Annotated in this window: 49 protein-coding genes (2 of these 49 only partly in view); 29 read left to right on the forward strand and 20 right to left on the reverse strand. The window is 61.8% G+C overall.

Going from position 1 to position 57,528, the window contains the following annotated elements:
- The 3 genes from repC to repA all read right to left on the reverse strand — a co-directional run.
- Positions 1-785 carry the 5' portion of a plasmid replication protein RepC gene (repC, locus tag IE166_RS18765; protein WP_189506989.1) on the reverse strand. The gene continues 571 nt to the left of window position 1, outside the view, so only the first 785 of its 1,356 coding nucleotides appear in the window; the start codon lies at positions 783-785; the stop codon falls past the left edge of the window.
- 237 nt (positions 786-1,022) lie between these two features.
- Complete coding sequence (repB, locus tag IE166_RS18770; protein ID WP_189506991.1) at positions 1,023-2,030, reverse strand: plasmid partitioning protein RepB; 1,008 nt, start codon at positions 2,028-2,030, stop codon at positions 1,023-1,025.
- Positions 2,027-3,238 carry a plasmid partitioning protein RepA gene (gene repA, locus IE166_RS18775; RefSeq protein ID WP_189506993.1) on the reverse strand — a complete coding sequence of 404 codons (1,212 nt, stop codon included), beginning with the start codon at positions 3,236-3,238 and terminating at the stop codon, positions 2,027-2,029. Before repA ends, repB begins: the two co-directional genes overlap by 4 nt.
- Positions 3,239-3,733: 495 nt before the next feature.
- Here repA and hlyD point away from each other — a divergent pair, with 495 nt between their 5' ends.
- Genes hlyD through IE166_RS18795 form a run of 4 tightly spaced genes read left to right on the forward strand, consistent with a single transcriptional unit; the run spans position 3,734 to position 8,755 of the window.
- Entirely contained in the window at positions 3,734-4,723 is a 990-nt protein-coding gene (gene hlyD, locus IE166_RS18780; protein ID WP_189506995.1) for a secretion protein HlyD, read from the forward strand.
- Positions 4,724-4,729: 6 nt separating this feature from the next.
- Positions 4,730-6,502, forward strand: a complete 1,773-nt coding sequence (locus tag IE166_RS18785; RefSeq protein WP_189506997.1) for an ATP-binding cassette domain-containing protein — start codon at positions 4,730-4,732, stop codon at positions 6,500-6,502.
- The gene (locus IE166_RS18790; RefSeq protein WP_189506999.1) at positions 6,499-7,650 is read left to right on the forward strand and encodes an ABC transporter permease; all 1,152 of its coding nucleotides are present in this window, start codon (positions 6,499-6,501) and stop codon (positions 7,648-7,650) included. The genes IE166_RS18785 and IE166_RS18790 overlap by 4 nt, the downstream gene beginning before the upstream one ends.
- 4 nt (positions 7,651-7,654) lie before the next feature.
- Positions 7,655-8,755 (forward strand): ABC transporter permease, encoded by a 1,101-nt coding sequence (locus IE166_RS18795; protein ID WP_189507001.1) that lies wholly within the window; start codon positions 7,655-7,657, stop codon positions 8,753-8,755.
- A gap of 12 nt (positions 8,756-8,767) precedes the next feature.
- Here IE166_RS18795 and IE166_RS18800 read toward each other — a convergent pair whose 3' ends face one another.
- Together IE166_RS18800 and IE166_RS18805 are read right to left on the reverse strand one after the other, a co-directional pair.
- Positions 8,768-9,826 (reverse strand): DUF1176 domain-containing protein, encoded by a 1,059-nt coding sequence (locus tag IE166_RS18800; RefSeq protein ID WP_189507003.1) that lies wholly within the window; start codon positions 9,824-9,826, stop codon positions 8,768-8,770.
- A 114-nt stretch (positions 9,827-9,940) separates the two neighbouring features.
- On the reverse strand, positions 9,941-13,570 hold the full coding sequence (locus IE166_RS18805; RefSeq protein WP_189507006.1) for a hydantoinase B/oxoprolinase family protein: 3,630 nt from the start codon (positions 13,568-13,570) through the stop codon (positions 9,941-9,943).
- Between the two features lie 165 nt (positions 13,571-13,735).
- Here IE166_RS18805 and IE166_RS18810 point away from each other — a divergent pair, with 165 nt between their 5' ends.
- From IE166_RS18810 to IE166_RS18835, 6 genes are read left to right on the forward strand one after another with little or no spacing between them, the layout of a single operon-like run.
- Positions 13,736-14,284, forward strand: coding sequence for a winged helix DNA-binding protein (locus IE166_RS18810; protein ID WP_244641598.1), 549 nt, complete (start codon positions 13,736-13,738; stop codon positions 14,282-14,284).
- A 3-nt stretch (positions 14,285-14,287) separates the two neighbouring features.
- Positions 14,288-16,132, forward strand: a complete 1,845-nt coding sequence (locus tag IE166_RS18815; protein ID WP_210312994.1) for an ABC transporter ATP-binding protein — start codon at positions 14,288-14,290, stop codon at positions 16,130-16,132.
- A 27-nt stretch (positions 16,133-16,159) separates the two neighbouring features.
- Positions 16,160-17,689, forward strand: coding sequence for an ABC transporter substrate-binding protein (locus IE166_RS18820; RefSeq protein ID WP_189507010.1), 1,530 nt, complete (start codon positions 16,160-16,162; stop codon positions 17,687-17,689).
- Positions 17,690-17,746: 57 nt separating this feature from the next.
- On the forward strand, positions 17,747-18,670 hold the full coding sequence (locus IE166_RS18825) for an ABC transporter permease (protein WP_189507012.1): 924 nt from the start codon (positions 17,747-17,749) through the stop codon (positions 18,668-18,670).
- 4 nt (positions 18,671-18,674) lie between these two features.
- Entirely contained in the window at positions 18,675-19,535 is an 861-nt protein-coding gene (locus tag IE166_RS18830; protein WP_189507014.1) for an ABC transporter permease, read from the forward strand.
- Positions 19,532-21,265, forward strand: a complete 1,734-nt coding sequence (locus IE166_RS18835) for a M14 family metallopeptidase (RefSeq protein ID WP_189507016.1) — start codon at positions 19,532-19,534, stop codon at positions 21,263-21,265. Before IE166_RS18830 ends, IE166_RS18835 begins: the two co-directional genes overlap by 4 nt.
- Positions 21,266-21,293: 28 nt before the next feature.
- Here the strand turns inward: IE166_RS18835 and IE166_RS18840 are convergent, their stop codons facing one another.
- From IE166_RS18840 to IE166_RS18865, 6 genes are all read right to left on the reverse strand, one after another.
- Positions 21,294-21,596 (reverse strand): BrnA antitoxin family protein, encoded by a 303-nt coding sequence (locus tag IE166_RS18840; RefSeq protein WP_189507018.1) that lies wholly within the window; start codon positions 21,594-21,596, stop codon positions 21,294-21,296.
- Positions 21,580-21,882, reverse strand: a complete 303-nt coding sequence (locus tag IE166_RS18845) for a BrnT family toxin (protein WP_189507020.1) — start codon at positions 21,880-21,882, stop codon at positions 21,580-21,582. The genes IE166_RS18840 and IE166_RS18845 overlap by 17 nt, the downstream gene beginning before the upstream one ends.
- Before the next feature lie 53 nt (positions 21,883-21,935).
- Entirely contained in the window at positions 21,936-25,415 is a 3,480-nt protein-coding gene (locus tag IE166_RS18850) for an AAA family ATPase (protein WP_189507022.1), read from the reverse strand.
- The gene (locus tag IE166_RS18855; RefSeq protein ID WP_189507023.1) at positions 25,415-26,686 is read right to left on the reverse strand and encodes a metallophosphoesterase family protein; all 1,272 of its coding nucleotides are present in this window, start codon (positions 26,684-26,686) and stop codon (positions 25,415-25,417) included. Before IE166_RS18855 ends, IE166_RS18850 begins: the two co-directional genes overlap by 1 nt.
- Before the next feature lie 60 nt (positions 26,687-26,746).
- On the reverse strand, positions 26,747-27,769 hold the full coding sequence (locus IE166_RS18860) for an LLM class flavin-dependent oxidoreductase (RefSeq protein WP_189507025.1): 1,023 nt from the start codon (positions 27,767-27,769) through the stop codon (positions 26,747-26,749).
- 84 nt (positions 27,770-27,853) lie between these two features.
- Positions 27,854-28,096, reverse strand: coding sequence for a WGR domain-containing protein (locus tag IE166_RS18865; protein WP_189507027.1), 243 nt, complete (start codon positions 28,094-28,096; stop codon positions 27,854-27,856).
- A gap of 240 nt (positions 28,097-28,336) precedes the next feature.
- Here IE166_RS18865 and IE166_RS18870 point away from each other — a divergent pair, with 240 nt between their 5' ends.
- A complete protein-coding gene (locus tag IE166_RS18870; protein ID WP_189507029.1) occupies positions 28,337-30,496 on the forward strand; it encodes a TonB-dependent siderophore receptor in 2,160 nt (719 codons plus the stop codon).
- Between the two features lie 80 nt (positions 30,497-30,576).
- Here the strand turns inward: IE166_RS18870 and IE166_RS18875 are convergent, their stop codons facing one another.
- Positions 30,577-30,942, reverse strand: a complete 366-nt coding sequence (locus IE166_RS18875; protein WP_189507240.1) for an ArsR/SmtB family transcription factor — start codon at positions 30,940-30,942, stop codon at positions 30,577-30,579.
- 110 nt (positions 30,943-31,052) lie between these two features.
- On the opposite strand from IE166_RS18875, the gene IE166_RS18880 reads away from it, so the two are divergent.
- Complete coding sequence (locus IE166_RS18880; protein WP_189507031.1) at positions 31,053-32,243, forward strand: MFS transporter; 1,191 nt, start codon at positions 31,053-31,055, stop codon at positions 32,241-32,243.
- 12 nt (positions 32,244-32,255) lie between these two features.
- On the opposite strand, the gene IE166_RS18885 is transcribed toward IE166_RS18880, so the two are convergent.
- On the reverse strand, positions 32,256-32,693 hold the full coding sequence (locus IE166_RS18885; protein WP_189507033.1) for an Lrp/AsnC family transcriptional regulator: 438 nt from the start codon (positions 32,691-32,693) through the stop codon (positions 32,256-32,258).
- Positions 32,694-32,808: 115 nt separating this feature from the next.
- Here IE166_RS18885 and rocF point away from each other — a divergent pair, with 115 nt between their 5' ends.
- Positions 32,809-33,729, forward strand: a complete 921-nt coding sequence (gene rocF, locus IE166_RS18890; RefSeq protein ID WP_189507035.1) for an arginase — start codon at positions 32,809-32,811, stop codon at positions 33,727-33,729.
- On the forward strand, positions 33,729-34,784 hold the full coding sequence (locus tag IE166_RS18895) for an ornithine cyclodeaminase (RefSeq protein WP_189507037.1): 1,056 nt from the start codon (positions 33,729-33,731) through the stop codon (positions 34,782-34,784). Before rocF ends, IE166_RS18895 begins: the two co-directional genes overlap by 1 nt.
- A gap of 115 nt (positions 34,785-34,899) precedes the next feature.
- Here the strand turns inward: IE166_RS18895 and IE166_RS18900 are convergent, their stop codons facing one another.
- From IE166_RS18900 to IE166_RS18915, 4 genes are read right to left on the reverse strand one after another with little or no spacing between them, the layout of a single operon-like run.
- Positions 34,900-35,682 (reverse strand): ABC transporter ATP-binding protein, encoded by a 783-nt coding sequence (locus tag IE166_RS18900; protein WP_189507039.1) that lies wholly within the window; start codon positions 35,680-35,682, stop codon positions 34,900-34,902.
- The gene (locus tag IE166_RS18905) at positions 35,675-36,400 is read right to left on the reverse strand and encodes an ABC transporter permease (RefSeq protein WP_189507041.1); all 726 of its coding nucleotides are present in this window, start codon (positions 36,398-36,400) and stop codon (positions 35,675-35,677) included. The genes IE166_RS18900 and IE166_RS18905 overlap by 8 nt, the downstream gene beginning before the upstream one ends.
- The gene (locus tag IE166_RS18910) at positions 36,400-37,122 is read right to left on the reverse strand and encodes an ABC transporter permease (protein ID WP_189507043.1); all 723 of its coding nucleotides are present in this window, start codon (positions 37,120-37,122) and stop codon (positions 36,400-36,402) included. The genes IE166_RS18905 and IE166_RS18910 overlap by 1 nt, the downstream gene beginning before the upstream one ends.
- Positions 37,123-37,155: 33 nt before the next feature.
- Positions 37,156-37,905, reverse strand: a complete 750-nt coding sequence (locus tag IE166_RS18915; RefSeq protein ID WP_189507045.1) for an SDR family NAD(P)-dependent oxidoreductase — start codon at positions 37,903-37,905, stop codon at positions 37,156-37,158.
- A gap of 97 nt (positions 37,906-38,002) precedes the next feature.
- On the opposite strand from IE166_RS18915, the gene IE166_RS18920 reads away from it, so the two are divergent.
- From IE166_RS18920 to IE166_RS18935, 4 genes are all read left to right on the forward strand, one after another.
- Positions 38,003-38,782, forward strand: coding sequence for an IclR family transcriptional regulator (locus IE166_RS18920; protein WP_244641591.1), 780 nt, complete (start codon positions 38,003-38,005; stop codon positions 38,780-38,782).
- Positions 38,766-39,536 (forward strand): SDR family NAD(P)-dependent oxidoreductase, encoded by a 771-nt coding sequence (locus IE166_RS18925; RefSeq protein ID WP_189507049.1) that lies wholly within the window; start codon positions 38,766-38,768, stop codon positions 39,534-39,536. Before IE166_RS18920 ends, IE166_RS18925 begins: the two co-directional genes overlap by 17 nt.
- A complete protein-coding gene (locus IE166_RS18930; protein ID WP_189507051.1) occupies positions 39,533-40,435 on the forward strand; it encodes a polysaccharide deacetylase family protein in 903 nt (300 codons plus the stop codon). Before IE166_RS18925 ends, IE166_RS18930 begins: the two co-directional genes overlap by 4 nt.
- Positions 40,436-40,602: 167 nt before the next feature.
- Positions 40,603-41,442 (forward strand): transporter substrate-binding domain-containing protein, encoded by an 840-nt coding sequence (locus IE166_RS18935; RefSeq protein ID WP_189507053.1) that lies wholly within the window; start codon positions 40,603-40,605, stop codon positions 41,440-41,442.
- A 63-nt stretch (positions 41,443-41,505) separates the two neighbouring features.
- Here the strand turns inward: IE166_RS18935 and IE166_RS18940 are convergent, their stop codons facing one another.
- On the reverse strand, positions 41,506-42,423 hold the full coding sequence (locus IE166_RS18940) for a LysR substrate-binding domain-containing protein (protein ID WP_189507055.1): 918 nt from the start codon (positions 42,421-42,423) through the stop codon (positions 41,506-41,508).
- A 107-nt stretch (positions 42,424-42,530) separates the two neighbouring features.
- On the opposite strand from IE166_RS18940, the gene hglS reads away from it, so the two are divergent.
- From hglS to IE166_RS18960, 4 genes are read left to right on the forward strand one after another with little or no spacing between them, the layout of a single operon-like run.
- Entirely contained in the window at positions 42,531-43,925 is a 1,395-nt protein-coding gene (gene hglS, locus IE166_RS18945) for a 2-oxoadipate dioxygenase/decarboxylase HglS (RefSeq protein ID WP_189507057.1), read from the forward strand.
- Positions 43,926-43,934: 9 nt separating this feature from the next.
- Entirely contained in the window at positions 43,935-45,356 is a 1,422-nt protein-coding gene (locus IE166_RS18950; protein ID WP_189507059.1) for an FAD-binding oxidoreductase, read from the forward strand.
- Between the two features lie 29 nt (positions 45,357-45,385).
- On the forward strand, positions 45,386-46,918 hold the full coding sequence (amaB, locus tag IE166_RS18955) for an L-piperidine-6-carboxylate dehydrogenase (RefSeq protein ID WP_189507061.1): 1,533 nt from the start codon (positions 45,386-45,388) through the stop codon (positions 46,916-46,918).
- A 12-nt stretch (positions 46,919-46,930) separates the two neighbouring features.
- Complete coding sequence (locus IE166_RS18960) at positions 46,931-48,163, forward strand: pyridoxal phosphate-dependent aminotransferase (RefSeq protein WP_189507064.1); 1,233 nt, start codon at positions 46,931-46,933, stop codon at positions 48,161-48,163.
- Between the two features lie 80 nt (positions 48,164-48,243).
- On the opposite strand, the gene IE166_RS18965 is transcribed toward IE166_RS18960, so the two are convergent.
- Positions 48,244-50,628 (reverse strand): putative bifunctional diguanylate cyclase/phosphodiesterase, encoded by a 2,385-nt coding sequence (locus IE166_RS18965; RefSeq protein WP_189507066.1) that lies wholly within the window; start codon positions 50,626-50,628, stop codon positions 48,244-48,246.
- A gap of 229 nt (positions 50,629-50,857) precedes the next feature.
- Here IE166_RS18965 and IE166_RS18970 point away from each other — a divergent pair, with 229 nt between their 5' ends.
- The 7 genes from IE166_RS18970 to IE166_RS19000 all read left to right on the forward strand — a co-directional run bounded on the left by IE166_RS18970 (position 50,858) and on the right by IE166_RS19000 (position 57,058).
- Entirely contained in the window at positions 50,858-51,382 is a 525-nt protein-coding gene (locus tag IE166_RS18970; RefSeq protein WP_189507068.1) for an Lrp/AsnC family transcriptional regulator, read from the forward strand.
- 59 nt (positions 51,383-51,441) lie between these two features.
- Complete coding sequence (locus tag IE166_RS18975; protein WP_189507070.1) at positions 51,442-52,251, forward strand: ABC transporter substrate-binding protein; 810 nt, start codon at positions 51,442-51,444, stop codon at positions 52,249-52,251.
- Positions 52,252-52,315: 64 nt separating this feature from the next.
- Positions 52,316-52,984, forward strand: coding sequence for an amino acid ABC transporter permease (locus IE166_RS18980; RefSeq protein ID WP_189507072.1), 669 nt, complete (start codon positions 52,316-52,318; stop codon positions 52,982-52,984).
- Positions 52,985-52,993: 9 nt separating this feature from the next.
- A complete protein-coding gene (locus IE166_RS18985) occupies positions 52,994-53,656 on the forward strand; it encodes an amino acid ABC transporter permease (protein WP_189507074.1) in 663 nt (220 codons plus the stop codon).
- Between the two features lie 49 nt (positions 53,657-53,705).
- Positions 53,706-54,437, forward strand: coding sequence for an amino acid ABC transporter ATP-binding protein (locus IE166_RS18990; protein ID WP_189507076.1), 732 nt, complete (start codon positions 53,706-53,708; stop codon positions 54,435-54,437).
- Positions 54,438-54,466: 29 nt separating this feature from the next.
- Positions 54,467-55,744, forward strand: coding sequence for an NAD(P)/FAD-dependent oxidoreductase (locus tag IE166_RS18995; protein WP_189507078.1), 1,278 nt, complete (start codon positions 54,467-54,469; stop codon positions 55,742-55,744).
- 6 nt (positions 55,745-55,750) lie between these two features.
- Entirely contained in the window at positions 55,751-57,058 is a 1,308-nt protein-coding gene (locus IE166_RS19000) for an NAD(P)/FAD-dependent oxidoreductase (protein ID WP_189507080.1), read from the forward strand.
- 3 nt (positions 57,059-57,061) lie between these two features.
- Here IE166_RS19000 and IE166_RS19005 read toward each other — a convergent pair whose 3' ends face one another.
- Positions 57,062-57,528: the 3' portion of an ABC transporter permease gene (locus tag IE166_RS19005; RefSeq protein ID WP_210312995.1), read on the reverse strand. The gene runs 376 nt beyond the window's last position; the window shows 467 of its 843 coding nt (coding positions 377-843); its start codon lies off the right edge, out of view; the stop codon is at positions 57,062-57,064.

Genomic DNA, 57,528 nt, shown 5'->3' on the forward strand with positions numbered 1-57,528 from the left:
GAGTCTGGGTTTGACTCTTGTTTGTGAGTCTCAGATCGCGACTCATTGCGGCTCAAGTCAGCGGCATTGATGAAGGAATTCAGCGCATTAGTGATTTCGAGGCGCAATGCATCAAGATCTGCGTTGATCGTCTTGAGGACTGGCTTAGTTGTTTTACGGGGTAGGCGGGCAATGATCTCGCGGTACCGCTCTTCCATGTCATCCCAATCATGCGGAATGTTGGCATCGCGGCCGCTCTCAAGGAGCTTGACGATGTCGCGCCGGCAGATCGTCAGTCGTTCACGGAGGACTTTCAGTACCTGACGTTCGGCGACAATCGCTTCTGCCATGCGGCGGAACTCTTCAGCGCGGGTGAGCAGAGGGGCAAGGTCGAAGCCATAGGCCTGCACAACAGAGCCACCCTCGCCTTTGCGGGCGAAGCGTTTGCCGTTGGGGCTGTCGCGGCGAAGGATCAAGCCGCAGTCGAGCAGGATGGCGATGTGGCGGCGCAGCGTTGCAAGTGACATTCCGTTGGCCCGCCCACAAAGCTGCTCGTTGGAAGGCCAGACGATTGTGCCGGTTTTCGCGCTTAGCGTTGCTTCTGGATAGAACGACAACAGCGCGTTCAGGATGGCGAGGGCGCGATCGGTCGCGCCGAGACGCTCACGCGCTTCGCGCACGTGCTGGAATACCTGCCACTTGGATATGTCTTTCGACGGGATGTCTTTGCTTGCGACCTGTCTCGCCAACAAGGCAAGCGTCATTGGCCGCCGCCCAAAGGGCGTCGATACAATAGTCTCTCGCATGTCATCGCCACAAAGCTTTGGGCAAAGCGAAATATGCCGCCAAGTGCGGGTTTCGGATTTGACAGCCGAATCGGAGAGGGCTATTGTTTCTTTGCTACAAGAGAACAAGGCTCTCAGGTTGGTTCGCCGCTTGGGGGCCTTTTCTTTTTGCCGGGCCTCGTTCTCCTTTCTCTCTGCTCAAGCCGATCATGCGGACCGGCGACGCCTAAGAACCTTGGCAGCTGCCAAGGTATTCGATCACGCTTCTTTCTCTGCGTAGTAGCGCTCCACCAAGCTCGGAAGCTCGGACTGTAGGAAATCTGAGAAGGCCACAGCTTCTTTCGCGTCGATCGTCAGCTTGATCTCGCGTCGGGCAAACTGTGCTCGGCCAAGGGTCTTGCCTGTGCTGTTCCTTAAAGCGACGTCATGCGGCTCTGCCTTCGGCTTGTCGGTCGCAGCAGCCAGAGCGAGGACGAACCGACGATCGGAATCATGAACCTTGGCAGCTGCCAAGGTTTCGCGCACCCGATCAAGCGCGGTCTCGCCGGCAAAAGCTTTAGCGAAGGAAGCCCAGCGGGTCCGTCCCGCCTTCGGCGCTCGGCCAATGCTCTGAATGATGTCTTCGGGCACGGCGCGGCACACTGCGCGGTAACGCGCAAGCTCCGGATCGTCGATCGAAAGGGCGGAACGGATGTCCCTCGCCTTGACCCCGGCCGCATCCATGCGCGCGGCAAACAGTGCCTTTTCGATCCAGCTCAGATCCTGCCGAGCTGCATTCTCGATACCTTGCGCAATCGCCAACTCGCGATCATCGAACTGAGCCACCGTCGCCTTGACATTCAGTCCGAGCTCGCGTGCCGCACGAAGACGCCGATGGCCATAGATGACCTGATAGCGGTCTGCGACATCAGGACTGGGGCGAACCAAGATCGGAACGATCTGGCCTTCGCTCGCGATCAACGCTTTGAAGGCTTCGAAGGATGTTTGATCATCATCCGGCAGACGGTCGGGGAAAGGCGAGGAGTCGATGACGGCAGGATCGAGCTCGCGTCCTGTGCCCGCCTCAACCAGTGCCTTCAGTTCATCACGCTCCGCGCGCAACTCAGCGATCGAACGTTGGGTGGCGCCGACAACGCCGGCGCCGACGCGGGCGAGGGGCGCAGCAGGTTCGCGTACTGCCGGCTCCTTTTCAGGAGCCGCGCCGACGGGCGCCGTGTAGGCGGCGAAGCTTGCGAGGATGGACTTCTTGCCGGGTGCCTTGCTCATGTGCGGTTCCAGCTTCGTTCAACGAGATCAACGATCCGACCATTTACGGCATCGATGGATTCGCGGGCCCGCCGAACGGTCCCGGCACCAATGTTGCCGGACTCCAGCTCGTATAGCGTGCGCTTGGCCAAGCCTGCGGTTTCTACTGCGCTGCTCTCAACGGCCGTCGGTGTCAGGACATCTTCGCCGAACAGGCTGCGCAGCATGCCCACGACATGAACCTGCGACTGATCGTTCGGGTCGTGCCGTGTAATAAGATAACGCAGGAAGTCCTGCTGCATGGTGGCACCGGCATCGCGGATCACAGCGATCAGGTCGCCCATCATGAGTAGGAACTGGCTCATCGACATGACATCCAGCATCGCGGGATGAACCGTGATGATCAGGCCGGTGGCAGCATAGATCGCGCCAAGGGTCAGGAAGCCGAGCGAGGGTGGCGTGTCCAGGAGGATGATGTCGTAATTATCCTCGACCTCGCTGATTGCAATGCGCAGACGCTCGAAGAAGATTTCCTGCGAGCCGGTGCGCCGGTCGGCCAGGGCCCGCGGCGTCTCGTGCTCATATTCCATGACTTCGATATTGCCGGGAATGAGATCGACGCCGGAGAAATAGGTCTTGCGGATGATCTCCTTCATCGGCCGGCGATCTTCGTCATAGCGCAGGGCGCCATAGATCGTCTCGTTCTCGCCGACATCGAGCTCCGGTTGCGCGCCGAACATGGCGGAAAGCGAGGCCTGCGGATCGAGGTCGATCGCCAGCACGCGGTAACCGTGCAGTGCCAAGTAGTGCGCGAGGTGCGCACTCGTCGTCGTCTTCGCGCTGCCGCCCTTGAAGTTGGCGATGGCCAAGATCTGGACGTGCTCGCCCTCTTGCCTGCGCGGCAGATAGCGCCGCAGATCGGACGGACGCATGTCCGCGAACATCTCACGCAGTTCGTTGATCTGGGCGAGCGTATAGGCGCGGTGGTTATTCTCTAGCCGGGCAGGGGTCGGGCCCTTGCCTTCGATAGACATTGTGCGCAACGTCGACTCAGGGATCGTGGTAAGCTTCGACACTTCGTTCGTCAGGAAGTAGCGCAGCTGCTTCTCGGCATTCGGGGGATACATTTGCTCGCGACGCGCCTGAAGCTCGCCCGACAGCATCCGCGCATGACGCGTGATTTTGTCGCCGGGATCTTCCGCCGCTGCAATCGTTGCCTGTTTCGACATTGTCGCTGTCGTACCCCTTTGACGGCCAATGGCCGCTTTAATGCCCTTCTCCCGTCAAGCTTAGCGCATGATTCCGGCCGGTGGTCCAGCGGTTTAAGGTTAACGGATCGCTAAGAGGGGATGCGCCGGGTGGTCTATGACCAGCGGTGCAAGCGAAAAACCTAGACAGAGCAAAGCGTTAGCAGAGAGGCGGCTGCGCCTCGCCCTGCCTTCCTATGATCGATCCCGACCACCGAATAGGTGACTTGTTCTTGGGCGCTGCCTCAAACAAGGCATGATGTCGAGTGCAAGGACAAGAAAACTCGAATCGCAAGACTGCTCTTTCCACAGGAAACAACGCGATCTTTGATGAGCCTTCACGACTGACAGGCGGGTAGGGGAGGGCAGTCTGGGCTTTGATCTGTTAGCCGGGTGGGGCTTTGTTCCTGCTCTATCCTTGAGAGAGCGTCTTCGTGCGTCTAAGGGTTGGCCGACATCTCGAGAAGCTTTTTGACGATGAACAAAAGAACCTTGCTCGTGCTGCTTGTCTTGGTCGCTCTGGCCGGCGGTGGAGCCACTTACTGGCGCAGCCACCAGGTGCAAGATCCTTCGCTTGTGCTCAGCGGAAATGTCGACATCCGGGAAGTGACCTTGTCCTTCCGCGTACCGGGCCGGGTGGCCGAGGTGGTCGTGGATGAAGGCGATCGCGTCGAGGCTGGGGCGGTCATTGCGCGTGTTGATCCCGAGCCGCTGCAAGCCGTACTCAACCAGGCGCAGGGATCGCTGGCTGCGGCGCAAGCCAGTCTTGCTCTTCTTCAGGCAGGTAGTCGCGCTGAGGATATCGCACGGCTGAAAGCGCAAACGGAGGGCGCGCGGGCTGCCGTGGTGAACGCGCAAACGACCTTCGAGCGCCAGCAAGCGCTTCTGACCTCCAGAACGAGCCCGCCACAGGCCCTGGACAATGCGCGGGCCGCGCTCGACCAAGCCAAGGCTGAGGAAGAAGCCGCGCAACAAGCTTTGCTCGCTGCCGAAAAGGGCGCGCGTCCAGAAGAGATCGCGCAAGCACAGGCACAGGTGGAAACCGCTTCGGCCCAGCAGAAAGCGGCCGAAATCCAGTTGGCCGACGCGACCTTGCATGCGCCGAGCAGCGGCACGGTTCTGACGCGCGCGGTGGAGCCTGGCGCCATGGTTGCGGCTGGGACCGGCGTTGTGACGCTGTCGATCGACCGCCCGACGCGCATTCGCGCTTACGTCCAGGAGCCGGATCTTGGCCGGCTGGCTGCGGGCACCAAGGTGCTGGTCTACACCGATGCCCGACCCGGTAATCCGTATGCCGGAACGGTCGGTTTTGTGTCGCCGCGTGCGGAGTTTACGCCCAAGCAGGTGGAAACGCAGGATCTACGCACTGCGCTGGTTTATCGTTTGCGGATTACCGTGGATGATGCCGACAACGTGCTACGGCAGGGCATGCCGGTCACTGTGCGTCTGGCTGACGAGGCGCGCTGAGCTGCGATGGACGCCTCCGCTGCCGTTCGCATCAAGGGTTTGACGCATCGCTATCCCGAACAGAAACGGGATGAGCAGGCGCTTGCCGATGTTGATCTGACGGTGCGGCCGGGCATCATCACCGGTCTTGCCGGGCCAGACGGTGCGGGCAAAACCACGCTGATGCGCGTGATGGCCGGCTTATTGAAGGCGACAAAGGGCGAGATCGAGGTGGTGGGCCTCGATCCCGTGCGCCAAGCGGACGCGCTGCATTTGCGGGTCGGCTACATGCCGCAGAAGTTCGGCCTGTACGAGGATCTCACCGTCATGGAGAACCTCGTGCTTTATGCCGATCTGCGCGGGGTCGGCGCTGAGGAACGCAAGGCGCAGTTCGAGCGGCTGCTCGATTTCACCGATCTGCACCGCTTCACCAAACGTCTTGCCGGCAAGCTGTCGGGCGGCATGAAGCAGAAGCTTGGACTGGCCTGCACACTGATCGGGACGCCCGAACTGCTGCTTCTCGATGAGCCGGGCGTGGGCGTCGATCCTATTTCGCGCCGAGATCTGTGGCGCATGGTTCAGAGCCTGGCGCAAGGCGGCATGGCTGTGGTCTGGGCAACGGCCTATCTCGATGAAGCCGAGCTTTGCGACGATCTCTGCCTGATGAACGAAGGCAGGGTCATCTTTTCCGGCGCGCCGCGCGAGCAGAAGGAGCGCATGCAGGGGCGCTGCATTCAGGTTCGCGACATCGCCGGCAACCGCCGTCACTTTCTGCGGCATGCGCTGGGCAGTCCCAGCGTGGTCGATGGCGTCATCCAGGGCGAAAGCGTTCGGCTGGTGCTGAAGGAGGGTCTTTCGGAGCCTGATCCTGGGGTTCTTGAAGGCGAGCCGACTGCGCGCGTGGTCACGGTTGAACCGCGCCTGGAAGATGCTTTCATTGACCTCGTCGGTGGTGGGCCGGATGGTCATTCCGTGCTTGCCGATACGATGCCGTTGGTTGACCTGCCATCCGGCGTGGACCCGCAGGCAGTTATCCGGGCGCATGAGCTCACGCGCACTTTCGGCGATTTCACTGCAACCGATCACGTCACCTTCGATGTCAAAAAGGGTGAGATCTTCGGCCTTCTCGGACCGAACGGCGCCGGAAAATCCACGACCTTCCGCATGATGTGCGGGCTTCTGACGCCGACATCGGGCGATGCTGAGGTGATGGGCATCGACTTCAAGCGCAGCGCCAGCGAAGCCCGCCAGAAGCTCGGCTACATGGCCCAAAAGTTTTCGCTCTACGGCAATCTGAGCGTTGAGCGAAACCTCATTTTCTTCTCCGGCATCTATGGGCTGAAGGGGAGGGCGCAAGCCGACAAGGTTGCGCAGATGATGGATAGCTTCGACCTCACGCGCTATCGCCGCACCAATGCCGGGGAACTGCCGCTCGGCTTCAAGCAGCGCCTGTCGCTCGCTTGCGCGCTGATGCACGAGCCGCCGCTGATCTTTCTGGACGAGCCCACATCCGGCGTCGATCCGGTGACCCGCCGCGAGTTCTGGGTGCACATCAACGCGCTCGTGGACAAGGGTGTGACGGTGATGGTCACGACCCACTTCATGGACGAGGCCGAATATTGCGATCGCATCGCCCTGATCTATCGCGGCCGGATGATCGCCGCCGGCCCGCCGGATCAGCTGAAAAAGGCGGTTGCCAGCGAAGATCTGCCGGACCCAACCTTTGAGGATGCCTTCATCGGGCTGATCCAGCGCGACGACCAGGCGCGCGAAGTGGCTGAAAAGGACAAGGCCGCGTGAGCCTCGCTCATCCCCCTGTTGCCGGTTTTTCCTGGCGCCGGTTGCGTGCGCTGTGCGTGAAAGAAACGCGGCAGATCCTGCGCGATCCGAGCAGCTTGCTGATTGCCGTGATCTTGCCGGTAATGCTGCTTTTCATCTTCGGCTTCGGCATTTCGCTCGACACAAACCGTCTGCGCATCGGCGTTGTGATGGAAGATCACGGCGTGGAAGCGGTGCGGTTTGCCGCCGCCGCTGCCGGTTCGCCTTATATCGATCTGGTCTTTGCCAACAGCTATGACGAGATGGAAGACAGCCTTGTGCGCGGCAAGGTGCGAGGGATCATCGTCATTCCGCAGGATTTCACGGCCAAGGTCATGGAAGGCAGCGGAGATGCGGCGATCCAGGTTCTCGCCGATGGTGCCGAGCCGAACACCGCCAACTTCGTGGGCAGCTACGCGCAGGGCCTTTTCGGCAACTGGTTGGCCGCTCGTGCTGATGCCTATGGCGCCGAGTTTCACGAGCCGATCGCGGTTGAACCGCGCTACTGGTTCAACCCCACCACGGTCAGCCGCAATTATCTTATCCCCGGTTCAATCTCCGTCGTGATGACCATCATCGGCGCGCTTCTGACCTCGCTCGTGGTGGCTCGCGAGTGGGAGCGCGGCACGATGGAAGCGCTGCTTGCCACGCCCATCAGCCGCACCGAATTGCTGCTGTCGAAAAGCCTGCCCTATTATGGGCTGGCGCTGATCGCGATGGCGATCTGTGTGCTGATCGCGATCTTCATCATGAACGTGCCGTTTCGCGGCTCTGTGCTGATGCTGCTGTTGTCTACCAGCCTGTTTCTGGGCAGTGCACTGGGGCTCGGGCTGCTGCTTTCGACGGTGACGCGAAACCAGTTCAACGCCGCGCAAGGGGCGTTGAACGCAGCGTTCCTGCCGGCAGCACTTTTGTCTGGTTTGATCTTCGAGATCGCGTCCATGCCAGCTTTCGTGCAGGCGGTGACGCTGTTCGTGCCGGCGCGGTATTTCGTGAAAATCATGCAGACGCTGTTTCAAGCCGGCGACATTCCGTCGATCGTGGTGCCGAACCTTTTGTTCCTGCTGTTATCTGCCATCTTCTGGCTCGGTCTGACCGCATGGAAGACCCGCCGTCGGCTGGACGGATAAACCCATGTGGAACCGCATCGTCGCTTTGATCGCCAAGGAACTGCAGCAGCTGTTTTCGACGCGGCGCAACATCATGCTGCTGTTGACGCCGCTGGTGCTGCAGCTTGCAATCTTCCCCTTCGCCACCACGCTGGAATTGCGCAACGCCACGCTTTCCATCCTCAACGAGGATAGTGGCGCGGCTTCCGTGGAACTGGTTCAGCGTATGGCGGCGGCGTCGGCCTTCACTGAGGTGCTGTCGCTCTACAGCGAAGAGGATCTAGAGAGGGTGATTGATCGGCAGGATGCGCTGCTCGCCATCCGCATTCCGCCGGATTTCTCGCGAAAAGTGCTTGCCGGCGAACCGGTCAGCCTTCAGGCGGTGATCGACGGACGGCGCTCTAATTCGGCGCAGATCGCCTATTCCTATATCCAGCAGATAACCAACGACTTTGCCGAAGAGCGGACGGGTCAGGTGGCACCGGCGAAGCTCATCGTGCGCAACCTCTACAATCCCAATCTCGATTATCGCTGGTTTGTTCTGCCGAGCCTGGTTGCAATCATTGCCACTGTCGGCTGTCTTCTGGTCACGTCGCTGTCGCTGGCGCGCGAACGGGAGGAGGGGACCTTCGATCAGTTGCTGGTGACGCCGCTGACGCCGGCTTACATCATGCTGGGCAAGGCGGTACCGGGCATTCTGGTTGCCATGGCACAAGGCGGCATCATCTCGCTGGCGGCCGTGTGGCTTTACGGCGTGCCGTTCACCGGCACCGTGTGGCTGCTGATGCTGGCGACCTTCGCTTATGCGCTGGCGCTTTCCGGCGTCGGCTTGCTGTTGTCGGCTATTTCAAACAGCCAGCAGCAGGCCTTTCTCGGCGTGTTCTGCTTCATGGTGCCGTCCGTCGTTCTGTCGGGCTATCTTGCGCCGGTCGAAAACATGCCGACTGTCTTGCGCTGGATCAGCGCGATCAATCCGCTGACCCATTTCATCGAAATGGCAAAGGGCATTTTCCTGAAAAGCTATGGCCTTGCGGAAACGCAGACCTCGCTGCTTGCGCTGTTCGGCATTGCAGTCGTCACGCTGTTGGTCGCGCATTGGGTGTTCTGGAAACAAACCAAGTCGTGAGCTGAGGCGCCCTTATCGCGAGCGATAAACGGTCGGCCAATCGCCTGGTTGGCTACCGCCGCAGGCCATCTGGTAGCTGCCACCGGTGAGTGTGAATTGCGCGCCGTCCCACACCCATTCCGCGCTCAGGCCGCAATCGCCCAAGCCGCGACCGCGTCCGCTCATCGACAAAGTCCCGGTATCGGGATCGAAGCCGGGCTCGGTCAGCGCCACGGTGTCGAAATCGTTTTCGCGGATAGGCAAACTCGGGCGGAAGATTTCGGCCGGCTTGCCCTCATCGCGGGGCACGATCGCGACCAGCGATGATCCCTGGTAAGCGCCCATATTGCAGGCGATGAACGCAAGTCCGTGTGTATCATCCAGCGCCACCGCTTCCGAGCTGTCGATGTCTGAGGGCATATCTGCGCTGCAGTCTTCGCTGGTGAAGACGGCGGCAAGATCCTTGCGGGCGCGGGCCAGCAAGGCAGCGTCTTCGCCGGCTTTCAGCGGCGCACCCGGCTTGTATTTCGGAGCTTCGGGAAGCTCGGGAGCAGGCGGCACGGCGGACGCGGGTGCTTTGCCCTTGCGGATCAAGGCTGTCACACCCCCGATCCGCCCTTGCCGATCATCCATGCGCAGCAGTGCTGCGACGAAACCTTCGAGCGGAACCGATGCTTCCGGATTGTTTGTCTGCAGCGTGGATGCATCGCGAAGCTGGGCAATCAGGGTTGCGATCGCTTCGTCTCCCGTCAGCGACAGGGTCGTGAACCCATCTTCGCGCTGGATCTCCCAGGCATTGTCAGCGAGGGTCAAAGGCGCGCCATCGACCTTCAGGTCCTTGGGTTCGGCTGCGAAGGGGAGGCTTAACGTGACGATGGCTTTGGCGTCCGGTCCAGCGTCACGCGCGACGTTGAGGTCAGGACTTTCGGCGCTGCCATCATCGCCGAAGCCACGGGCTTGGCAGGCGAGACCGTTGTCGCAAGCCACGAACCAGGATTTGTAGCTGTCATAACTCGGCTCGGCCTCCCTCGCGAGGGAAGGCGAGGTCAGCGCTACCACCAGCGCCGTTGATGCGAGCAGTGATTTCAGCATGGCGTGTGTCCCATCCCCTCGGAATTGGGAGCACGATTATCCTGAACCCGTTCAAACGAGAAGAGGCTGTGAAAGGGGAGGGCGGCCGGAGAGCCGCCGTCCTTGTCGCTGTTCCTACTCGGGCTTGCCGTAGCCGCCGCCGGTGGGCGTCACGATGATGAAGGCATCGCCGGCTTCGAGCTTCGCCTGATCGCAGCCACCGAGTTCCTGCACCTGACCGTCCACACGACGCACCTGGTTGCGGCCGAGTTCGCCGGGCTCGCCACCTTCCAAACCGAAGGGGTGAACCCTGCGGTGGCCGGACAGGATGGCGAAATCGAGCGCTTCGCGCGCCCGGATGGTGCGGCTGGTGCCGTTACCCGCACTCCAGCGGCCGCGTCCGCCTGATCCCTGTCGGATGTGGAAGTCTTCCAGCACCACCGGGAAACGCGTTTCCAGGATCTCCGGATCGGTCAAACGGGAGTTGGTCATATGGGTATGAACCGCATCCGTGCCGTTGAAGCCGGGGCCTGCCGGTGAACCGGAGCAGATCGTCTCGTAATACTGATAGATCTCGTTGCCGAAGGTCAGATTGTTCATCGTCCCTTGCGCCGCAGCCATCGCGCCGACCGCGCCAAACAGCGTGTCGGTGACGGCCTGGCTGACCTCGACATTGCCTGCCACAACGGCTGCCGGATAGCGCGGCGACAGCATCGTGCCATCCGGCACCACGATCTTTACCGGCCGCAAGCAACCGGCATTCATCGGAATGTCGGCGCTCACGAGCATGCGGAAGACGTAAAGCACGGCCGCGCGGGTCACCGGCATAGGCGCGTTGAAGTTGTCGTCGCGCTGGGCCGATGTGCCGGTGAAATCCACCGTGGCTTCGCGCGCGGCACGATCGATCGTGATCTTCACCGCGATCTGGCAGCCCTGGTCCATTTCGTAGGTGAACTGGCCGTCCGGCAGCTTGTCGAGCACGCGACGCACGCTTTCGGCGGCGTTGTCTTGCACGTGACCCATGTAGGCCTCGACCACATCATCGCCGAACTGGGCGATGGTCTTGGTCAACTCCGCCACGCCCTTTTCGTTGGCCGCGACCTGCGCCTTCAGGTCGTTGACGTTCTGCAAGAGATTGCGCACCGGATACTTCGCCGAGGTCAGCAGTTCCGCCAGCGCTTCCTCGCGGAACACGCCGCGGTCGAGCAGCTTGAAGTTGTCGATGTAAACGCCTTCTTCCTCGATCGTGCGGGCTTCCGGCGACATCGAGCCCGGCGCGAGGCCGCCGATATCGGCGTGGTGCCCGCGCGACGCGACCCAGAAGCGCAGCGTCTTGCCGTCTTCGGCGAAGACAGGCGTGCAGACGGTCAGGTCCGGCAGATGCGTGCCGCCGTTATAGGGCGCGTTGATCAGGAACACGTCGCCCGGATGGATCACGGGGTTTTCGCGGATCGCGGCGGCGACGGAGGCGTCCATGGAGCCAAGATGCACCGGCATATGCGGAGCGTTGGCGACAAGCGCGCCGGAGGCATCAAACACCGCGCAGGAGAAGTCGAGCCGCTCCTTGATGTTGACGGAATAGGCCGTGTTCTGCAGCGTCACGCCCATCTGTTCCGCAATGGACATGAACAGGCTGTTGAAGATTTCCAGCAGCACCGGATCGGCCTGCGTGCCGACCGCAACGCGCTGCGGCAGGGCTTCGATGCGGGCGAGAACCAGATGGTTCTTGGCGGTGAGTTCTGCCTGCCAGCCTTTTTCCACCACAACCGTTTGGTTGGGCTCGATGATGATGGCCGGGCCGGTGACGCGCTGACCGGCCTGCATCGTCTCGCGCATCACCACGCCGGCATCATGGAAGGCGCCGCCCGAGAAGAAGCGCGTGCGACGCGCGGCCGGCGTTTCGCTTTGCGCCTCGATCGCGCTCGACGCCTCTTCGCCGGCCGCACCGCCGCCGACGGCTTCGACTTCCACCGCATCGATGGTGAGCGCCTTGCCTTCAGCGATGAAGCCGAAGCGGCGCTTGTGCGCGGTTTCGAAGGCGACCCGCAGGCGCTCGGCGGTGTCGCCTTCGCCATAGGGCGAGTCGATGCTAAGTACCGTGTCAGTGCCGGCATAGCGGATATGGGCGCGCAGATAGGTGGTGACATCGCCGGCCTCGATGCCCTGCGCGGCCAACTCGTCGCGGCACTCGATCGCCAGCGTTTCGCCGAGGCTTGCGAGGGCTTCTGGAGCCGCATTGTCTAGGGGCACGTCCAGTGCCTTTTGACGCGTCGCGCGAATGTCGGCCAAGCCCATGCCATAGGCCGAAAGCAGGCCGGAAAGCGGATGGATCAGGATTTTCGTCATGCCCAGCGCATCGGCCACGAGGCAGGCGTGCTGGCCGCCGGCGCCGCCGAAGCAGCTGAGCGCATAGCGCGTGACGTCATAGCCGCGCTGCACGGAAATCTTCTTAATGGCCTGCACCATGGAGGCGACGGCAATCGTCACAAAACCATCCGCCACTTCCTCGGCCGAGCGACCGTCGCCAATTTGGCCGGCGAGATCAGCGAAACGCGCTTCCACGGCGGCACGGTCGAGCGGCTCGTTCTGCTGCGGGCCGAAGATGGCCGGGAAGAAGTCCGGCATCAGCTTGCCGAGCATGAGGTTTGCGTCGGTGACAGCGAGTGGGCCGCCGTTGCGGTAGCAGGCGGGGCCGGGAAAGGCGCCGGCCGATTCCGGGCCGACGCGGAAGCGGTTTCCGTCATAGTTCAGGATCGAGCCACCGCCGGCCGCCACCGTGTGGATCAGCATCATCGGGGCGCGGACTCGAACGCCGGCGACTTCCGTTTCGAAGGCGCGCTCATATTCGCCGTCGAAATGGGCCACATCGGTGGAGGTCCCGCCCATGTCGAAGCCGATGACGCAGTCGAAGCCCGCAGAAGCGCCGGTGCGCGCCAGGCCGACCACGCCGCCGGCCGGACCGGACAAGATCGCGTCCTTGCCCTGGAACATCTCGGCTGCGGTCAGACCGCCGGACGACATCATGAACATGATGCGCGCGCCAGAGCGCTCGACGTCCAGTTCCTGCGCGACCTGCGCCACATAGCGCTTGAGAACCGGCGAAAGGTAGGCGTCGACAACCGTCGTGTCGCCGCGCCCAACCAACTTCACCAGCGGCGAAACCTCATGGCTCACCGATACCTGTGAAAAGCCGATTTCACGGGCGATGCGGCCGAGGGCGGCTTCGTGTTCGGGGAACTTGGAGGCGTGCATCAGCACGATCGCCACGGCATCGTAGCCGTCTGCACGCAGCGCTTCGAGGGCAGAGCGCGCGGCACCTTCGTCCAGCGCCTTTTCCACGACGCCGTCCGCCAATACGCGCTCGTCGATCTCGACCACTATGGAATACAGTGCTTCCGGCTTCTCGATGGCGAGCGCGAAAATGTCCTTGCGCTCCTGGTAGCCGATACGCAGCGCATCGCGGAACCCGCGCGTCGTCACCAGTGCCAGCCGCTCGCCCTTGCGCTCAAGCAGCGCATTGGTTGCAACGGTCGTGCCCATGCGCACTTCGCCAATCAGGCCGGAAGGGATAGGATCGCCGGCTTGTAGACCAAGATGCAGGCGGATGCCCTGCACGGCGGCGTCACGGTAAGCGGACGGGTTTTCCGACAACACCTTGCGAGCAAGCAGCGCGCCCTGTGGATCGCGGGCAATGACGTCCGTGAATGTGCCGCCGCGGTCGATCCAGAAGTCCCAACGCTTTGCCGTGTCGCCAGTTTGTAGCATGAAATTCCAGCCTCATCCGCACCCGCTCAAAAAGCGGGCAGTTCCGCCACATGCGCCTTCGTTGTTCAAAACGCTTGCAGTTTATTGACAAAGTATCGTTATGATGATGCCATAGTCGCGTCAACAGCAACGAGGCGGTGGCGTTTGAAGGCGGGCGATAATCCAGTGGAAGGCGCGAATGCAGTGCGCGAGCGGGATCTGACGGGTCGTTCGCTCGGCCCTATCGTGTCGTCGCAGCATCTCGCGGCAGGCACGTCTCCTGGATTGTCTGAAATGGAATATGGCGTGATCCTGATCTCGCACGCCTTTTCTCGCTGGATGGTGCGCTGCATGACGGCAGCGGGTCAGTCGAGCTTGTCGCCCATCGAGATCCTGATCCTTCATTCTATCCGCCATCGCAGCCGGCCGAAGACCCTTGCCGACGTCTGCCTCGCGCTGGATATCGGCGACACGCATGTCGCGAATTATGCCATCCGCAAGCTGGAAAAGGCCGGGCTGATCCATACGGGTCGCGCCGGTAAGGAAAAGACGGTGCGAATTTCCGACGCCGGTCTGGAGCTCTGCGATCGCTATGCTGAGATCCGCAACGAGCTTCTGCTGCGCGGCATGTCGGATGCCGGTCCGTCTCAGGAAGAGCTGTCTCGCATCGCTTCGGTGCTACGCTTCCTGTCCGGCTCCTATGACCAGGCGTCCCGCGCCGCAGCGACGGTCTGATCCATGACGGAAACAAACCTGATGAGCGACACGTCGCCGATCCTGTCCGTCAACGACCTGTCGGTTGCCTTTGGCGCCGCCCGCGTGGTGGATAGGCTGTCCTTCAGCGTGCGGCCGGGGGAGACGGTGGCGATCGTCGGCGAGTCCGGGTCTGGCAAGTCCGTGACATCGCTTTCGGTGATGCGGCTGGTGGAGCACGGCAACGGCCGGCTGACCAGCGGCTCCATCCTGTTCGATGCAGGCGAGGGAACAACCGACCTTGCCACTGCCGGCGAAGCGCGGATGCGCAAGCTTCGCGGCAACGAGATCGCGATGATCTTCCAGGAGCCGATGACTTCGCTGAACCCGGTGTTCACGGTTGGCAACCAGATCTGCGAAACCCTGATCCTGCACCGGAACATGAGCCGGGCCGAGGCGCGCGCGGAAGCCGCCCGGCTCCTGTCGCTCGTGCGCCTGTCCGATGCCGAACGCATGCTCGACCGCTACCCGCACCAGCTTTCGGGCGGTATGCGCCAGCGCGTGATGATCGCCATGGCGCTTGCCTGTCAGCCCAAGGTGCTGATCGCCGACGAGCCGACAACGGCGCTCGACGTGACGATCCAGGCGCAGATCCTGTCGATCCTTGCCGATCTTCAGCGTGAACTCGGCATGGCCGTGGTGTTCATCACCCATGACATGGGCGTGGTGGCCGAGATCGCGGATCGCGTCGTGGTGATGTGGCGCGGCCGCAAGGTCGAGGAAGGTGCGGTTGCCGACATCTTCGCCAATCCACAGCATCCCTATACGCAAACGCTTCTGTCCGCCGTGCCGAAGCTCGGCGCCATGACCGGCCGCGCGCTCCCGCGCCGCTTGGCTCTAACCGTCATGGACGGCGAAACCCCGCGCCGGATCGGCGAAGACCGCGATCACGGCACCGCCGACATCACCGCCAAGCCGCTGCTGGCCGTCGAGGACCTGACCGTCCGTTTCGATGTCGGCAAGACGATGTTCGGCCGCGTCACGCATCGCGTTCATGCCGCCGAAAAGGTCAGCTTCGATATCCGTCCCGGCGAAACGCTGGCGCTTGTCGGCGAATCCGGTTCGGGCAAGTCGACGATCGGGCGCACGATCCAGGGTCTGCAAGCGCCGACTTCCGGCCGTATCCTTTATGACGGCAAGCCCGTAGCGGACATGACCGGCGACGAGACGCTGCGTTTGCGCCGCGAAATCCAGTACATCTTCCAGGACCCGTTTGCCTCGCTCGACCCGCGAAAGACGGTCGGCTTCTCCATCGCCGAGCCGATCCGCACCCATGGTCTGCTCACCGACAACAAGGCTATTCGCCAGCGCGTCGAGGAGCTTCTAGTGAAGGTTGGGCTCGAGCCCTCGCATGCATCGCGCTATCCGCACCAGTTCTCCGGCGGACAGCGCCAGCGCATCTGCATTGCGCGCGCGCTCAGTTGCGATCCCAAGCTGATCATCGCCGACGAAGCGCTGTCGGCGCTCGATGTGTCGGTGCAAGCGCAGATCATCGAGCTGTTCATGGCGCTGCAGGAAGAACGCAAGCTCGCTTACCTCTTCATCAGCCATGACATGGCGGTGGTGGAGCGCATGGCGCATCGCGTGGCCGTGCTTTACCTCGGCCAGATCGTGGAAATGGGCTCGCGCGCCCAGATCTTCGAAACGCCGACGCATCCTTATACGCGCCGCCTGTTGTCGGCCGTGCCGGTTGCAGAACCCGGCCGACGCGGCCGCCTGCCGCTTCTGGAAGGCGAGGTGCCAAGCCCAGTGCGGGCAGTCGGTTCCGAGCCGACCATCCTGAAACATCGCGAAATTGCACCCGGCCACTTCGTTGCCGCCGATGCTTGAACCACAACAAAAAATGAGGAGAATGGCATGACCCGCTGGAACCGCGCTTTGAGAGGCGCCCTTTTGACGAGTGCGCTCGCACTTGTTTCCGCCGCGCAGGCCCAAACGGCCAATACGCTCACCATCTCCTCGCCGCAGGATCCCGGCAGCTGGGATCCGATCGACACGTTCCTGGTCAACTGGTCCGCCGTCGCGAACAACGTGTTCGACGGTCTCGTTGCCCGCACCCCGGACCTCAAGATCATTCCGGCCCTGGCAACGGAATGGACCATCAGCGACGATGGCCTGACCTATCGGTTCACGCTGCGCGAAGGCGTGACCTTCCACAATGGCGAGCCGTTCAACGCGGATGCGGTGAAATTCAGCTTCGAGCGACTGTTGGGTGAAGAAGGCGACAAGGGTCCGCAGAAGTCGAACTACAACGTCATTCAGAGCGTCAACGTCATCGACCCTAAGACGGTGGAGCTGAAGCTGTCGCGTCCCGATCCGGTGCTGCTTACTAAGCTGACCGGCTATGGCGCGATGATCGTGCCGCCTGCCTATATCGCCGAGAAGGGCGACGACTACTTCAACACCCATCCGGTCGGCACTGGCCCGTTCAGCATGACCTCCTACACGGCGCGCGATGCCGTGCAGCTCAAGGCCTATGAAGGCTTCTGGGGCGACAAGCCGAAGCTCGAAAATGTCACCTTCCGCTTCATCACCGAACCGTCCACCGCCCTTGCCGAACTGCAATCAGGCCGCGTCGATATGGTGATCCCGCCATCCGTGCCGATCGGCTCGCTGCCGACGATCGAGGCCGATCCGAAGCTCGGAATCGTCAGCACGGCTGGCGCAACCGTGTATTCGTTGCGCTTCAACACGCGCGACGGCATTACGGCCGATCCGAAGGTGCGCAAGGCGCTCGTGATGGCGGTCGATCGCGCTACCATCAACGAGGCGATCTTGGCCGGCCAGGCCAAGCCGATCGCGTCGTTCCAGTCCGAACAGACCTTCGGCAACGATCCGTCGCTGGAAGCCATTCCCTTCGACACGGCCGGTGCGCAGAAGCTGCTGGACGAAGCCGGCGTGAAGCCGGGCGCGACACTGCAGATCGACGTGCGCGGCAATGACTCGACCTTCAACGAGGTCGCTCAGGCTGTTGCGAGCTACCTGTCGACGATCGGCATTACGGCGACCATCAAGCCCTATGAAACCAACGTCCTCCTGAACGACATCATCCCGGCTGGCCGCACCGGCGCGATGTGGCAGCAGACCTGGGGCGCCTGGACGTTCGACTACGACAACACCGCCTACCTCATGTACCACAAGGGTGAGCGCTGGAACCCGTATGGCAACGATCCGAAGCTCGATGCGCTGCTGGAGTCGCAGCGTGGGATGACCAACCGCGAAGAGCGCGAAAAGGTTCTCCACGAGATCGCTAGGTATGTCGCGGATCAGGCGCTTGAGATGCCGCTCTATAATCTCAACCAGATCTACGCGATCAACAAGCGGGTGAAGAACTTCATCGCGCCGCCGGACAGCCGCCTTCGGCTGACGGATGTCACCGTCGAGTAACGATCGACGCATCTGCCCCGCTTCATGCGGGGCAGACCTCTTTTCCCAGGTGAATTGATGGCCGGTTTTCTAATCAAACGCTTTCTGCAAGCGATCTTCGTGGTGCTATGCGTCACGCTGCTCGTTGCTTACGCCATCCGCCTGACGGGCGATCCCGCCTTGATGCTGAGCCAGGGCGCCGGCAGCGTCACGGAAGCCGATCTGGCGCGAATCCGCACGGGGCTCGGCCTCGACCGGCCTTTCTACGTGCAATATCTCGACTTTCTGCTCGGTCTGTTCACGCTGGATTTCGGCCGCTCCTTTCTCGGCGGCACGCCGGTCCGCGAACTGATCGGCCGCGCGCTTCCGGCCACGCTGGCGCTGGCTTTCGCCTCGCTGCTCGTTTCGATCGTGATCTCCATTCCGCTTGGCATCGCCTCGGCCACCAAGCGCGGCCGCTGGCCCGATCAGATCATACGCGTTCTGTCGCTGATCGGCCTGTCCTTCCCGAACTTCTGGCTGGCGATCATGCTGGTGCTGGTGTTTTCCATCACGCTGCAATGGCTGCCGCCGAGCGGCATGGAAGGTTGGCAAAGCTTCCTGATGCCCGCGCTCACCATGGGCATCATCCTGACCGCCACCAATGTGCGGCTGGTGCGCACCGCGATGCTGGAAACGCTGCAGCAGCAATATGTGACTGTGGCGCGCGCCAAGGGGCTCTCAGAGACCATCGTTCTTTATAAGCACGCGCTGCGAAACTGCGCGATCCCGCTGATTACCTATCTTGGCATCCAGTTCGGCGGGTTGTTGGGCGGCATCGTGGTGGTGGAACGCGTGTTCAACTGGCCAGGGCTCGGCACGCTGGCCTTTCAAGCCGTGGCCGACCGCGATTATCCTGTGCTGCAGGGCGTGATCGTCGTTCTGTCGCTGTTGATCGTTGTTGTGAACTTGATCGTCGACATCGCCTACGGGCTGGTCGATCCCCGCATCCGCACGGAGTAGGATCTTGAGCCTCACCGCAGATCGTCCGCAGCGCAGCGCTTCCGTGTTCCGCTCCTTTGAACTGGTTGCCGGCCTTTTGCTGGTCGGCGGCATCAGCCTGGCCGTGATCCTGTCGCCCTGGCTGTTCCCCGATAACGGGATGGGCGTGAACCTCATTGCACGTCTGCGGGCACCGTTCACCGACTGGAGCCACATCCTCGGCACTGATCCGCTCGGCCGCGACGTGCTTGGCCGAGTCATCTCCGGCGGGCGCATTTCACTGCTGGTCGGCGTTCTTTCGGTCGCCGGCGGCGCGGTCATCGGCGTCTTCATGGGCCTGGTTTCCGGCTTCTATCGCGGCGTGTGGGACATGGTGGTCATGCGCTTTGCCGACGTTCAGCTGGCACTGCCCTTCATCCTGCTCGCCATCACCTTCATCGCGATCCTCGGCGGCGGCTTGTTCAACATCATCATGCTGATGATCGTGTCGCAATGGGTGCAATATGCGCGGCTCGTGCGCGGACAGGTGCTTGCCTTGCGGGAGCGCGAATTCGTGTTGTCGGCGCGCTCGTTCGGCGTGTCCAACTTCAACCTGATCTGGCATCATCTTCTGCCCAACCTGCTTGGGCCTGTGATCGTGCTGATCACGCTGAACGTCGCCACCAACATCCTGCTTGAATCGAGCCTGACCTTCCTCGGTCTTGGCGTCGATCCCTCGATGCCGTCCTGGGGCGGCATGCTCGCGGATGGCCGCACCTATCTGCAAACGGCCTGGTGGGTCAGCGTTTTCCCCGGCCTCGCCATCCTGTTGACCGTGCTCGGCCTCAACCTTCTCGGCGATTGGCTGCGTGACCGCCTCGATCCAACCGGACGGACAAGGCAATGACCCTTTCCTTCTCGCAAAGCTTCCCCCGCACGCTGGACAAGCTTCTTGACCGCTTCGAGGGCGCGGCGGATACGCAGATCGAGGCCTGGCTGTTCGAGGGCAAAGTAGCGCGCCGTGCAGCCGAGGAAAAGCTTGCCGCGAGCGGAGTGAAGGCGCGATTGCGTTCGGCGTATAAGCCGCTGGTTCAGGCCTTCCTTGAAGACATCGATCTGACCGGCGCCAAGTCTGTCGCCGTCATCTATCCCGTACATGCCGACGCTGAAGAGCGGCGCTTCCTGCTCGAAGCCTATCCGCTTGCCGGCCTTATCCAGCTGCCGATCAGCTTTACGGCTCGCAGCGACAATGAGCTGCATTACGAAGTGACAGTCACCGGCCAGGACGGATCTGAGCGCACCACAGTCGTTGAAGCGCCGAACCGCGTTCATGTCGATCATACCGGCGCGCGGGTCCTTTCCCCCACCGGCTGGTTGCGCGTTAATCGGGATGGCCAGACCATCGAAGATGGACGGCTTGAGACCGATTTCGAGGTTCTGTTCGAAACGGCCATCACGCAAATTGCGGGGCATAGCTGGGGCAGCACCGAGCCGTTCTTCGAAGAGTTGCGGATCGAAGCAAGTCTGCCCTTTCCAGATGAACCGCTCGCCTTCGGTGAAGAAGCCATCAGCCTGACGGAAGCGCTGCATGAGGATCTTTACTTCTCCGGGCTGGAAATTTTCCATTCCCGCTCGGGCCGCCCGTCCGGCGATCGCGGTCTTCAACCCGGCCGCATCGTGCCGGACATCAGATTTGCGGATGGTCCGCTGAGCCTCTCCATCGCGATGCGCATCCACCTGATCCGGGATGAGCCTCCCTTCTGCGCCCTTCCGCTCGAGACTGCTAGCGAGCCGCTGTCGTCACCAGACATCGATGAAGCTTTGCAGTCGATTGGTGGTGAGCCACTGGACGGAGAATCGGTGTGTGGCCGATCAATCGTCGGACGCTACCGCGAGGGATCGGACGCTCTTGTTCTGATCTCCGGCGGCCAGCACGCCAATGAACCGACCGGCGTGGTCGGCGCTCTGCGGGCGGCCGATACGCTCTCACGCCGCAAGGCAGCGCACTTCGCCGTCCTGCCGCTAGAGAATCCGGACGGCTACGCGCTGTGCGCCGAACTGCGGGAAACACAGCCGCGGCACATGCTGCATGCCGCGCGCTACACCGCGCTGGGCGACGATCTGGAATATCGCGAAGCCGAGCCACTGCATGAGCGCTCTGCCCGCGAAGCGTTTGTCGCCCACACGCAACCGGGTCTTCACGTCAATCTGCACGGTTACCCCGCGCATGAGTGGACGCGGCCGATGACCGGCTACATCCCGCGCAACTTCGCGCTGTGGACCGTGCCGAAAGGCTTCTTCCTGGTGATCCGCCATCAACCCGGCTTTGCCGAACAATCCTGGCAATTGGTGCGCATTGTCACCGCGAAGCTCGCCGAAGTGCCGGGACTTGTTGCCTTCAACGAAAAGCAGATCGAGCTTTACCGCATCCATGCCGGCGAACTTGGCTTCGAGGTCCTGCACGGCTTTCCTGTCACCGTCACCGAGGATCTACGCCACAAGGTGCCGGTAACGCTGATCACGGAATATCCCGACGAAACGATTTATGGCGATGCGTTTCGCCTCGGTCACGAAGCGCAGATGCAGACCGTGCTCTCGGCCTATGACGCTTGGCAGGAGATCTCGGCCGTCTCATAAAGGGGGAGAGGGGCTTCCGCCTATCTGCTCAGAGTAGCTTACGGCCTGTGCCCTCAACGCGGGCAATTGATCCATCCAGCTTTTCGGCGAGCCAGATCTTGATAAGAGACTGGTACGGCACATCGCGCTTCCCAGCCGCAACCTTGATGCGCTCCAAGAGAGCATTGGGCAGCCGGAGCGATATCGATGTTGAGGATGGCTTGAGGTTTGGAAGACGGACTTTCTCAGCCTTGCTCCAGTCGACATAATTGGCGGAGTCTTGGCTTTCCCAGAAGCTCCGCTCTTCGCTTTCGCTATTAAAATCCGGCGCGACTTCAGGCTTCTTGCTCATAGATGTTCCGCTCCTTGCGGCTCATATCCCGAGCCGAAATAATCCTGATCATGGTACTACCCTCTCTTAGGGTAACGGTGATGTGGAGCCGCCTTCCGTCATCGGTGCGACCCAAGGCATGGATCCGAACTTCCGTCGAGCTATGTCGCGCATCGGGTACGACAAGCAGGGGCTCGTTGAAGAAGACTTGCTCTGCTTCTGCTTGGCTAACGTCATGCTTCTCTACGTTCTTGCGCGCGTTGCCCTGATCCCAATCGAAGCCAACGATAAGCGACCAGTCAAGCATTGTGTATATTCCCACAATATACGCAGATTACAAGTCATGCCGTTCTTCTAGCTTCAAGCCAACTCATGAACCCGAACGCTGGGCACAATCTCGGCGGCGATGTCGCAGAGGTGGCGGTGGTGGGTTAGGTAGATCACCTGGCCCTTGGACGCCATTTCACCGAACAGGCGGAAGACCTCTTCCGAGCGGGGTTCGTCGAAGGTTTCCATGATGTCGTCGGCAACGAAAGGCACGGCGGGGCGGGCGCTGGCGAACTCTTCGTAGCCTGCTAGACGCAGGGCCAGGTAGAGCTGGAAGCGCGTGCCTTTGGACATGTCGGTCGCAAGCTTGGAACCGCCGGTTCGCGATAGGCCGATCAGCACTTCGCCGCTTTTCTCAGGCCGGGTCGCGAGGCCTGTGTAATCGTCCCGCGTCATGATGCGGAAGGCTTCGGACGCGCGGTTCATCATGGCGCTGCGATGTTTGTCGCGATAGGCCCGGATTGCATGGTCGGCCAAAAGCCCGCCCGTTCGCAGACGCAGGAAGCGTAGCGCAAGATCCTCAATTTGAAGGAGAACCGTCTTGCGTTCGCTTTCAATGCGGGCCACCGCATCATCGCCGCCGACGGCTGCCAGCCTGTCGGAGGCGCGGGTTTTGTCGGCAAAGAGATGCTTGCCGCGCTCATCGAGATCGTCCAGGCGGGCAGTGAGTTCCGCCTGCTCGCGCTGAAGCTCGGCTAGGTCGAGATCGGCGAGCGTGCCGAGCGCTGCGTCGAGCGTCGTTGCTTGCAGTTCGGCAAGAATCTGGCCTTCAAGCTTACGCTGTTGATCCACGCGGCGGCTTCGCTCCGAGCAGTGATCAAGCGCTGCCGAGACATCTTGCAGGGTTTCGACCTCGAAGAAGGTCGTGAGTTCAGCCTTTCGCGCGAGGTGAAGTGCGAGGTCTTCATTGAGGGCGGAGCGCTCGTCCTGGAGGCGGGTGAGGTCGCGTTCTTTTTCGCGGTGGCGGGCGAGTAGTGTCTTGGCTTCTTCGAAGCGCTGGACGAGCTGCCTTGCGGCCTTCAGCGGAGAACCAGTGTCGAAGCTTTCGTCAAGTGCTGTATGGATGTCGGAAACGCGTTTTGCGAAGGCGCTACGATCGGCTTCCATGGCGGCGATGCGGTGCTGGATGTCGGCACGGCTGCGTAGTGTGGCCGGTAGGTCGGTCAAGGCGTCGAGGATTTCACGCACGGCGCCGGGGCTGTCTCGCCGATCAATAAACCAGGTGGCTTGCAAGGCTGATTGCCAACGCTCGTCCCAGCTTTCGGCAGCAAGCCTGGCCTTGTCCAAGCCCTTGTTGCGGATGGACAATTCGCCTTCTATTTCCTTCAGCCTTTTGCCTGCCGTGGCGCGGCGGGTTTGATCGGCGAGGCTGTTTGTGAGCGTTGTTTCGGCCAGCTGGATGAGGGCCGGGAGAGGGAGATCGTCGGCTTCGGCTGCGGTGGAGAGAAGGGAACGAAGGCCCTGTTGTTCCCGCTCCAACTCGGTTCTTGCCGTTGTGACGGAGGCTTGGACGTCCTGCAGATCGTCAAAGGCGGAAAGGGCGTCTGCGCGGTTTTTCAGCCAGCGTTCGAGCTGAGACAACAAGGTTGCGAGGGGTTGCTTCGCGGGAAGATCAAGCTCGATTGGGATGGCGTCGCGGACTTCATCTCGCAGCGCGTGGAGCGCTCCGTCGGTCTCCCGCAGAAGGTCGCCATTGCGAGATATAGCGGTGTCAGCAAGGGCTATTTCGGCGATATGGGAGCGCAGATCGGCGAGATCAGCGGCATGTTCGAGGCGCTTCTGGGCGAAATCATCGACCCTCCGCATGCGGGTTTCGAACGAAGCGGCGGTTGCTTGATCGAAGGCGCTCAGGTGGGTCTGCCAAGCGTCCTCACGTAAGGTAAGGACGGCGGCTAGATCTTCATCGGTGATGGCCCCGGTGTTGGCGCGAATGACCTCCATCCGTGTCGCGTGATCCTGACGCCGGGTGGTGAGGTCGCGGATCTTCTCCGCATAGTCGGCTTGGCGCTTTTCGAGGGTGGCGAGTTTCGAACGCCATGCCTCGATCTGCGATCCGTCCGGCAGGTTCAGGCCCCGCAGGGTGCGACCATCGCCTATCCAGGGAGCCAGTAGGGCAAGTGCGTTGTCCAAGCGGGACTGCGCTGACGGCAGGTTGCGCTCGGCGAGGCGGAGTTGTGCGAGAAGATCGCTTTGGCGCAGGCGGGCGAGGGCGGCTTGCAGTTGGGCAGCGAGGGATGGCGAGAGCGGGTTTTTGATCGTCGCCTCTTCATCCTGAGACTGACGTGCCTCCTGCAAGGCGGCAGCCGCGGCTTCCTGCTCGCGGGTTGCGGCTTCAAGCGCAACGTCGATGCCGGAGCGGGAAGCGATCAGCTCGCGCAGGGTGCCGATGGTGGCTGCGGGAACGAGCAGCGTTTCGGGTCCGACCTCCGGAGCTGCGCCGAGCGTCCGGGTGATGAGCGTGATCTGCAGGTCGCGATCGGCCAGCTCCTTGCGGCGCTTGGGCAAGTCTTCCTCGGCCGTGCTGTAGCGGGCGGCGGCGTCGGCGAGTTGGTTGAGCTGATCGGCAAGAGCCAGAAGTTGCTCGTCGACGGCGAGGTCTTCGAGTTCCTGCCGCGCCACTTCCGCGCGGTCTTCCAGGCCGTTGAGGCGGGTTTGCAGTGTGGCTTCTTCCTTCATCAGGAAGGGGAGCTCGGCGCTCCAATGGGCGGGCGGCTGCGGAAGGTCGCGGAAATCTTGTAGCGCGTCCAACAGGCGTGCATGATCTCGCCCAAGCGGGACGGCGCGCAGGAGGCGGGCGATGTCTTCGTGGCGGGCGCGGGCTGCACCCTTGTCGCGCATAGCCTCGTCATATGCAGCCTCGGCCTGTTTGAGGGCAGCAACCAAGGCGGTGAAGGCGGAGGCCTGGGTGTCGATCTCGTCGCGGCGGGTTTTCAGGTCGGCGATGCGGCGCTTCAGCACTGCAATGTCGGTGGTGCTGGCGCGCTTGCGGAAGATCGTGTCCGCTTCCTGCGCGGTTTTTTCGAGCGCCGCACTGATGCCGGCCAAGCCGGCGCTGGCGGAAAACAGGAGCTCGCCGAGATCGCCCTCGCTTTCGAGGATGGCGTTGCCGCCGCTTTCCAGCGTTTCGTCATCAAGCGAAAACATGGTGCGGTAGGCGTCGCGGCTGAGCCCCGCCAAGGGCGCGCTGAGGAGCGCTTCGTTGACCGGCTGGCCTTGCGCGTTGATGAGCGAATTGCTTCGCTGCTTCAGGCGCTTGAGCTCATGGCTCCTGCCGTCGAACTCCAAACACCCGCCGACTTCCATCGCCTTGTTCTGGTGAAGGAAGCCGTAGCGGGTGCGCTCCTCGATGCCGAACAGCAGATCGAGGAAGCCGGATAGCGAGGTCGATTTGCCCGCTTCGTTCAGGCCATAGATGATGTGGAAGTCTGGCGCGCCGGGCTCATGCGCGCCGAAGTCGATGGCGTAATCCGTGAACTTGCCATAGCGGGTGAGATCGAGGCGGCGCAGGCGCATCAATCGGCTCCCATGCCGGCCAGGCGGAGGCGAGCCAAGATGTCCTCGCTTCCGTCGGCCAAAAGCCGGTCGATCAGGGCCTCGAACTCCTGTTCATCCTTGCCGCTGAAGGAGCGGGCTTCGGCCGGAAGATCGTCGCGCAGCTCCGTCACGAGGTTGCGGATGTCTTCGCGCACGGCGTCCTGATGCATGATGTCGGTCTTCATCAGCGCGCCAAGTTCCGCGACAGGATCGGCGGTGCCGGTGACCGGTGCGGTTGCTGATGGGGCGGAGGTGGCAAGCTCGATCTTCTCGATCCAAGTCTTGTTCATGCCTTCGATGCGCTGCTCGATCTCGGTCATGAGCAGGTCGCGATCACGGCGCAGCGCCCAAGACAAAGGCGTTTGACCTGACAGCATCAGGCGGCCGACGAGATGATCGGCGCGGGTGGTGTCGCGCACCGCCGCTACCGCTTGCTCGATCTGCTCGATTGCCGCACGCCAATCCGTTGCGGATGAAAGGTCGACGGAAATGCGCTCGAATTGGGCGATGCTGGTAGGGCGCTCTTCGACCGTGATGCTCTTGTCGTCACCGATCGTGACGAGGGTGACGGTCTTTTCGCCGGCTTCGTTGATGTCGCGCCCTTGCGGCATGCCCGGCATGATGACGGTACGGTCCCCGGCATGTTGGCTGCGCGTGTGAATATGACCAAGCGCCCAGTAATCGAAGCCCCAGTCATGCAGGTCAGCGACCGGAATTGGCGCATAAAGATCATGGCCCGGTGCGCCGGCCAGGCTGGTATGCATGATGCCGATATTGACTGTGTCGGGGGCGGGACGGCGGTACTTCGATAGCAGGCTTTCAGGCGCATGCGCTTGTTTGAAGCTGATCCCGTGGACTGCGACATCCAAATTGCCATGGCGCACATCGACCGTCTCGCCACGTCCATTGAAGACCTTAACCGAAGGCGGAAGCATCAACTGATCAGTAATCTTCGACAAGGCGTCGTGATTACCGCGGATCTTGTAAACGGCGATTCCCGCTTGATGCAGGCGCTCCATCTGGCTCGCCAGGAAGCGGGCCGTCTTCATGGAGGTCTGGTCGCCGTCGTAGAGATCGCCGGCGATGATCAGGGCATCGACCTGTTCGTCCAAACACAGATCGACGATGGAAGCCAGCGCCTGGCGGGTAGCATCGCCGATCAGGGCTGCCAGATCCGGGTTGCGCAGGCTGAGCGAGCGTAGCGGCGAATCCAGATGGATGTCGGCTGTGTGAACGAAGCGGAAGGGCATGAGCACTCGATCTCTTGCAGCGGCCGCTTGGAAGTGCTGGCCGCTGCTGAAGTGAGCGGCTCAGCGCCACCCAAGCGCTGGAGCGACATGGGTCAGAATCGACTCGATCGCATGCACATTATAATCGACGCCAAGCTGGTTCGGCACCGTCAGAAGCAGCGTATCGGCTTCGCGGATGGCTTCATCCTCAGCCAATTGCTTGACGAGCACGTCCGGCTCGGCGGCAAAGGAGCGGCCGAAGATGGCGCGGGTGTTTTCGTCGATCATGCCGATCTGGTCCTGGCTCTTGCCGTCATGGCCGAAATAGGCCCGGTCGCGATCATCCACGAGCGCGAAGATGCTGCGGCTGACGGAAACGCGCGGCGTTCTTTCGTGGCCGGCTTCCTTCCAGGCTTCGCGATAGGCGCGGATCTGCTTGGCCTGCTGGATGTGGAACGGTTCGCCGGTTTCATCATCCTTCAGCGTCGAGCTTTGCAGGTTCATGCCCATTTTGGCGGCCCAAACGGCGGTCGCATCGGAGCCGGCGCCCCACCAGATGCGCTCGCGCAGACCGGGTGCATGCGGTTCCAGCCGCAGCAGGCCGGGCGGGTTGGGGAACATCGGGCGCGGGTTGGGCTGTGCGAAGCCCTGGCCCTTCAGGACCTCCAGGAAGATCTCGGCGGCATTGCGCGCCATGTCGGCATCGCTTTTGCCTTCTGGCGGCGCGTAACCGAAATAGCGCCAGCCTTCGATCACCTGTTCGGGCGAGCCGCGGCTGATGCCGAGCTGCAGGCGTCCGCCGGCGATGAGATCGGCCGCACCGGCATCTTCGGCCATGTAGAGCGGGTTCTCGTAGCGCATGTCGATGACGCCCGTGCCGATCTCGATGCGGCTGGTGCGGGCACCGACGGCTGCCAGCAGTGGGAAGGGGGCGGAAAGCTGGCGCGCAAAGTGATGAACGCGGAAGTACGCGCCGTCCAGCCCAAGCTCTTCGGCAGCAACGGCGAGGTCAATGCTCTGCAGGAGAACATCGCTGGCAGAACGCGTCTGCGAATGCTGAGAGGGGGACCAATGGCCGAAGGACAGGAAGCCGAGCTTTTTCATGGATGAGAACTCCGGGGACGTTTGGTTCCTAGCTATGCGCTAGCACCTCCTTTTGCATCCCGAGCTTTCAGCAACAGACTGTCGTTACTTCGTGTAGCCCCGGCCGCGCTTGACACGCTCCAGTTTGGCAAACACGGTACGCGCAGCTTGGGGATTGTCGAAAGTCTGCATCATGGATTGCCCGCACGTGCCGATCCTGCCCCAATTTCGGACCAGCGATACTTCGCCAAACAAGGTCGGCTGGATCGTCAGCTGATAGAAGCGCCGCATGTTGCGTGTGGGATCGACGCGGTTGAGGTGCAAGGCTTGGTTGTCGAGGTCTGTCATGGCGGAAGAGTCGCTTCTGGAAGGACTCGCGTCCAACGCGTTCTTTGAATCGATCCGCCGTCAAAGATTCAGGTCGCTGATGATTGACCACTCCAAGTGCGGCTTCTGTCATGAGCCTGTCATTTGTTGCTTTCGGGTCACGCGGCGATGACATTGATGGATAGGCATTTAAACTGGACTAGTCGCCTCATGTAATCTCGCCTAGTGGTTGCAGCATCATCGCTTCGCAGGGGATCTCACATGCTTTCACGTCGGTGGCTGACTGGCGCCAGCTTCGTCGCACTTGCTTCGGTTTTGGCTGCAACGCCGGCTTGGTCGCAGGCGGTGCAGCTTGAAACCGTTGTGGTTCAGGGCGAAGGCGGCGCCGGCAACGGTACGGGCACCTCGGCGGTTGAAGGCTATGTCGCGGACGAAACCCGCACGGGTTCCAAGACCGACACGCCGATCGAGGAGATCCCGCAGGCCGTATCAGTTCTGGGTCGCGAGGAAATCGACGATCGCGGCGCGCAGAAGGTCGATGAAGCCCTGCGCTATACGGCTGGCGTTTTCACGCAGCCATTCGGCGCCGACAGCGATACGAACTGGATCTACATCCGCGGCTTTGACGCCACGCAGACCGGCACCTATCAGGACGGATTGCAGCTACAGAGCTACGCGTTCGGCGCTTACTTCATCGACAGCTTCCTGCTGGAGCGCATCGAGACCCTGAAGGGGCCGGCATCGGCGATCTACGGTTCGAGCAATCCGGGTGGCATCGTCAACTACGTGTCGAAGCGTCCGAATGGCGAGACCTTCAAGACGATCGAAGCCGGCATCGACACGAACGGCACGGGCTATGTCGGCTTCGACGCCGGCGGCTCGTTCAGCGAAGCGGTGGATTATCGCCTCGTCGGCCGCTTGTTTGGCGGCAACGGCTACACGGATTTCGAGGAACAGTTCCGTGGCGTGATTTCGCCAAGCATCACCTGGTCGCCAGATGCGGCAACCAGCCTGACGGTGCTGGCCAATTACACCCACATGGATCTCACTCACAGCGGCGGCACCTTCCTGCCTTATGTCGGCACCGTGGTGGACGCGCCTTATGGCAAGATCAGCCGCGACGCCAATTTTACCGAGCCGGACATTGACGATTACGATCGCCAGCAGGCCTCGATCGGCTATGAATTCGCGCATACCTTCGACAACAACTGGACCTTCCGCCAGAATGCGCGGATCGGCGTTGCCAGCATCGAGGAAGCGTATCTCTATCCGAACGGTTACGCCGATCTCGCGGCCGGCGAGCTCGCCCGCGTCAACTTCAGCCACGACACGGACATCAACTCGCAGCTGATCGACAACCAGATCGAAGGCGCGGTGAAGACCGGTGAACTCGATCATACGCTGCTCGGCGGCTTCGAGTACAAGCGCTTCAACATCGACCAGATTCAGTCGTCGGCCTTATTCGGCACCACGACGCCGATCAGCGCATTCGATCCGATCTATGGCGTGCCGCAGCCAAGCGGTCCGGTGTCCTACATCAACCAGGATCTAACGCAGCAGCAGGTCGGCTTTTATGCGCAGGACCAGATCCGCTTCGGCGGCGGCTGGCTGGCGACGCTGAACGGCCGTTACGACCATGTCTGGACCGAAACGGAAAATCGCCCGAACTTCTACGGCCTCACCGAAGATGCGGAGCGTGACAGCGGCGAGTGGACGGGCCGCGCGGGCCTGGCCTACGAGTTTGAGAACGGCATCGTGCCTTATGCCAGCGTTGCGAGCTTCTTCAACCCGGTGATCGGCACGACCGGGGACGGCGCGCTGTTCAAGCCGGAAACGGGCGAGCAGTATGAAGTCGGCGTGAAGTACAAGCCGACAAGCTTCGACGGCCTGTTCACAGTCGCTCTGTTTGACCTGACGCGTCAGAATGTGCCGACCACCGATCCAACGAACATCTTCGCCCAGGTTCAGACCGGCGAAATCCGCTCGCGCGGCATCGAGCTGGAAGGCAAGGTCAACCTGAACGACAACTGGCGCCTGACCGCGGCCTTCACGACGATGGATCTGGAAGTCACCAAGGACACCGATGCGACGATCGTCGGCAATCAGCCGTTCTTGATCCCGGAAACCCAGGCTTCTGCCTTTGTGGACTACACCTTCACGCAAGGCGCGCTGACGGGCCTTAGCTTAGGTGGCGGCGTGCGCTTCGTGGGCTCGTCCTATGCCGACCGCGCCAACACACTGAAAGTGCCGGACGTGACGCTGGCCGATGCGCGCATTGGTTACACCAAGGACAATTGGAGCGCGGACGTCACGGTGTCCAACCTGTTCGACGAGAAGTTCGTGTCGGGCTGCCAGGGCGAACTGGTTTGCTCTTACGGCGAAGGCCGCAAGGCGCTGTTCAAGATCAGCTCCACCTGGTGACACGCCGGTCGGAGCGATGCTCCGCAGGATGATCTAACGAATGGAAACATGCCCTGGCTTCGGCCGGGGCTTTTCTTTTGTCAGGTCGCGGCGTTTTGAGTTTCGAGATCCAAAAGCACGGTTTCAACGGACGGAAGATTGATTGCGGTCGCGATGATGCTGTCGAGGACCCCGGGAAAGCGGTTGTCCAGATCCTCGCGCCGCAGCGACACCCGGCGCTTTGTGCCTTCAATCCGCACGTTGATGACGCCCGCTTCGCGCAGCTTTCCGACGTGGTAGGTCAGGTTGGTCTTGGAGGTAAGCGGTGCAAACTGCCCGCAGACCAGACCTTCCGCCGCTTCCGTCCGCGCCAGACAGCCGATGATCGCCAGGCGGGTTTCGTCGCCCAGGGCTGCGAGAACGTTGGGAAGGAAGATTTGATCGGGATCGGGATGGGGAAGGCTCATGGGGGAGACATAGCGTGTCGCGAAGCTTAGTTCAATAAGTCTTGAACATCCGCTTGACAGGTTCAGGCTGATGTTCAATTGTCCAACGATCATTGAACAAAGGAATGATCGTGGACATACGGCTAATCTGGCTCGCGGTGGGCACTTTCGCGATCGGCGTTGAAAGCTTCGCCATTTCCAGCATCCTGCCGCAGATCGCGGATGCCACGCATGTGTCGGTGACGAAGGCCGGCTATCTCGTGATCGCCTTCTCGCTCGCCAATGCCTTCGGGGCGCCGGTGCTGGCTGCGCTGACGGGAACGGCGGATCGGCGGCTCATCTTGACGGTGACCGCTTTGCTGTTTGCCGGCTGCGCGGCCTGGGCGGGGCTGGCCGACAGCTATCTTGAACTGATGGCGGGGCGCGTGCTGATGGCGTTCTGCGCCGGTCTTTATACGGCAACGGCGCAGGCGACCGGCGTGGCAATCTCCAAGCCCGATCATCGCGGCCGTGCGATTTCCGTGATCGTTGGCGGCACGACGATGGCGGTGGCGTTCGGCGCGCCCTTGGGTGCCTTCGTGGCTGGGACGGTCGGATGGCGGGGCAATTATGCGCTGGTAACCGCCTTTGCGGTAATCGCTGCTGTCGCCATCTGGATCATGCTGCCGAAAGGTTTGCGCGGAACGCAGCTGTCGCTGCGCGAGCGCGTTTCGGCTGTGACAATCCCCGGCGTTCCGTCAGCCTTGCTGATGACCTTGCTGTATATGGCGGGTGCTTTCACCGTCGTCATCTATCTCGCGGTGATCACAACCGGTTCCATCGGATTGTCGCGCGAGCTGGTGCCTGCCGTTCTGCTGACTTTTGGGATCGGGGCAGCGCTCGGCAATCCCGTCGGCGGGCAGCTTGCCGACCGGATCGGAGCGCGGAGGACGGTTGCCGGAGCCGTGGTGTTGAACGGGTTTCTGCTCGCCTGCCTGTCGCTTGTGCCTTATCTGCCAGCACCGGCAATCACACCGAGCTTCTTCGTGCTGATGCTTCTGTGGGGAGCATCCGGCTGGGCCTTCGCGCCCGCGCAATCCAGCCGGCTGGTTGGACTCGCACCGACCAGCGCGCCGCTGCTGCTTTCGCTGAATGCGTCCGCCCTTTACCTCGGCATCGCCGCGGGTGCGCTGACCGGCGGCCTCGTTTTGCGATACGGTACGCCAGGCGATCTCGGCTGGATTGGCGCGATGTTTCCCTTGGCTGTGCTGGCGGTCATGGCGACCTCGGCAGCAGGGCGGCGGAGTTCAGTGCGGACGCCGGCGGTTGCGAGCCCGCGCTGAGCCGGCGCTAGTTCAAAGCCGCGCTTTCGTGCTGCGCGGTGTCGCGAGGAGCAGGTTGGTTTCGCTGGCGATGATGCCAGGCAACAAGCGGATGCGACGCAGCACATTGTCGAAGTCGGCGAGCGTCGCCGCGCTAAGTTCCACGATCAGGTCCCAGCGGCCGTTGGTCGTGTGGATCTCCGAAATTTCGAGAAAGCCGCCGAGCGCCGAGATGACGCGCTCGGTGACGCGGCCTTCGATCTCGATCATCATGATGCCGCGCACCGGCAGATCGACGGTGTCGGCGCGCAGGATCACCGTGTAGCCGACAATGCTGCCGCTCTTTTCCAGGTTTTCCACCCGCGCCCGCGCCGTGGCGCGCGATACGCCAAGTTCGCTTGCCAGATCGGAAATGCTGCGCCGCGCATTGTGGCGCAAAAGGGTGATCAGTCGCTGATTGAGCGCATCCATGCCATATCGTTTGTTGAAGCTGCCAAAATGATAGGTTTAACTATGTAATCTGACAAATCAATCTATTCGAACTGCCGATCACCCATGGCCTATTGCGGGGCATAGGAGATCACGTATGCGTTGCAGATTAATAGGCGTCCCGCTTCAGGACGGTAATTCCCATCGGGGTTGCGAGATGGGGCCGAGCGCGTATCGCACGGCCGGTCTCGTGGAAGTTCTGGCCGAGCTCGGCCATGAGGTCACCGACCTCGGCAATGTCACGCTGCCGCACACGGAAGCAAAGACGCACCCCAATTCCGCTGTTCATCATCTGCCGGAAATTGCCGGCTGGACCGAGGTTCTGACGGATGTCGCTTATCGCCAAAGCGCTGATGGCATGCCGATTTTCCTCGGCGGCGATCATGCGCTATCGGCCGGCACCGTCGCCGGTGTTGCGCGGCGTGCAGCGGAACAGAGCCGACCACTGTTCGTGCTGTGGCTTGATGCCCATACCGATTTCCACACGCTGGAAACCACCGACAGCGGCAATCTGCACGGCGTGCCGATGGCCTATCTGACCGGCCGTCCCGGCTTCGCCGACTATTTCCCGCCGAACGCGCATCCGGTTGACCCCGCCAATGTCTGCATGATCGGCATTCGCAGCGTGGATCCGGCCGAACGCGCCGCCCTCGCTGACAGCCCGATCACCGTGGTCGATATGCGCTCCATCGATGAGCACGGCATCGCCGCGCCTTTGCGCCAGTTCATCGAGCGGGTGGAAGCGGCCAATGGTCTGCTTCATGTCAGCCTGGACGTGGACTTCCTCGAGCCGGACATCGCACCGGCGGTCGGCACCACGGTGCCCGGCGGCGCCACCTTCCGCGAAGCGCACCTCGTGATGGAGATGCTGCATGACAGCGGACTCGTTTCCAGCCTCGATCTCGTTGAACTCAATCCCTTCCTCGATGTGCGCGGCCGTACCGCACGGCTGATGGTCGACCTGACCGCCAGCCTGATGGGTCGCCGGGTCTTGGACCGTCCAACCAGGAGCTATTGATGCCTGCGCTCGAAAATCTGAACCTCGTTCCCTTCGTCAGCGTCGAGAAGATGATGGATCTCGTGCTTGCCACGGGAACCGAAACCTTCCTTACCGAACTCGCCGCTTACATCGAGGAAGATTTCCGCCGCTGGGAAAGCTTCGACAAGGTCGCCCGCGTGGCGGCGCATTCGATCGACGGCGTGATCGAGCTGATGCCGGCGAGCGACGGCCGGTTGTACGGCTTCAAATATGTCAACGGTCACCCCAAGAACACCAAGACGGGCCGCCAGACCGTAACGGCTTTCGGCGTGCTCGCTGATGTGGATACCGGCTATCCGCTCCTGTTGTCCGAAATGACCATCCTGACCGCGCTGCGCACGGCGGCGACGTCCGCCGTTGCTGCAAAATATCTGGCGCCGAACGGTTCGCGGCGGATGGCGATCATCGGCAATGGCGCGCAAAGCGAGTTCCAGGCGCTGGCCTTCAAGGCGCTGCTCGGCATCGACAATCTGCGCCTCTACGACCTCGACCCGTCCGCCACGCAGCGCTGCAAGACCAATCTGGAACGCTTCGGGTTCCACATCGAGGCCTGTTCTTCCGCCGAACAGGCGGTGGAAGGCGCTGATATCGTCACCACCGTCACGGCTGACAAGCAGAACGCCACGATCCTCACCGACAACATGATCGGCGCGGGTCTGCACATCAACGCGGTCGGCGGCGATTGCCCGGGCAAGACGGAGCTGCATCGCGACATCCTGCTGCGCTCGGACATCTTCGTGGAGTTTCCGCCGCAAACGCGCATCGAAGGCGAGATCCAGCAACTGCCGGCCGATCATGCGGTTACGGAGTTGTGGGACGTCATCGTCGGCAATGCGCAGGGCCGCCGGTCCGATCGGCAGATCACGCTGTTCGACAGCGTCGGCTTTGCCACCGAGGACTTCTCGGCGCTGCGCTATGTCCGCGATAAGATCGCCGGCACCGCCTTCTTCGACAATCTCGACCTGTTGGCCGATCCGGACGAGCCTCGGGACCTTTTTGGCATGCTGCTGCGGCGGCAGGCGGCCCAAGGCTGACGAACGAAGGCTGACAAAACGAAAGGGGAGGGCGCAAGCGTCCTCCCCTTTTTTCGTTTTATCTCACTGTCGCCGAGCGATCAGCGACACGGCAGTGCCGCTTGGGCTTCGTTCGTCAGTGATTGTGCGCCGTGGCGATGAATTGGCGGAAGCGCTCGGACTTCGGATTGGCAAAGGTTTCTTTGGCCGGACCGTCTTCCTCGATACGACCCTGATGCAGGAAGATGACGCGGCTGGCGACTTCACGCGCGAAAGCCATTTCGTGGGTCACGACCAGCATGGTGCGCCCTTCTTCCGCCAGGGCGCGGATGACCTTGAGCACCTCGCCGACCCGTTCGGGATCAAGCGCGGAGGTCGGCTCGTCGAACAGCATGACATCGGGATGCATGGCGAGTGCCCGTGCGATCGCCGCGCGCTGCTGCTGTCCGCCCGAGAGATGGGCGGGATAGGCGTCGATCTTGTCGGCTATGCCGACCTTGTCGAGTAGCGCCTTGGCTTCGGCGATGCAGTCGCTGCGATGGCGGCCCTGAACATGGATCGGGGCTTCGATCAGGTTCTGCTCGATCGTCATATGCGACCAGAGATTGAAGCTCTGGAACACCATGGCGACGCGGGTGCGGATGCGGTCGATCTGCTTCTGGTCGGCAATGGCCGGGCCATTGCGCGTCACTTTCAGGCGAATGGCCTCGCCATTGATCGCGACTTCGCCTGCGGTCGGCAGTTCGAGCATGTTGATGCAACGCAGCATCGTGCTCTTGCCCGATCCCGACGAACCGAGGATCGCGATGACCTCGCCCTTCTGCGCTTCGAGAGAAATGCCTTTCAGCACTTCTAGCGCGCCGAAATGCTTGTGGATGTCGCGCAGCGACACGACGGGCTGGGAAGAATGGTCAGGCATGAGCAGGTTCCAGCTTGGCAGCCACGATCCGTGGGCGGCGAAGATGCGGCGTCAGCCACCAGTCGAGGAGGGCGATGACGCGCGTAAGGATGAAGTTGATGGCCAGATAAATGACGCCGGCGGCGATGAACACTTCCACCGGGCGATAGCTCTCGGAGATCAGCTTGGCCGCGATCCCTGTGACTTCCATCAAGGTGATGGTGGAGGTGAGCGACGTTGCCTTCACCATCAGGATCAGCTCATTGCCATAGCCTGGCAAGGCGCGGCGGATTGCAATCGGCAAGATGATGCGGCGGTAAAGGCGCAGGCCCGACATGCCGTAAGCGCGCGCCGTTTCGATCTCGCGCACTGGCACCGAGCGCAAGCCGCCGCGCAGGATCTCACTGGCATAGGCCGAGCTGTTGAGCGCCAGCGCCAGGATCGAACACCAGTAAGGATCGCGCAGGAACTGCCACAGACCGAGGCTCTGCAAGGTCGGGCGGAACTGGCCGAGCCCGTAATAGATCAGGAAGATCTGCACGAGCAGCGGCGTGCCGCGCAGAACGAAGACGTAGAAGCCGGCGATCTGGTCGAGAACCGGGATCTTCCTCGTGCGGATGATGGCGATCAGCACGGCCAGCACGGAGGCGATGAGAAAGGCGACGGCTGCAAGCTTCAGAGTGAGCGGAATGCCGCCCAGAAGCTGCAAAAAGGTTTGGCCGATGAAGGCGAAATCCATCAGGCCGCTCCTTCCAGACGCACGCCGCGCGCCGTCCGCTTTTCCAGATACTGGAACAGATGCTGCGAGATCCAGGCAATGACGAGGAAGATGGCGCCGGCGATCAGGAAGAACTCGAAGGGCCGGCGGGTTGAGCCCGCGGCGATCTGCGACTGGCGCAACAGTTCCACCAGGCCGGTGACGGAGATCAGGGCCGACTCCTTCAAGGCCATCTGCCAGATATTGCCGATGCCCGGCAAAGCGTGCTGGACAACCTGCGGCGCGATGATGCGGCGAAACAGAAGGAAGCGGCTCATGCCGACGGAACGGCCGGCTTCGATCTCGCCGGGGAGAAGCGAGCGAAAGGCACCGCGAAAGACTTCGGCCTGATAAGCGCCGGACACGACGCCGATCGCGGCCGCACCCGCAACGAAGGCCGGTATGCCGACGAACCCTTCGCTGCCGAAGGCTGCCGCGACATTGGTCACCAGCAGGCTGCCGCCGAAATAGAAGAGATAGACCACGAGAAGATCGGGAATGCCGCGCAGCACCGTCGTGTAGGTGTCGGAGCCAACGCGGAATGCCAGATTGCCGGCAAGCCGCGCCCAGGCGAGCAGGCCGCCGATCACGGTGCCGAGCAGGAAGCCGCAAAGCGCGACTGCCACGGTCATGCCGGCCGCACTCACGAGGGATCGGCCCCATCCATCGGGGCCGAAGCTCAACAAACCAAAGAACTCTGCCATTCCCTGCCTTCTTGTTTTAGCCGGTTCAGGCGGTCAGATGTTGAATTGGAACCCGTCCACGGTCAGCGCCTGACCGGTCATGAAGCAGGGTTCGGAGGTCGCAAGGAAGGTCACGAGGCGGGCGACGTCATCGGCGGTGCCGAGACGGCCGAGCGCGATGCCCTTCTTGGTTTCTTCCTCGCGTGCCGTGAAGTCGGTGTCGATCTCGGTCTGGATCACGCCGGGGCAGATCGCGTTGATGGCGATGTGCGGTCCGAGTTCCTTGGCAAGCGAGCGGGTCATGCCGAGAATGCCGGCCTTGGCCGCGGCGTAAGCAAAGCGGCTGACGGCCTGCGTGACGCCGCCGGTGAAGGCGTTCAGCGATGAGATCGAAACGATGCGGCCGCCGCCATTGCGGATCATGTGCGGCGCGGTGTGCTGGATATAGTTGAAGCAGCTCTTCAGGTTGATCGCGATGGCGCGGTCGAACTGGTCTTCGGTGATGTCGAGGATGCTTTCAGGCGCGGAACGGCCGGCATTGTTCAAAAGGAAGTCGACGCGGTCGAACTGCGCGACCGTTGCTTCCACGATCTCGCCGGCCCGCGCATGGCTCGCCACATCCGCCACGAAGCCGACTGCCTTGATGCCGAGTTCTTCGCAAAGGGCGGTTGTTTCGCTCAGCTCTTTTTCAAGCAGATCCACCAAAGCGAGGTTGTAGCCGGCGCGGGCGAGATCCAGTGCGCAGGCCTTGCCGATGCCGCGAGCCGCACCCGTGACGATCGCGACCTTCGTGCCTTCCATCATGTTACTTCCGATCCTTTTCAATCGGCCGCAATGATGATATGTCCAAGCCAAATTCTTCAATAAGAATATGGTTCACATACAAGAACAGAACTCAGAGGTGAAATCGGCGGTTCGGGTGTTGGAAATCCTCGAACTGCTGGCCCGTTCACCAAAGCCGCTGACGCTGAAGATGATCGTATCCGAACTTGGTTATCCCAAGAGCAGCACCTTCAATCTTCTGGCGACCCTTGTTGCGCGCGCTTATGTCGTCCGCAACGATGGCGAGGCCTACGCCATCCACGAAGCCTTCCGGAACGGTCCGGGCTGGGCGGGCGGCGGCGAAGCGTCGCTGATCGCCGTAGCCGCGCCGATCATGGATGCCCTGCGCGACCGGCATGAGGAAACCGTGTTCCTCGGCGCGCGGCGCAAGGATGGGCGGGTGAAGATCCTCGCCAAAAGCGTCAGCAACCAGTCCATCCGCTTCGATTCCGATTTGACGGGCTCCGACCCGGCCTTTTGCACCGCCATGGGCCGCGTGCTTCTGGCGCATTGGGTGCCGGAAAAGGTCGCGGCCTATCTTGCCAAGGAGCGGATCGTGCAGATCACGCCGCAAACGGTGATCGACCGTGTTCAGCTGCGCCGCATCGTCGAACAAACGCGCGAGGACGGTTTCGCGATCAGCGACGAGGAAGCCGTCGTTGGCGGATCGGGCGTGGCGGCGCCGGTGCGCGACGCGAGCGGCGAGGTGGTCGCGGCACTCAACATGGCGACGGTTTCGACCCGCTTTGCCGCACGTCGCGAAAGCATGATCGAGGCGGTGGTTCAGTCGGCCGAGGAACTCAGCCAGCGACTTGGCTACCGAACAGCGGACAAGGGCAGGAATGGACATCCAGTTTGAAGGAAAGCGCGTTCTCGTAACGGGAGCAGCGCAAGGCATTGGGCGTGCGATCTGCGCGGCCTTTGCGCAAGAGGGCGCGGACGTCACGGCGAGCGACGTCAACGAGGCGGCGCTTGCCGAGGTAACGTCGGTCGTGCCGGCGCGGGGCGGCGCGGTGACAACCGTGCTGCTCGACGTCATCGATGAGGCTGGACTGGCGGCATTCGCTGCGCAGGAAGAAGCGCGCGGCGGGTTCGACATCTTCGTGCATGTTGCCGGTGGTGTGCTCGGCCAGCGCGCCAAGCCGGTGGAAGAGGTTCCGGCGGAAGACTGGGACAAGATCTACGGCGTCAATGTGCGCGGCGCGTTTCTTGTCGCAAAGGCGCTCGTGCCCGGTATGAAGAAGCGCGGCGCGGGCAAGATGGTGTTCATCTCGAGCGGCGCCGGTCTCGGCGTTAGCCTGACGGGCATCCAGGCCTATGCCAGCGCGAAGGCAGCGCTCATCGGTTTGACCCGTCAGCTTGGTCATGAACTCGGACCCTTCGGCATCAACGTCAATTCGGTTGCGCCCGGCTTCCTGCCGACGAGCCCAGATTACGAACGGCAGTGGGCCTCTTATGGGGAGGCCGGGCAGAAGGCGATGCTGGAAGAAATCCCACTGCGCCGCATCGGCGTACCGGAAGACCTGTCCAACGCCGTTCTGTTTTTGGCCTCCCCCTTCGCCAGCTATATCAGTGGCCAGACCTTGTCGGTCAGCGGAGGACCGAAGCCATGAGCGCCGATACAACGGTTCTGCCGACCTGGACCTGGCCGGAAGAGCGGCTTCAAACCATACTCAACCGCGCTCGTGCCGGACGCGCGCTGAAGCCAGAGAGCTGGCCGGGCGGCGCGCGCTGTGCGGTGGCGCTGTCCTTCGATTCCGATCACGACACATTCGAGCTACGCGATGGCGGCCGCTCCATTTCTGCGCTGTCGCAGGGCCAGTTTGGCCCGCGCCAGGGCGTGCCGCGCATCAAGGCGCTATTGGCGCGCAACAGCATTCCGGCGACCTTCTTCGTGCCGGCAGTATCTGCGATCCATTACCCGGACGAGCAACGCGGCCTTGTGGCGGATGGCCACGAGATTGCCCTGCATGGCTGGATTCACGAGCGCAACACCCTTCTCGATGCCGATACGGAGCGCGATCTGGCGTTGAAGGCTGCCGACACGCTGGAAGCGATCACCGGCGAACGTCCGATCGGCATCCGCACACCGTCCTGGGACTTCAGCGACGCAACCCTCGCGATCTCGGCCGAGATGGGGCTGCTCTATGATTCCTCGCTCATGGCGGATGTGGATTGCTACGAACTGCTCATGGATGGTCAGCCCTCCGGCGTCATCGAGCTGCCTGTGGAATGGATTCGCGACGATGCCGCTTACCTTGTTATGGATCGCTGGGGCGGGTTGCGGCCTCAGATCGCACCGCATGACATCCTCAAGATCTTCATGCGGGAGTTCGATGCGGCTTATCAGGAAGGCGGCATCTTTCAGCTGACCATGCATCCCGACATCATCGGCCATCGCTCGCGCCTGTGGATCCTGGAGGAGCTGATTGCGCATATTCGGGGCCACGAGGGGATCTGGTTCGCGAGCCATGCCGACGTCGTCAGACATGCGAAAACAGCATGCAGCTGACAGGAATGTACCTGTCAGTGAACGCAATTCACATATGAGAACGAAGTTCCGCTTTTCAGCTGCGCGGCGACACGGCAGGTTCTGATCCGAAGAGCGGCGAAAATCGTCCGCTCAGGGGAAAGAACAACGTCTGGCGGCACGCTATTGCCGCCCAGAGGAGAAATGGAATGAACAAGACAATCACTGTTCTCGCAGCCTGCGCGCTGTCGGCTTTGACCTTTGCTGGTGCCGCCAGCGCCAAGGAATGGAAGACCGTCAATGTGGGTGTGGAAGGCGCATTTCCGCCTTTCAACGCAACGGCGCCAAACGGCCAGCTCGAAGGTCTCGACCTCGACGTCATCAACGAAGTCTGCAAGCGTGCAAAGCTCGAATGCAACATCGTCGCGCAGGATTGGGACAGCCAGATCCCGTCACTGGTTGCCGGTAAGTTCGACGTGATACTGACGGCGGGACCGAACCCGGAGCGCCGCAAGACGATTGACTTTTCCGATCCCTACGTGATTACGCCCAACACCTTCCTCGCTGCAGCCGATGGTCCGCTGGCCAAGCTGCCGCATGATGGCGAGAGCCTGTCGAGCGAAACGGAAGAAGGCAAGGCGGCGCTTGCCGAGATCAAGGAAGCCGTGAAGGGGCTGACGCTGGGTGGTTCGCTGTCCACCAGCCAGCTGCAATTCGTTGAGGAGAACTTCGGTGACGCGGTCGAAGTTCGTTCATACAAATCCTCGGAACAGGTGCTTCTCGATCTCGAAGCCGGTCGTCTCGACGCTCAGTATGATAACGTCGTCTTTGCGCGCGATCGTGCGGAAAAGAGCAATGGTGCGCTCAAGATCAGCGGACCCCTGCTGGTCGGCGGCATTCAGGCCACAAATGTCTGCCTTGGTGTTCGCAAAGAAGACGGCGAGCTGAAGGAAATCCTGAACAAGGCGCTGGCCGAACTAAAGAGCGACGGCACCTTGGCCAAGATCTCGGAAAAGTGGTTCAAGCTGGATCTCAGCCCGAAGGGTTGATCCTCCGGAACACGATTGAAAAAGCGGGGCCGAGGCTCCGCTTTTTTGTTTTAAGAAGACCGCTCAGTTCGCGCTGCTGCTGACCTGTCCGAGCAGCCAGTCGGTGAACTGCTGCGCCAGCGGCAGGGTCTGCTTGGCCTCTGGCGTGACGACGTAATAGCTGTTTTCGGTTTGCAGCGGCAGGTCGACGACGACTTGAAGCGCGCCGGTCCGCAACTCCGTTTCGATCAGGTAGCGCGGCACCAGCGCATAACCCATGCCGGCGATCGCGGCCTCGATGATCATGGAAAACTGGTCGAGACGGTGGCCGCGAAAGGCCGTGCGCGCTTCGACGCCTGCCATAGCGAACCACTGCGACCAGAGTTTTGGACGGGTGGCCAGTTGCAACAGCGGCTGCTCGGCAAGGGCTGCTGCCGTCATGGTACCCTCAGGTCGTGGGGACGAATCCAGAAGGGTGCGGCTGGCGACCGGGATGATCGTTTCGCTGCACAGATAGATCGCGTTCGCGCGCGCCCAGACTGGCTGGCCATAATGGATTGCGAGGTCGAAATCTTGTTCCTCGAAATCGAAGGGCTCGGAGCGTGACCCGATGTTGAGCACTACGCCCGGATGACCCTCTATGAAATTCGGCAAGCGAGGGCTCAGCCAGCGGCTGCCGAAGGTGGGCAGCGTGGCAACGCTCAGCGTCTGCCTTGCATCGGCGGAGGCCATGGCGCGCAGCATCGTGGTTTCGCTTTGATGCAGGAGCTTACGGGCTTCTGGCAGGAAGCGCTTGCCGTCATCAGACAGAACCACGCGCTGGCGGACCCTCTCGAAAAGCAGCGTGCCGAGATGCTGTTCGAGATCCTTAACCTGACGGCTGACGGCGCTTTGCGTCAGGCTGAGTTCCTGGGCCGCACGCGTGAAGCTGCCATGCCGCGCGGCGCATTCGAAAGCCTGCAGGGCACCGAGGTCCGGAAGATAGCGTCTAGCGAGGTTCATGCGCGTTTCGCATCAAGTCAGTCGATTCAATCGTGAGCAAGGCGTGTGTTCGCCTGTTATGATCCCGATCCTGTATCAACCACATTCTTGCCGGATGAGGAAGCCAGATGGGTCAACACGTTGCCGCCAGCGAGATCCGCGCCGGTTTTTCCGCCGCGATGTCTGCGATGTACCGCACGGAAGTTCCGGCCTACGGCACGTTGATGGAACTGGTTGCCGAGGTGAACGGGAAAGTTCTGGCGGCAGACCCGGCCTTGCGTGACAGCCTCGATGCCACGAACTCGCTCGACCGCATCTCAGAAGAGCGTCACGGCGCGATCCGCTTGGGAACGCCGGCCGAGCTCGCGATGATGCGCCGCGTGTTTGCGGTGATGGGCATGTTCCCGGTCGGCTACTACGATCTGTCGGAGGCCGGCGTGCCGGTTCATTCCACGGCGTTCCGCCCGGTTGGCGAGGACGCGCTGTCGATCAATCCGTTTCGCGTCTTCACCTCGCTGCTGCGGCTGGACCTGATTGCCGACGAAACCTTGCGAGCCGAGGCCGAGGCCATCCTGAACAAGCGTCAAATCTTCACCGATGAGGCTGTCGCGCTCGTGGAAAAGGCCGAGAAGAACGGTGGCCTCGACAAGGCCGATGCCGACCGCTTCGTGGAGCAGGTGCTGGAAACCTTTCGCTGGCATGACAAGGCCAATGTGTCTGAAGACATGTATCACCGCCTGCACGATGCGCATCGCCTGATTGCCGATGTGGTGTCATTCAAGGGTCCGCACATCAACCATCTGACGCCGCGCACGCTCGACATCGACGCCGTGCAGGACCTCATGCCGTCGCGCGCTATCGCGCCGAAGGCGATCGTGGAAGGACCGCCGACGCGTGTTTGCCCGATCCTGCTGCGGCAGACATCGTTCAAGGCGCTGGAAGAGCCGGTGTCGTTCCGCTCGGAAGACGGGTCCTGGAAGTCCGGCTCGCATACCGCGCGCTTCGGCGAGATCGAGCAGCGCGGCGTTGCGCTGACGCCGAAGGGCAGAGCGCTTTATGATCAGCTGCTCACCGAAACGCGTAGCAAGGTGCGTCCTGCTGCCGATGGGTCGAATGCGGATGCCTATGTCGCAGCCTTGGGCGAGACCTTCGAGCAGTTCCCGGATGACTGGGCGGGCATCCGAGCGGCGGGCCTTGGCTACTTCACCTATTCGCTGACCGCAGCGGGTGAAAAGTCGGCGCCGCGGCCTGATGCGGATATCGAGGCTTTGGTTGCCGAAGGCTTGGTGCGCTTCGACCCGATCACCTATGAAGACTTTCTGCCAGTCAGTGCAGCCGGTATCTTCCAGTCCAACCTTGGAGACGATGCGGCGCAGGAGTTTCAGGCGAGCCCGAACCAGATGCGCTTCGAAGCCGATCTCGGCGCGGCCGTGCTCAACGAGTTCGACCATTACGCGGCGATCGAGCAAGCCTCGCTCGACAGCTGTCTGGCGGCTCTTGGCAAGTTGGAGGCGGCGGAATAAGCCGGAGGGATGATCGCCTCCACCCATCATACCGCGCTGGCCGACTTGATCGGCGCAGAGAACGTGCTTGTCGAAGCCGGCGATCGTGCCGGCTATGAAACGGGTGCGCGCTATGATCGCGGGGAGGCCGCGCTGGTCCTGCGTCCGCGCGATACGGAGCAGGTCTCTTTGGCGGTGGCCTATTGCGTGCGCAACGGCATCGCGATCGTGCCGCAGTCCGGCAATACGGGTGTGGTTTCAGGCTCGACGCCGGATGCAAGCGGCGATCAGGTGGTGCTCAGCCTCGATCGGCTGACGAAGACCTTTGCGCTCGATGTCGAGAACCGGTCGCTGCATGTCGATGCGGGCTTTCGCCTTTCCGATATCAACGGGCGCTTGGAAGAGCACGGCTTGCAGTTCCCGATCGATCTTGGCGCCGATCCTGGCATCGGCGGCATGCTTTCGACGAACACAGGCGGATCGCGCTTTCTGAAGTTCGGCGACGTCCGCCGCAACGTGCTGGGCATCAAGGTGGTGCTGGCCGACGAGCACGGCACGGTGCTCGATCTCCTGTCAGGCTTGCGCAAGAACAACACCGGCGTTGACTGGAAGCAGGTCTTTATCGGCACCTCGGGCGCTTTCGGCATCATCACGGAATGCGAGATCAACTTGGAAGCCTTGCCGCGCCAGATCGCGACCGCGCTTCTGGTGCCGCGCGATGGCAAGGCCGTGATGCCGCTTCTGGCGGCGATGGAACGGCGGCTGGGAGGCTACCTTTCGGCCTTCGAGGGCATGTCCCGCAACGCGGTGGAAGCGACGCTGGCGCATGTGCCGTCCCTTCGCAATCCATTTCAGAACGGCGTCGTGCCGGATTACGTCATCCTGACCGAAGTCAGCCGTGACTGGGATTTGCGCGAGGGCGAACAGGCGCTGGATGCGGTGCTGGAAAGCGTGTTGGCTGAAATCTGGGAGCTGGATGGCGCGCCGCTTCTCGACGCCTTCGTCGGTCCCGCTCAGGAAATGTGGGCGCTGCGCCATGCTTTGTCGGAAGGGGTGAAGCATCGCGGCCGGCTGGTTGGGTTCGACCTCAGCTTCCGCCGCCAGGATGTGATTGCCTTCTGCGACTGGATGAAGGACGCGCTACCTGCCAAGTTTCCGGGCGTCCTGATCTGCGACTTCGGCCATATCGGCGATGGCGGCGTGCACTTCAATCTGGTGTTCGATAGGGGTGCTCACCACGACGCCGAGGTCGAAACCGCGCTACGCGAATGGGTCTATGCCGTTGCGGTCGAACAGTTCGGCGGCAGCTTTTCGGCCGAACACGGCATCGGCCGCAAGAACCAGATGTTCTACGATCTTTACACCGATGCGACGCGTCGCACGCTTGCCGATGGCTTGAAAGCCATCACCTCGCCCGCCCAACTCGGCGCGGTCCGCTTCGGATCGGCCTGACCCATCAACGAAAATCAGGGAGCATTTTCATGGACACGCAATCGACGGAAAAGAGCGTTTCAACTGAAACCAGGGCGCTGCTTGCCAAGCTGGGCGTCGCCGACACGGCCGTTTCGGGTGGCACGATGGCATCCTTCACGCCTGTGACCGGCGAGAAGATCGCCGATTTGCCGGTGCACAGCGCAGCCGATGCCGGCGCGATCATCGAGCGGGCCGCAAACGCGTTCCGCGACTGGCGTCTGGTGCCGGCGCCCAAGCGCGGCGAGCTGATCCGCCTGCTGGGCGAAGAGCTGCGCGCTTCCAAGGCCGATCTCGGCCGCCTCGTTTCGATCGAAGCCGGTAAGATCCCATCCGAAGGTCTCGGCGAAGTTCAGGAGATGATCGACATCTGCGACTTCGCCGTCGGCCTGTCGCGCCAGCTTTACGGTTTGACCATCGCAACCGAGCGTCCGGGTCACCGCATGATGGAAACCTGGCACCCGCTCGGCGTCGTCGGCGTGATCTCCGCCTTCAACTTCCCCGTTGCTGTCTGGTCCTGGAACACCGCGCTGGCGATCGTTGCCGGCAACACCGTCGTCTGGAAGCCGTCGGAAAAGACGCCGCTGACGGCACTGGCCTGCCAGGCGATCTTCGACCGTGCGATCAAGCGCTTCGGCGATGCGCCGGCCGACATTTCGCAGGTGCTGGTCGGCGACCGCTCGATTGGCGAAGTGCTGGTCGATCATCCGAAGGTGGCTCTGGTTTCGGCGACCGGTTCGACCCGCATGGGCCGCGAGGTTGGTCCGCGTTTGGCAAAGCGCTTCGCTCGTTCGATCCTCGAACTCGGCGGTAACAATGCGGGCATCGTCTGCCCATCGGCCGATCTTGACATGGCGCTTCGCGCGATCGCTTTCGGTGCGATGGGCACGGCCGGTCAGCGCTGCACCACGCTGCGCCGCCTGTTCGTTCACGCGGATGTCTATGACAAGCTCCTGCCGCGCTTGAAGAAGGCCTATGAGAGCGTGTCGGTCGGCAGCCCGCTGGAAACCAGCGCACTGGTCGGCCCGTTGATCGACAAGGCAGCGTTCGAGGGCATGCAGAAGGCGATCGAAACGGCCAAGGCAATCGGCGGTCAGGTGACCGGCGGTGACCGCGTTGATACGGGTGCGGCCGAGGCCTATTACGTCAAGCCGGCTTTGATCGAGATGCCGGATCATGCCGGCCCGATGCTGGAAGAAACCTTCGCGCCGATCCTTTACGTCGTGAAGTACACCGAGTTCGACGAAGCCTTGCGCATGCATAATGATGTCGGCGCCGGTCTTTCCTCGTCGATCTTCACCCTGAACATGCAGGAATCCGAGCGCTTTTTGGCCGTTGACGGGTCGGATTGCGGCATTGCGAACGTCAATATCGGCACGTCCGGTGCGGAAATCGGCGGTGCGTTCGGCGGTGAAAAGGAAACCGGCGGCGGTCGTGAGAGCGGTTCGGATGCGTGGAAAGCCTATATGCGCCGCGCCACCAACACCGTGAACTATTCGAAGGCTCTGCCGCTGGCGCAGGGCGTTTCGTTCGACATCGAGTAAGCGGCGGTTTCGATGAACGCTCCTACTCCCGTTGAAGAGGCCGGCTTCGCGCCGGCCTCGCGCATCGCCCGGATCGACGTGTCGGAGATCGTGCGCATCGGCGCGCGGGCTCAGGCGCTGAAGCGCGAAGGCAAGCCGATCATCATTCTGGGTGCCGGCGAACCGGACTTCGACACGCCGCACTTCGTCAAGCAAGGCGCGGTCGAAGCCATTATGGCCGGCGACACGAAATACACCGCGCTCGATGGCACGCCCGCCCTCAAGCAGGCAATTCAGGCCAAGTTTTCGCGCGAGAACAATGTCGATTACGTGCTGGACGAGATCACGGTTGCGACCGGCGCCAAGCAGATCCTGTTTAACGCCATGATGGCGTCGCTCAATGCGGGCGATGAGGTGGTGATCCCGACGCCGTATTGGACATCCTATTCCGATATCGTGCAGATCGCCGAAGGCGTGCCGGTGCTTGTCACCTGTACGGCCGAAGCTGGGTTCCGGCTGACCGCCGAACAGCTGGACGCGGCAATTACGCCAAAGACGAAGTGGGTGCTGCTGAACTCGCCGTCCAACCCATCGGGTGCGGCTTATAGCGAAGCGGACTACCGGCCGCTGCTCGACGTTCTCTTGCGCCATCCGCAGGTCATGCTGCTCGTCGACGACATGTATGAGCACATCACCTATGACGACTTCCGCTTCGTCACGCCCGCCGCGATAGAGCCGCGCTTGAAGAACCGCACGCTGACGGTCAATGGCGTGTCCAAGGCCTATGCCATGACCGGCTGGCGCATCGGCTATGCCGGTGGACCCAAGGCGCTGATCAAGGCGATGTCGGTGGTGCAGAGCCAGGCAACGTCGTGTCCGTCATCTGTCAGCCAGGCGGCATCGGTAGCCGCTCTGAACGGCGACCAGTCGTTCCTCCAAGAGCGCAAAGCCAGCTTCCAGCGCCGTCGCGATCTGGTTGTAGCAGGCCTGAATGCGATCGAAGGTATTACCTGCCGGGTGCCGGAAGGCGCGTTCTATACGTTCTCCGGCTGTGCCGGGTTGTTAGGCCGAAAGACTGCGGATGGACGGGTGATCGCAACAGACTCCGACTTCTGCAACTACCTGCTGAGCGATGCGCATGTCGCGGTGGTGCCGGGCTCTGCCTTTGGCTTGTCGCCCTTCTTCCGCATCTCCTATGCAACGTCGGAGGCGGAACTCACCGAAGCCTTGTCGCGCATCGCAAGGGCGTGTGAGGCGTTGACGTAACACGGGAGCCTCGCTGCTGATTGGCAGCGAGGTTCCACCTCCTGCAATTGGCGCCAGAAGAGGTCAGCCTGGCTGCTTGATCAGGCTGCGGCAATCATGGACCGCTTTGTCTTGATGAAGCGCTGCTCGAACTCGGCGGCCGGCATCGGCGCTCCGAACAGGTAGCCTTGTCCTTCCGCGGCATAGTTCTGCATGAAGCGAGCCTGCGCGTTTGTTTCGATCCCCTCCGCAATAACAGTGAGACCGCAGCCTTCCGCCATGCGCGCGATGGCGTCGACGATGGCTTGGTCCTTGGGATCGTGCTCGACATTGCGGACGAAGGACTGATCGACCTTCAAGCGGTCAATCTGCATGCGCTTCAGCATGGTCAGTGAGGCAAAGCCGGTGCCGAAATCGTCGAACGCGACGAAGAGCCCGAGTTTGCGCAGCCGCGCAAGATGATCGAGCGTCATGACCTCGTTCTGCAACACGATGTTTTCGGTGACTTCCAGTTCAAGCGCAGAGGCAGGCAAGCCGCTTGCAGCCAGGACATGCTCCACGCGCGACACGAAGTCCGGCGAGCGGAGTTGGGCTGGAAACAGGTTTACGCCGATGCGAAAATTGCCTTTGCCTGCTTTGCGCCAGCTTGCAGCCTGACGGCATGCAGTCTGCAGGATCCAGTCGCCGACCGGAACAGCCAGCGAGCTTGTTTCCAAGACAGGCAGAAAAGCTGCAGGAGACACCACGCCCGCTTCTGGATCATTGTAGCGGATCAGCGCTTCGGCACCTACAAGCGCATTGTCTGACAGCCTGACCTGGGGCTGATAGTAGAGCTCGAAGTGACCTTCTTCCCAGGCTGTTCGCATCGCGCTGGACAACCGGCCCCGCTCGTCGGCCGCCGCCCGCAATTCGCTAGTGAACAACCGAACGCGGCCCTTGCCTTTGGCCTTGGCGTCATAAAGGGCGAGGTCGGCATTATCGAGGATCTGGATCGAGCTTGACCCCCGATGCTGGGAGCGTTTTGCGCCGACGCTGGCTGAGACATAAACAACCTGATCGCCGACGGGGATCGGTTCTTCCACGGCCTTGATGAGCTTCAGGCCGAGCATTTCGGCACGTGCCGCATCGATGTCATCGCGTATGAGGATGGCAAATTCATCGCCGCCCAACCGAGCAACGACCATCCCGGTATCGACATTCTTCTTCAAACGATCGGCGACAATCTTTAACACGACATCGCCGCCATGGTGCCCGAAGGCATCGTTGACGCTCTTGAAGCCATCAAGGTCGAGAAGCAGAACGGCAAAGTCCTTGCTGTTTCCGGAAGCCTCTTCCTGGATCGAGACGGCAAGGAGATCAAGGAAGCGGGTGCGGTTCGCCAGGCCGGTCAGATGATCAGTGAAGGCCAGTGTGCGGATCTGGCTCTCGCTACGCAGTCGTTCGCGTTGGTCGCGGAATGCCAAAACCGTTTGTTGCCTTGCACCGAGGCCTACCTGCCTGCTGATGACACGGACCGGCACAATATCGCCTGTTGCGGCAACGAGGGTAGCATCCGCTTCCTCGCCGTCGAGCGCAGCAGAAAGATCGAGCGCGGGTACAAGCGTCCTGAGGGTTGATCCGGCAAGATCTTGCTGGTGATAACCGCTCAAGCGTTGAAGCGTGTCATTAACAGACACGATCGTATCGCCATCGCAAATCGCGAGGCCTTCCAGAGCGAGGTTAGCCAGTTCTCCAAGACGCTGGCGTTCGCGCCGCAGTGTCGCCTGCGCATGCAGGGTCATGCGCAAGCCGGCAACTGCAACGCCGAAAACGCCGATGCTTACGGCGGCAACGATCGGGGCTAGAACGTCAGGGTGGGCAGTCAGCGGCGGAAACTCCACCGTGGGATCGATGGTGAAGCTGAGCGCGGCCATGCCGGTCAAGTGCAGCACGGCAATTGCCAGAAGGAGCAGCGGTGCGCCCAGAAGCCTGACCCGCTTGTTCCGCTCTCCCGACACAGTCAGCGACAAAGCGAAGATCGGCAGGCTGCCGAGGATTGAGGCGGTTACCAGGCCAGCGTCGTAAGTGACTTGGCCCCGGACGACGTAAGCGTGTTGCCCAAGGTAATGCAGCGCGACAATGCCGAGACCAAGAACGAACCCGCCTGCGAGACGCCGCTGTCGCCTGTGCTGCCCGATCGAGACGAGCATGCCGGCGCCGATTCCAATAATGGCCGCTATCAGCGAAATGCCGGTGCCAATCAGCTCGAACCCGGCCTGCATTCCGGGTAGGAAGGCGAGCAGCGCGATCATATGCGTTGCCCAGGCGGTACAACCGGCGGTGATGATAGCGGTGAGGGCGAGGATTGCTCGCCGGCGGCCCTGCGAACGCCCGGCGTGATTGGCCACGGAGAAAGAGCCGTAAACACCGATCGTGCAGACCAAGGCGGCGATGATCAGCGAATAGCCGTCGTGCGCCTGCTGAATACATGTGATGACGGTCTGCATCCGGCCTCCTGCCGGGGCGGACACTCCCGCAATGAGATTAAGTTTGAGTTCCAGATCAACCGGCGATTTTAGCCTTTTGCTTATCCAGGTTGTCGCGCATGGCGGACCGCATGTGACCAGTCGGAAAGAACAGGCGGATAATTTTTGCCGCTTGGATAATCTGCATTGACAAAATCTTTGTTTAGGAAAAAACTGCGATCAAAGAAGGCGTGGGGGAACAGCCGGGTCAATGCGTGCAGCGCTCGACAAGATCGACCGAAAGCTCGTGAAGCTGCTTTCGAACGACGCTCGGGAAGGCGCCAACCAGGTTGCCGCGCGGCTTGAGCTCAGCCCGCCGACGGTGCGCACACGGTTGAAGTCGTTGATCGATCAGAACCTGCTGAAGATCGCTGGCCTGCTGAACGTTTCGGAGCGCCCGGAACTCACCGTCGCCATTCTCGGCATCAATGCCTATGCAAACGGCCGGTTGGACGAGGTTGCCAAGAAGATTTCCGAGCTTCCGTTTGTGACGTCGGTCAGCATCGTGACGGGGCGGTACGATCTTATTTGCGAGGTCATGTTCGAAGGTGACACGGATGCGCTTTATCAGGTGACCAGCGAATTGCTGCCGAAGCTGGCGGAGCCGGGTGTGATCCGCGGCAGCGAGACCTTCGTCGTCATGAAGTCCCACAACAAGTGGCTCAACCTGCCGAAAGGGGTTTGGGAAATCAATTCAGCCGAGCAGTCTGCCGAAGAGACCGCCAGGAAAGTCTGATCAGCCGGACATGCCGGGTGCTGGATACTAAGAAGTCTTAATGGGGAACAGGACACGAAATGACAGCCAAACTCACCAAACTCCTTCTTTCCGCTTCGCTCTTTGCATTGGCGGGAACGGCGGCAACGACCTATACGGCGGAAGCCGGAACGCTGGACGACATTCTTGCGCGCGGCGAACTGCGCGTCGCAGTTCAGACGCAAGGTCCTCCTTACTCCTTCATGGACAAGGCAGGCGCGCGCACCGGAAGCGCCATCCAGCTCACCGAATTGATGGCCAAGGAAATGGGCGTCAAGGTGACGTATCTTGACTTCGACTGGGATGGTCTGATCCCGGCCCTGATGTCCGGCAAGGCCGACATTCTGGCTGCCGACATGACGGCCACGCTGACGCGCGCGACCAAGGTCGCCTTCACCAAGCCGTGGATTCACGTTGGCGCGGTCGCTTTCACAACGAGTGGCAGTGATTTCAAGAGCGTCGAAGACTGCAAGAAGCCGGGTACCACGATTGCCGTTATTCTCGGTTCTACCGCCGAAAAGAGCGTGCCGAAGTTCTTTCCCGAGGGCGAGATGAAGTCGTTCAAGGGCGGCGGCACGGTGGTTCTGGATGCTGTCGCGTCGGGTCAGGCGCAGTGCGGCGTCAACGACAACACGGCTGTTGCAGCGCAGGTGCTGAACTATCCGGAAAACACCTTTACCGTGTTCCCGGATATGCTGACTGCCGAGCCGCTGGCCTATGCCGTGCGTTATGACTCGCAGGACCTGCTGACCTGGACCAACCTCTTCCTCGACACCGTCCAGCAGGATGGCCGCTTGAAGGAAAACCTGGACTACTGGGTCAACTCCAACAAGTGGCAGAACGATCACTAAGGTGGATCGACGGTGCGGGCCTTCGTGCCCGCACCATTCGCTAGCAAACCCATCCAGGTGATCCATGCTGGGCAATCTGAACATTCGCGTCATAGCGGATTATTTCCCTGCGCTTTGGCAGGGCTTCCTGAACACGCTGATGTTGTCCGGTCTGGGTTTCGCGGGAGCGATGATCCTAGGGATCATCGCCTGTGCGCTGACGATCCAGCCGCTTCGCTGGCTGCGGGCGCCGGCGATCGCCTATGTCGATTGCATTCGCGCGACACCGCTGCTTGCCCAGCTTTATTTCCTGTATTTCGGATTGCCGCGCTTGGGCATACTGCTGCCCGAGATCGTCATCGGCATCATCGCGCTGGCGCTGAATTCCGGTGCTTATGTCGCCGAGATCATCCGATCCGGCATTCTGGCGATCCCGCGCGGGCAGTTCGAAGCGTCGATGAGTTCTGGCTTCACCTACTTGCAGCGCATGCGCTTCATCATCCTGCCGCAAGCGATACGACCGACAATCTCACCTTTGATCGGTCAGGCGATCGTGCTGGTGAAGGACTCTTCGCTTCTGTCGCTGATCTCCGTGGTGGAACTGGCACGCGTCGGGCAGCAGATCGCGCTGGATCGCTTCATGCCCGTTGAAGGGCTTGCGGCGACCGCGGCGGGCTTCCTGATCATCTATTACTTGCTCAAGGCGCTTGCCGGCTTCTGGTCGCGGTTCGACCGCGTGCCGGGCCGATCCTAGGAGGAGCGCATGTTCTGGTTTCAGGTCGAACGCCTTCTGAACTACTGGCCCATCCTGTTGAAGGGACTGGGCATGACGATCTCGTTGTCGCTCCTGTCGCTACTGGTTGGATGCGTGATCGGGCTGCTGTTCGGGATCATCAGGGCAGGGCGCATCCGCTGGTTGTCGGCGCTGACCGGTCTTTACATCGACCTGTTTCGCGGCACGCCGTTTCTTGTGCAGGTCTTTATCTGCTTCTTCATCCTGCCGACCGTGGGCATCGAACTGTCCGCTTTCTCGGCCGGCGTTATCGCCTTGTCGAACCTTTCAGCCTGCTTCATAGGCGAGATCATTGCGTCCGGCATCAAGGCTGTCCCGAAGGGGCAGAGTGAAGCTGCGCTGTCTTCCGGGCTCCGATATTCGCAGCAGCTGCGGCTGGTGATCTTGCCGCAGGCGTTGCGCATCGTCCGGCCCTCGCTGGTTGGGCAATTCATTCTGCTGGTGAAGGATTCGTCGGTCATCTCGGCCATCGGCATCATGGACCTGACCCGGTCCGGCTGGATGATCGTCCAGAACATTCCGAACGGTCTTCTGGTCTTCGGGGTCGTCGGCATTGGTTACTTCATCATCTGCTATCCCATGATCTTCGTGGCGCGCCGCATGGAGCGCCGTCAGCAAACATCCATCCTGTAGCCGTGACACAGATGCCTGCAGAGACCCGCTTACTTGATTGGACGTGCCGATGATCCGCTTCCAAGGCCTGAACAAATGGTTCGGCAGCGCCCTTCACGTGCTAAAGGACATCAATCTCGACGTCGCCAAAGGCGAGGTAGTGGTTGTTTGCGGCCCCTCGGGATCCGGCAAGAGCACGCTGATCCGCTGTGTGAATGGGCTTGAGCCGTTCCAGGAAGGCAAGCTGGTTGTCGACGGCACCGATCTCAGCGCAAAGAACGCCGCCTTGCGCGAGTTGCGTATGGAGGTCGGCTTTGTGTTCCAGCAGTTCAACCTTTATCCGCACAAGACGGCGCTGGAAAACGTGACGCTGGCGCCAATCCATGTGCGCGGGCTTTCCAAGGCGGAAGCGACCGAGCGAGGCAAGGCACTGTTGGCGAAAGTCGGATTGGCCGACCGCATGAACAACTATCCGAGCCAGCTTTCCGGCGGACAACAGCAGCGGGTGGCGATCGCGCGATCGCTTTGCATGCAGCCCAAGATCATGTTGTTCGACGAGCCGACTTCGGCGCTCGATCCCGAGATGATCAACGAAGTGCTGGATGTCATGGTCAGCCTCGCCAAGGAAGGCATGACGATGATGGTCGTGACGCATGAGATGGGGTTTGCGCGCAAGGTCGCGCATCGCGTCGTCTTCATGGATCAGGGAGCGATCGTGGAAAGCGGCGAGCCGGCGAGCTTTTTCGGCAATCCCACTCATGACCGCACGCGCGACTTCCTGAGCAAGGTCCTGCACCACTAGTGCCGCTGCACACTTGCAGAGGTGAGGGGATGGCACAGAGGCAGGAGCGCTTGCCAGAAGGTCGTAAGCTTTCGGTCGCGATCATCGGGGCTGGTATCGTCGGCTGCGCGACGGCTCTGGCGCTCTCCCGGGATGGCCACGCGGTTACGGTGTTCGATCCGAAGGAGCCTGGCGCTGGAACATCCTACGGGAATGCCGGCGCGATCGTCACGGGTTCGGTGACGCCGACGGCAACGCCGGCAGTACTCCGCTCGCTGCCGAGCTACCTGTTCTCACGGACCTCTTCTGCCGTGCTACGGCGACATCATGTGCTTAAGGCGCTTCCGTGGCTCCGACGCTTCATTCGCCACGGCACTTTGCCGGAAGTCGAGCGAATTTCCGCAGCACTGTCGCCACTGGTGGCGGGGGCATTTGAAGCGCACCGTGACCTGGCGATTGATGCGGGCGTGTCCGACCTCTTGAGCCAAGAAGGCTGGCTGAAGGTTTATGCGTTCGAGAAAGAGTTCGAGGGATCAGCGCTCGAACGGCGGTTGATGCAGCGCGCGGGCGCTGTGCATGAGGTGCTGGACCAAGCAGACGTTCTGGAGCTGCAGCCGACGCTTAATCCGGCGGCGTGCATTCGCGGGCTATACCAGCCGAATGCCGGCAATGTGCGCTCGCCGCGATCGCTAGCGCAGGCTTACTTGAAGGCCGCCCGCTCCAGAGGTGCGCAGGTCGAGCCTGTTCAGGTCGATCGTCTGCATCAGCGGGACGATGGCCTGGCATTGGTGGCGGCCGGAACGACAAGACTGTTCGATCGGGTGATTGTTGCCGCCGGTGCTTGGTCCACGGGTTTGACCAAGCAGATCGGCGATCGTGTCTGCCTGGATACGGAGCGCGGCTACCACATCAGCTTCGGCCCTGGCTCTGAGACGCTGCTGAACGGGCCTGTCGTGTTCCCGAGCCGGGAATTCGTCCTTTCGCCGATGCAGGACGGATTGCGCCTCGTCAGCGGTGATGAGCTGGCGGGACTGACGGCGGCTCCCGATTACCGGCGCATCGAAGCGCTCTTGCCGCAGGCGCTCGAGGTTCTGCCGGCCTTGGCGGATTGGCAGGCGGGGCACCGGTGGATGGGGCATCGGCCTTCGACGCCGGACTCACTGCCGGTGATCGGCCGCTCACCCGCAAATCGAAACGTCATCTACGCCTTCGGTCATGGGCATCTCGGCGTGACCTTATCGGCGACGACGGCGCGGCTGGTTGCCGATCTCGTTGCCGAACGAGCGCCCACCATCGACCTCCATCCTTATCGTGCATCGAGATTTTGATCCGCCATGTCCAGCTTTCCAATCTCCATGAGCAACAAGGCGGCTTTCAACGGACCGCTGCCAGAGGCGGTTGATGTAACCGTCATCGGTGGCGGCATCATTGGCGTCATGACGGCATGGGCGCTGAGGAAGCTCGGTCTGTCGGTTCTCGTCTGCGAGAAGGGGCGGGTGGCGGGCGAACAGTCAAGTCGCAACTGGGGCTGGATCCGCCAACAAGGCCGTGACTACTCCGAGCTGCCGATCATGATGGACACGATCCGGCTCTGGAAGGACATGGACGCCAAACTGCTGGAGCGCATCGGTTTTCAGCAGCGCGGCATCACCTATCTGGCACGCAACGAAAAGAAGCTGGCTGAATATGAGACTTGGCTCGCTGGTGCGCGAAGCTACGGTGTCGACACGCGCCTTCTGACGCGCCGGGAGACCGAAGCCATGTTGCCGAACAGCGCCGGCTGGATGGGCGCAATCACCACCCCTTCGGACGCCATGGCGGAGCCCTTTGTTACCGTGCCTGCCTTGGCGCAAGCCGCCGTCGAAGACGGGGTCATCATTCGCGAAGGTTGCGCGGTGCGGTCGCTCGACATCGCGGCTGGGCACGTGACGGGCGTGATAACCGAAGCAGGCTTGGTTCGGTGCGAGCGGGTTGTGGTCGCTGCAGGTGCCTGGAGCTCGCTGTTCCTTGCCGCTCATGGCGTGCGGATACAGCAGCTCGGTGTTGTTTCCTCCGTTATCAGCACAGACACATTGCCAGCTTTTTTTCCGGCTGCGGCCTGTGATGATCGCTTCGCCATTCGACGACGCACAGATGGCGGCTATACGCTGACGCCTTGGTCCACCCATGACTTCTTCATCGGTCCTGATGCGTTCCGCAATGCCTTTGCTTATCTTCCGCAACTGCGCGAGGATTTCGGCCGAACGCATTTCAAGCTGTTTGCCCCCAAGACCTATCCGGATGCCTGGAGCACGCCGCGGACATGGAAGACGGGAGAGCAAAGCCCTTTCGAACAGTGCCGGGTTCTCGACCCACAACCCAACCGGACTGAACTCGAGAAAATCCGCAGCTATTTCGCGGAAGCTTTCCCATCGATCGGCAAGCCGAAGATCAAGTCGACCTGGGCCGGCATGATCGATACGATGCCAGACGCGCTGCCCCTGGTGGACAAGGCGCCGATCGGCGGCGTAACCATCGCGACAGGCATGAGCGGACATGGTTTCGGCATCGGGCCGGGAATGGGGGAGGTCGTTGCCGACATGGTTCAAGAGCGTCCGGCTCGCTATGACCTGTCTGCCTTCTCGCTCAAGAAGGCGCGTTGATCGTCAGGCTTGTCCCGGTGCGAAACGGCCGACGAGGGCGCGAGCAAGGGAGTCGAGCGCGAAGCCGATTACGCCGATGATCAGGATGGTTGCCATCAGCTCGGGATAGGCAAGGCGGTCGCGGGTATCGAGGATGAAGTAGCCGAGGCCGGCGGACACGCCGAGCATTTCACAGGGCACAAGGATGATCCAGGCGATGCCGATGGCAAGCCTCGCTCCGGTCAGCACATGGCCGAGAATGCCGGGAATGACGATGCGCGACAGCGTTTCCCAGCGGGTGGCGGCAAGGCTTCGGGATAGAAGCAGCCATTGCGGATCAAGGGCGCGGACACCGGCAGCCGTGCTCAGCATGATCGGCCAGATGGTTGCGAAGGCGATCAGGAAGTAGATGGGAGCGTCGCCGACGCCGAATACCATCACGGCGACCGGCATCCACGAGAGCGGTGAGATCATGCGCAGGAATTGGAAGG

It is taken from the genome of Tianweitania populi (assembly GCF_014652875.1).
Taxonomy (GTDB): domain Bacteria; phylum Pseudomonadota; class Alphaproteobacteria; order Rhizobiales; family Rhizobiaceae; genus Tianweitania; species Tianweitania populi.

Excerpts from the sequence above, each read along its gene's own strand:
- IE166_RS18855 (WP_189507023.1), bottom strand. The coding sequence starts at position 26,686 with ATGCCCTTCCGCTTCGTTCACACAGCCGACATCCATCTGGATTCGCCG.
- IE166_RS18905 (WP_189507041.1), bottom strand. The coding sequence starts at position 36,400 with ATGGATTTCGCCTTCATCGGCCAAACCTTTTTGCAGCTTCTGGGCGGC.
- IE166_RS18895 (WP_189507037.1), top strand. The coding sequence starts at position 33,729 with ATGCCTGCGCTCGAAAATCTGAACCTCGTTCCCTTCGTCAGCGTCGAG.
- IE166_RS18875 (WP_189507240.1), bottom strand. The coding sequence starts at position 30,942 with ATGAGCCTTCCCCATCCCGATCCCGATCAAATCTTCCTTCCCAACGTT.
- IE166_RS18870 (WP_189507029.1), top strand. The coding sequence starts at position 28,337 with ATGCTTTCACGTCGGTGGCTGACTGGCGCCAGCTTCGTCGCACTTGCT.
- IE166_RS18900 (WP_189507039.1), bottom strand. The coding sequence starts at position 35,682 with ATGCCTGACCATTCTTCCCAGCCCGTCGTGTCGCTGCGCGACATCCAC.
- IE166_RS18985 (WP_189507074.1), top strand. The coding sequence starts at position 52,994 with ATGTTCTGGTTTCAGGTCGAACGCCTTCTGAACTACTGGCCCATCCTG.
- IE166_RS18800 (WP_189507003.1), bottom strand. The coding sequence starts at position 9,826 with ATGCTGAAATCACTGCTCGCATCAACGGCGCTGGTGGTAGCGCTGACC.
- IE166_RS18820 (WP_189507010.1), top strand. The coding sequence starts at position 16,160 with ATGACCCGCTGGAACCGCGCTTTGAGAGGCGCCCTTTTGACGAGTGCG.
- IE166_RS18950 (WP_189507059.1), top strand. The coding sequence starts at position 43,935 with ATGATCGCCTCCACCCATCATACCGCGCTGGCCGACTTGATCGGCGCA.
- IE166_RS18795 (WP_189507001.1), top strand. The coding sequence starts at position 7,655 with ATGTGGAACCGCATCGTCGCTTTGATCGCCAAGGAACTGCAGCAGCTG.
- IE166_RS19000 (WP_189507080.1), top strand. The coding sequence starts at position 55,751 with ATGTCCAGCTTTCCAATCTCCATGAGCAACAAGGCGGCTTTCAACGGA.
- IE166_RS18990 (WP_189507076.1), top strand. The coding sequence starts at position 53,706 with ATGATCCGCTTCCAAGGCCTGAACAAATGGTTCGGCAGCGCCCTTCAC.
- IE166_RS18850 (WP_189507022.1), bottom strand. The coding sequence starts at position 25,415 with ATGCGCCTGCGCCGCCTCGATCTCACCCGCTATGGCAAGTTCACGGAT.
- IE166_RS18925 (WP_189507049.1), top strand. The coding sequence starts at position 38,766 with ATGGACATCCAGTTTGAAGGAAAGCGCGTTCTCGTAACGGGAGCAGCG.
- hlyD (WP_189506995.1), top strand. The coding sequence starts at position 3,734 with ATGAACAAAAGAACCTTGCTCGTGCTGCTTGTCTTGGTCGCTCTGGCC.
- hglS (WP_189507057.1), top strand. The coding sequence starts at position 42,531 with ATGGGTCAACACGTTGCCGCCAGCGAGATCCGCGCCGGTTTTTCCGCC.
- IE166_RS18860 (WP_189507025.1), bottom strand. The coding sequence starts at position 27,769 with ATGAAAAAGCTCGGCTTCCTGTCCTTCGGCCATTGGTCCCCCTCTCAG.
- IE166_RS18960 (WP_189507064.1), top strand. The coding sequence starts at position 46,931 with ATGAACGCTCCTACTCCCGTTGAAGAGGCCGGCTTCGCGCCGGCCTCG.
- IE166_RS18845 (WP_189507020.1), bottom strand. The coding sequence starts at position 21,882 with ATGCTTGACTGGTCGCTTATCGTTGGCTTCGATTGGGATCAGGGCAAC.
- IE166_RS18805 (WP_189507006.1), bottom strand. The coding sequence starts at position 13,570 with ATGCTACAAACTGGCGACACGGCAAAGCGTTGGGACTTCTGGATCGAC.
- IE166_RS18935 (WP_189507053.1), top strand. The coding sequence starts at position 40,603 with ATGAACAAGACAATCACTGTTCTCGCAGCCTGCGCGCTGTCGGCTTTG.
- amaB (WP_189507061.1), top strand. The coding sequence starts at position 45,386 with ATGGACACGCAATCGACGGAAAAGAGCGTTTCAACTGAAACCAGGGCG.
- IE166_RS18785 (WP_189506997.1), top strand. The coding sequence starts at position 4,730 with ATGGACGCCTCCGCTGCCGTTCGCATCAAGGGTTTGACGCATCGCTAT.
- rocF (WP_189507035.1), top strand. The coding sequence starts at position 32,809 with ATGCGTTGCAGATTAATAGGCGTCCCGCTTCAGGACGGTAATTCCCAT.
- repB (WP_189506991.1), bottom strand. The coding sequence starts at position 2,030 with ATGAGCAAGGCACCCGGCAAGAAGTCCATCCTCGCAAGCTTCGCCGCC.
- IE166_RS18970 (WP_189507068.1), top strand. The coding sequence starts at position 50,858 with ATGCGTGCAGCGCTCGACAAGATCGACCGAAAGCTCGTGAAGCTGCTT.
- IE166_RS18980 (WP_189507072.1), top strand. The coding sequence starts at position 52,316 with ATGCTGGGCAATCTGAACATTCGCGTCATAGCGGATTATTTCCCTGCG.
- IE166_RS18995 (WP_189507078.1), top strand. The coding sequence starts at position 54,467 with ATGGCACAGAGGCAGGAGCGCTTGCCAGAAGGTCGTAAGCTTTCGGTC.
- IE166_RS18910 (WP_189507043.1), bottom strand. The coding sequence starts at position 37,122 with ATGGCAGAGTTCTTTGGTTTGTTGAGCTTCGGCCCCGATGGATGGGGC.
- IE166_RS18965 (WP_189507066.1), bottom strand. The coding sequence starts at position 50,628 with ATGCAGACCGTCATCACATGTATTCAGCAGGCGCACGACGGCTATTCG.
- IE166_RS18815 (WP_210312994.1), top strand. The coding sequence starts at position 14,288 with ATGACGGAAACAAACCTGATGAGCGACACGTCGCCGATCCTGTCCGTC.
- repA (WP_189506993.1), bottom strand. The coding sequence starts at position 3,238 with ATGTCGAAACAGGCAACGATTGCAGCGGCGGAAGATCCCGGCGACAAA.
- IE166_RS18975 (WP_189507070.1), top strand. The coding sequence starts at position 51,442 with ATGACAGCCAAACTCACCAAACTCCTTCTTTCCGCTTCGCTCTTTGCA.
- IE166_RS18840 (WP_189507018.1), bottom strand. The coding sequence starts at position 21,596 with ATGAGCAAGAAGCCTGAAGTCGCGCCGGATTTTAATAGCGAAAGCGAA.
- IE166_RS18940 (WP_189507055.1), bottom strand. The coding sequence starts at position 42,423 with ATGAACCTCGCTAGACGCTATCTTCCGGACCTCGGTGCCCTGCAGGCT.
- IE166_RS18865 (WP_189507027.1), bottom strand. The coding sequence starts at position 28,096 with ATGACAGACCTCGACAACCAAGCCTTGCACCTCAACCGCGTCGATCCC.
- IE166_RS18930 (WP_189507051.1), top strand. The coding sequence starts at position 39,533 with ATGAGCGCCGATACAACGGTTCTGCCGACCTGGACCTGGCCGGAAGAG.
- IE166_RS18835 (WP_189507016.1), top strand. The coding sequence starts at position 19,532 with ATGACCCTTTCCTTCTCGCAAAGCTTCCCCCGCACGCTGGACAAGCTT.
- IE166_RS18825 (WP_189507012.1), top strand. The coding sequence starts at position 17,747 with ATGGCCGGTTTTCTAATCAAACGCTTTCTGCAAGCGATCTTCGTGGTG.
- IE166_RS18915 (WP_189507045.1), bottom strand. The coding sequence starts at position 37,905 with ATGATGGAAGGCACGAAGGTCGCGATCGTCACGGGTGCGGCTCGCGGC.
- IE166_RS18885 (WP_189507033.1), bottom strand. The coding sequence starts at position 32,693 with ATGGATGCGCTCAATCAGCGACTGATCACCCTTTTGCGCCACAATGCG.